Raw genomic sequence first — 41,626 nt, forward strand, 5'->3', positions numbered from 1 at the left:
GAACCCGCCAGCACCCGCCACCCCGGACCAGCAACGATCCGCTTCTATCCCGTAACCCGCCAACCAGCAAGATCAACTTAAGCTAAGTGGCATTGCGGACTCGTGGGCCGTAGCTCACGCATGATCCCGGCCCGGGTAGCCTGCGCGCGCTACGGCTCGGACTCGTGGGCCGTAGCGCATGCATGATCCCGGCCCGGATGGCCTGCGCGCGCTACGGCTCCGACCTGCGTCTCGCAGCGGCGCAGCGGCGCAGCGGCGTGGCGGCGTGGCGTGCACCGGAAACGCTGGGCGTGGGGGAGAAGCCGCCCCTACGGCGCCGCGCAATTCGCGCTCCTGCGTGTCACCGCGTACTCCCGGTCGTCCTCGGTGATCCCCGACGGCACCCCGTCGAACCAGCTCTCCACCTTCTCGCCGGCCCGCACCTGCTCATAGTGCAGATGCGGCGCACTGGAATCCCCGGTGCTGCCGACCCGGCCCAGCTGATGGCCCTGCCCGACCTCGTCGCCGACCTCGACCGCCGGCGGCTCCAGCAGGTGCAGATAGAGCGTCTCCCACCGCCCGCCGTGGTCGATCTTCACCCAGTACCCGCCGCCGCGTCCCTGCCGTCCCTTGGGGTTCTCCGGGGTCCGATCGCCGAGCGACCCGTTGATCCCCGCTTCGACCACCGTGCCCGGGTACGAGGCGAGAACCGGCCGTCCCCACGTCTTCCCCGAGGTCGGATAGAAGTCGACGTCGAAGTCGTCATGCCCCGGATAGGTGCTGAGCCGCCAGGTCTCCCCGCAGGCGACCGGCAGCTGGAACGCCGGCCGGGGCCCCGGCGGTTCCCGGAGCCCCGGCACGACGAGCACCGCCGCGATTCCGATCACCGCGAGGGCGGCGCCTGCCCAAAGCCACTTCTTCCACACCAATCGATCATGACAACCGCTCGCTACCGGGAAGCGTGGACCACCGCTCCGATGGGTGCCCGGCCTCAGCGTCGCGCGATCGGGGCCGGCGGGCGTGGGGCCGAAGGTCCGGGTCCAATGGCCGTGCCCGTGCGGGTCGCTGGTGACCTAGCGTTCGACTATGGACACCGTCGTGACCGCCGCGGAACAGAGCGCGAGGCTGCCGGTCGTGGTCGGCGTCGACGGGATGGCGGCCACGCCGCACTCCGTCGACCTCGCCGCCTCCGAGGCTGCGCGTCGTGGTGTGCCGCTCGCCGTCGTGCACGCGTGGCCGGGCCGTCCGGTCCGTCCGTCGCGGACCCGGGCCGTGATGCCGGCCCGTGCCGAGGGACGTCATCTGCTGGAGCTGGCGGCGCGGCGTGCCCGGCACGCGTACCCGGATCTGGAGATCGTCACCGAGCTGGCGGACCAGGGCGCGGCGCAGGCGTTGCTGCGCTGGTCGGCCCGCGCGTCGCTGCTGGTGGTGGGTCACCGCGACGAGACCCGATCACGGTACGGGTGGGGCCCGACCGCCGCCTATCTGGCGCACCACACCGAGTGCCCGCTGCTCGTGCACCGCGGCCCGGCGCCGTCGCGGGGTCCGGTCGCGGTGGCCCTCTCCGGCGCCCGCACGCCGACCCTGGCGATGGCCTGCGGTGAGGCCGCTCGAGCCGGATGTTCCCTGGTGGCGGTGCATGTGCGGACGAAGCGGGATGACCAGCGGTTCGCCGAGCGGCTGACCGCCGACGTCCCGGTGCAGCGGCTGCTGATCAGTGGCGCCGACATTCCGTACACGGTGGATCGGATCTCCTGGCGGGCCCGCCTCATGGTGGCCGGAATCGGTCACAAGGGCTGGGCGGTGGAGACCGTCTACGGCACCCCGGGAGTGACGTCCGCCGGTCGGCGGCTGTGCCCTGTACTACTGGTGCCCCCGAATGTGAAAGCCCTCGCAGGGAAAAGCGCCGTCCCGAAATAGGCTGGCGGGATGAGTGATCGCCCACTGACCCTGATGGCTGTGCACGCCCACCCCGACGACGAGGTCACCAGCACCGGTGGGGTCCTCGCCAAGTACGCCGCCGAGGGCGTCACCACCATCGTCGTGACCTGCACCGACGGCCGTTGCGGGGACGGGCCGGGGGGTGTCAAGCCGGGGCAGCCCGGACACGACCCGGAGGCGGTCGCCGCACATCGCCGCCGCGAGCTGGAGGCCAGTTGCGCGGCGCTGAAGGTGTCACATCTGGAGATGCTCGGCTATCACGACTCGGGAATGATGGGCTGGGACACCAACGACGCGCCCGGCGCGTTCTGGGCCGCACCGGTCGACGAGGCGGCGCAGCGGCTGGCCGCGCTGATCGAGAAGTACCGGCCGGACGTCGTGCTCACCTACGACGCGAACGGCGGTTACGGCCACCCGGACCACATCCAGGTGCACCGGGTGACGATGGCAGCCGTCGAGCTGGCGAAACCGGCCAAGGTCTACATGAGCGCGCTGCCGCGCTCGGTGCTGGTCAAGATGGGTGAGCGGATGCGTGAGCTCGGCATCGGGCTCGACGAGCCGGGCTCCGGCGAGCCGCAGCCGGAGGGCTGGGCGGACGAGGACATCACCGCCTGGATCGACGTGGCGTCGGTGCTGGACCAGAAGTTCGACGCGTTGTCGGCGCACGCGAGCCAGAGCGACGGCGCGTTCTTCCTGAGCCTGGGCCGGGAGACGTTCGCCATGGTGATGGGCGTCGAGGCCTATGTCCGGACGCACGACACCACCGGCGCCCCGGCCGCCGAGACGGACCTTTTCGAGGGCCTTCGCTAGGCCTTCTTCGGCCTCTTGAGATCGCCCGGCGCGGGGAAGCAGGCGGCCATCTGCGGCGAGGCCGCGGTCGCCAGCTGCCGGCCGATCTGCTGGAGCTGGCCGACCTGCTCCGGCGTGAGCACGTCGAAGACGAGCCGCCGCGCCTCCCGGACGTGATTCGGCGCGGCGGCGACCACGACCGCCATCCCGGCGTCGGTGAGCAGCGCCTCGACGCAGCGGCCCTCGGCGCTGTCGGAGGTGCGCCGGCGTACCCAGCCCTGTCGTTCCAGCCGGGTCACCGCGTGCGAGAGCCGGGAGAGGGAGCCGCCGGCGAGGTGGGCGAGGGTGCCCATGCGCGTGGCCCGGCCCTCGGCCATGGAGAGCCAGGACAGGATCTGGTACTCGAAGAAGTTGATCCCGGCGTCCCGCTTGAGCTGGGCGTCGATGGCGGGCGGCACGGTGGAGAACATCGCGGTGAGCGCGATCCAGGCATGCGTCTCGTCGTCGGAAAGCCACGGTGCGTCTGTGCGCTCGGTCACGACTGAGCACAATACCCGAGACGCCCACTTGAACATTCAATACTTGCCGTGGCAAGCTTGCCGAGCGTTGAGCATTCAACTCCACCACAAAGGGAGAATCCCCATGCCCGTCCTGCGTATCGACGCCAGCATCCTCGGCCCGAACTCGGCCAGCAGCGAGCTCGCCGACGTGGTCGAGAAGGAGCTTGTCGAGAACAACCCGGGCGTCGAGATCGTCCGCCGCCACATCGGCGCGAACCCGCTGCCGTCGGACGCGTGGGCGGCCGCCGTCTCGGCCGGCTACGTCCCCGCCGACCAGCGCAGCGAGGCCCAGAAGAACGCCGTCGCCCTCGCCGTCGAACTGGCCGACGAGATCCGCAACGCCGACGCCGTGATCCTGGCGCTCCCGTTCTACAACTACGGCGTCTCGCAGCACGCCAAGATCTGGTTCGACCTGGCGATGGCCGGTGGTGAGAACGGCGAGAAGTTCCTCGACGGCAAGCCGGCCGTCCTGCTGACCACCCGTGGTGGCGCCTACGGCGTCGGCACTCCCCGTGAGGGCTGGGACCACAACACCGACTACCTGGCCCGCGTCGTCGGCGACATCTGGGGCGCCGACCTCACCGTGATCGAGCGCGAGTTCACCCTGGTCGGCGTGAACCCGGCGCTGGACCAGTTCACCGAGATGGCGACCCTGATGCGCAAGACCGCGCTCGAGGCCGCCGCGGTCGCCGGCCGTACCCTCGCGTCGCGCGTCTGATCTTCACCCCTCTGCTCTGCTCGCATCGGACCGTCCCTGTTCAGGGGCGGTCCGATGTCGTCTGTACCGCGTCCGAGGTCGTCTGTACCGCGTCTGCGGTAGAGAGAGTGACCCCGCCAGGATGACGACAGCGGCGGCGGAATCAGCGAGGGTCGGTCTGTGTCATCGAGCTTCGCGTTCCCGAGAGCCGGGCGCTGGGCGCGGCTGATCGTCGCGGCCGTGCTGGCGGTCGCTGTGATCGTGCTGCTCCGGCGTGAGTTCCCCGAGCCGGCGTCGCTCGTCGCGGCGTGGCGGACGGCCGAGACCTGGTGGCTGGTGCCGGCGCTGCTCGCGGCGACCGCGTCCCAGGTCGCTTTCGCCGGGCAGCAGCGGTCCCTGCTTCTCGCGTTCGGCGCCCGGCTGCGCCGCCGGGACGCGGTGGCGCTCACCTACAGCCGCAGCGCGCTGAGCATGGTGCTGCCGGCGGGCGCGGTGGTCTCCGCCGCCTATGCCTACCGGCACTATCGCCGGCACGGCGCGACATCGGCGGCGGCCGCGACGGTGACAGTGCTCTCCGGCGCGGTGTCGGTGGTGGCGCTCGCGCTGCTCTACGCGGCGGGCGCGCTCGCCACCGGTCTGTGGTGGGCGTCGGCGCTGCTCGCGCTCGTGCTGGCGGTCGCCGTCCTGCTGTTCCGCCGCGCCAGCGCGCCGACGTTCCGCTTCCGCTGGGCGCGTCTGCGCCGGCTCGCCGACGGCGCCGGCGAGGCGATTGACAAGGCCCATTTGGTACGGGTGAAGAGCTGGCTGATCACGCTGGGTTTCGCGGTCGCCAACTGGGCGCTGGACCTGGCCTGCCTGCTGGCCGTCGCCCGGGCGTTCCACCTGACCGTGGGCTGGGAGAAGATCGCCTGGGCGTACCTGACGGCCCAGCTCGTCCGGCAGATCCCGGTGACGCCGGGCGGCATCGGGCTGATCGAGGCCGGTCTGCTCGCCGGCCTGGTCACCGCGGGCTCACCCGGTTCGGCCGCGGTGGCCGTGGTCCTCGGTTACCGCCTGCTCTCGTTCTGGCTGTTGCTCCCGGCCGGCCTGGCCGGTCATCTGGTGCTCAGGGCCGGGCTGTCGAGGCCGGAGAGGTCAGCGGACGACGCGGCACCGGTTCGTGGTGCGGCGGTCCGGGTCGACTCCTCGGTTTAACCGGTTGCGACTTGCTACCGGTTTGCACCGTAACGAAGACCGGTTGTACAGTGCAAGTGGTATCCGGGAGGGACATGTGACGACCGTCGAGGAGCGCCGTTCCGGCTGCCCCATCAACCTCTCGCTGGAGGTCCTGGGCGACAAGTGGTCGTTGCTGATCATCCGCGACATGATGTTCGGCAACCGGCGGCATTTCCGGGCCCTGCTCACTCAGTCCGAGGAGGGCATCGCGACGAACATCCTGGCCGACCGCCTGCGCCGCCTCACCGAGCTCGGCATGATCACCTCGGTGCCCGACCCCGGCCACAAGCAGCGCGTCCTGCTCAGCCTCACCGAGCCGGCCATCCAGCTGGTCCCGGTCCTCGCCCACCTCGGCGCGTGGGGCCGCCGCCATTTGCCGGTCACCCGCGAGCTGGCGATCCGCGCCGAGCTGCTGGAGCGCGGCGGCCCGGAGCTGTGGGACGCCTTCATGGACGAGTTGCGCGAGCTGCACCTGGGCGTCCAGCGTCCAGCCGGCACCCCGTCGGTCCTGGACGGGCTGACCGCCGCATACCTGGCCGAGGTCGCCCGATCTGACATTTAAGGATGTTTAAGGTAACGACGCGTTGACCGGATATCGGCGTGCGTCTTTATTGGAGGGCACCCCTGATCCCCCGTACCCCCCAATGAGGTCGTCCCCATGCACAAGCGCAAGTTCCTCGCCCTGGCCGTGTCCGCCGCGGCGGTCGGCGCCCTCGGCGCCCTGGGTATCGGCAACGCCTCGGCCGCCGCGCTCGACCCGGCCCTGCCGCCCGGCGGCAACTTCGACCTGGCGGTCTGGCAGCTGCAGCTGCCCACCGGGTCGCCCGGCAAGCCGGACACCATCTCGCCGGCCCGGCTGAAAGGCGCGAGCGGGTACAGCAACCCGTCCTATTTCTGGACCGACAAGAACGACGGCTCGATGACGTTCTGGGCGCCGGAGAAGGGCGTCACCACGCCGAACTCGAAATACGCCCGATCCGAGCTGCGCGAGATGAACCGTGACGGCAGCGCCGCGGACTGGACGCTCGCCGGCAACCACACGCTCAGCGCGCAGCTGCGCGTCGTGTCGGTGACCAAGAACGTCGCGGTCGGCCAGGTGAAGCTCGGCACCGGCGGCACCTCGACCAAACCGCTCGCCGAGCTCTACTACCGCGCCAACGGCGACGTCTACCTCGGCACCCAGAACTCGCCGGACGCCAGCGGGCAGACCCTGCACAAGATCACGAACGTGGCGCTCGGGGTGAAGTGGACCTACGTGCTCAACGTCGTGGGCAACACGCTCAGCCTCACCGTCAACGGGGTGAAGAGCACGTACTCGGTCCCGGCGGCGTTCAGCCCGTACCGGCAGTATTTCAAGGCCGGCTCCTACAACCAGTCGTCGTCGGAGAGCACCACGAACGGTGCCAAGGTCAAGTTCTACGCTCTCACCGTGCGGCACGCCTGACGTACTGTCGGATCATGGCTGAGGTTCGGCGGGCGACGCTCAAGGATGTTGCTGCAGCGAGCGGCGTCTCCCGGGCCACTGTCAGTTTCGTGCTGAACGACACCCCGAACCAGACGATCTCCGAGGCGACGCGGGCGCGGATCCTGCAGGCGGTTCGCGACCTCGGCTACAAGCCGCACGGCATCGCGAAAGCGTTGCGTGAGGGCGCCTCGCGGATCGTGGTGCTGCAGATCGAGAGCGGACTGGAAGGCAACTACTCGCGGAGTTACCTGCGCGGGCTGGACGCCGAGCTCGCCGACCACGGCCATGTGCTGGTCGTGCGGCACGGGCCGGCCGGGCAGGTGCTCGACGCGATCAACCCGCGGGCGGTGCTGAGTCTCGGCGAGCCGTACCGGACGGGTCGCGAGCTGGACGACACCGGTGGTGGGTGGCGTGACGGGCTGGCCGCGCATGTCGCCCTGCAGATCCGTCATCTGGCCGAGAACGGTCACCGCTCGATGGCACTCGCGCTGCCTGCCACGGACGCGCCGCTCGGTGAGGTGCGTTTGCGGTTCGCGCAGGAGGCCGCCGCCTCGCTCGGACTGCCGCCGTTGCGGAGTGTGGTGATTCCCCGGCAGCGGGAGGCGGGGGTGGCCGCGCTGCGGGAGTTCCGGGCGGTCTCGTCGGCCGTCACGGCTGTCGCGGCGCACGATGACGACGTGGCGCTGCGGGTGCTCGCCGGGCTGCGCGATCTCGGGGTGTCGGTGCCGGGGGAGTGCGCGGTGATCGGGTTCGACGACACGGAGTACGGCGCGTTGTTCGCTCCGGCTCTGACCACGGTACGTATTGATGCTGAGGCTCACGGACGGTTGAGTGCGCGCCGGGTGCTGGGCTTGGATCTTGGTGATGTGACGCCGGTGCCGGCGCGGGTGATCTCCCGGCAGACGGTGTAGCCGCTGGGCCTGGGACGGGTCGGGCGGGTGACGCGGGGCTCGCGCGGTGATGTGGGCACACGGAGGCGAATTCATGAGAGGCGACGGCACACGCTGGCTCCCGCCGGCCGGGATGAGGACGCACCGAAGCGGTGCGTGTGCTTCCGCGCCGCTCTGGCGTAGGGGAAAGGCCACAATGCCGATGCGTGTGCCCTCATCCACGTTGGGCTGCCGGTAACGCGAGCGGCACGACGTCGGGCGGGGTGGGAGCTCACGGTGGGCCACTGGGTCTGCCGGGGGGACCGTGGGCCTTCGCCGGGGGGCGCCGTGTGCCCCGGTCATCGGGCGGGGCGGCGCCTGTCTCGGGTGCGGAACGCCTGGTGGATCGCTATCAGGGGAAGCACGCCTACCGGGTACCAGAGCATGTCGCGCGGGTCGAAGTGCGCGCCCAGCACCAGCCGCGCCACCAGGCTGTCCGCGGCGAGGAGCGCCGGAACGCCGGTGAGCTGGAACAGCTCGACGGCCCAGCAGAAGGCGATCGCCGCGGCGCCGGCGGTCAGCGGGCGGGCCCGCGGGATCAGCGCGAACAGGATCGCGTAGATCATGGAGGCGTACAGGGCGGTTCCGGAGTTCTGGGCGAGCGCCCCGGAACCGTCCAGGACACCGTCGCCGGCCAGCAGGCGGATCCCGAACGCCACGCCGAGGAAGACCAGCGCTGCCCCGGCGGCACCGGCTCGCACCCGCCACATACCCACGATCACAGCGCGACGGTAGACGGGCCGGACAAGGACTTCCGCTACCCCGAACGCCGCCCGGCGACCCGCCGCCGGTTCTCGGGGGTCACGGGACGAGCGGCCCACGCAGCGCCGCACGGGCGGCAGCCTCGTCCCCGGTGAGCCGCTCCCAGGCGATAGGACGGCGGTTCCAGAGGGCGAGCATCAACTCCTCGGCCGTACCATCGATCTCCGCAACCGGATCGCCCGGGCCGAGCATCCACGACGTACCAAGGTCGGTGGCGGTGAATCGGACCGCAACCACCGGCTCGGCGGCCAGGCCGCGCTTGATCATGCGGGGCACGAAGACCTCGATGACCTCGGCGATCCCGTCACCGGCCAGCGCCGGGTCCAGGGGTTCCGCCGTGCCGAGAGCATGCTGGGCGTCCCACAGATGCACCACCGTCTCCAGGCAGCGGCGGCGCTGCCAGAACCCGGCCGTGCGCGGCGGAGCGAACGTCCACGCCTCGGTCGCCGGGTCGACGTCGAGCGCTTCCAGAAGAGTCTCCGCGGTCTCGGTGAACCACGGCCCGATCCCGGTCGCGGGCGCCGGCGGGCGATGATCGCCGCGCCGCTCGGTGACGGCCGTCGCTGCCCAGAGATTGCCCTGGCCGAGGTGCGCGGCCAAATCGGCGAGCGTCCAGCCACCGCAGTGCTCGACCGTCGCCGTCAGATCGCCGTCGAGGCAGTCCCGGAACGCGGCGAGGTCGCGGCGCAGAAGAGTGAGGTGGTCGAGTTTCATCCGCCGCAGGGTACTCGGACTCGCACGTTCCCGAAGTACGGTTCCTGGGTAAGGGAAGGCGGCGACCGTCGGGACAGGGTGGTGGTGCAGCATGTCTACCAAAGACACACGCCGGGAGTTCGACCGGATCATCGGGCGGCTCGCCGACGAGGATCCGATGTTCCGCGCGCCGCGCCAGCTCTCCCGCGAGCTGCTGGTGGCGCTCTGCGTGCTGGGCGGCCTGGTCTGGGCCGGCCTGTCGGTGCTGATGGTGGTCTGGGGCGCGGCCGGCGTCGTCGTGACGTGCCTGGCGGTGGCCGCGTTCGCGCTGGCCGTCGCCCGCTGGCATCACCGCGTCTAGCCGGATTCGCCTGGTTTGCGGGCACCCCCCGACCGGGCGGCCCCCGACCGGGCGGGCCCCCGACCGAGGCGAGGGCCCGCGGCACGTCAGGACAGCAGGCGTCCGAGGTTCTCCGGGGCGAAGAACTCGGCCGGTGACGTCACGCCCGAGTTCAGGCGGGTGAAGGCGTCCATCTTCTCCTGGTCGCCGACGATAGCCGTCGCCAGCTGGATCATCTGCTTGTCCGGCGGCTGCAGCGACGCGATGCCCAGCGTCATCTCGTAGACCGGCATGGCCCGCGCGTCCCGCTTCTCCTGGTACGCCGGCAGCGACTGGTCCGGGTCCAGGGCACTCAGAGCCTCGGCCAGGTTCTCCGCGTCCAGGAAGGCGTCGGTGATGCCCTGCGCGGTGATGTAGTCCCGGTTGTAACCGGCGTCGCCGACCAGCGCCCAGCCGGGCCCGGACGGTACCCGGAAGTAGTTCGGCACCGACGCGCCGACCAGCTTCGACTCCAGTTTCGCGGCGCCGATCCGCTCGGCGAACGCCGGGGCGAGCGCGAACATCCGGTTCAGCTCGCCCTCGATGTCGTTGCGGTGCTCGGCGAGCTCCGCGTACGGCCAGCCGCCGACCACCAGGGTGAGATCGTCGTTTGTCGGGCACACCGCCCAGCTGCGGCCCGGCCGGCTGTACGCCTCGAAGGTGTCCGTCGGCAGGTTGCTCCAGTAACCGTAGTAGCCGACCGTGAGCGGGCCCTGGTCCGCGTACTGTTTCGCCTGCGCCGCCTTGGCGACGACCGAGTTGCGGCCGTCGGCGCCGACCACGAAACGGGCACGCTCGACGGTCGAGCCGCTGCGGATGCCGACGACCCGCCCGTCGTCGATCAGAACCTCTTCCACGCTGAAGTCCTCGCGGAACTCGGCGCCCGCCGCCACGGCGGCGTCCACCAGGATCTTGTCGAGAAGCAAACGGCGAGGAGCATAGGCGTACGGGGAATCAGGCGTCCCCGGCGCACCCGCGAGAGCGATCGGCCCGAAGTCGATCGAGTAACGACCCACCGGCGGGCAGCCGGTCGCGGTCACCTGGTCGAGCAGGCCCCAGCGCTGCAGCGCGGCCGCGCCCGGCGGGTGGATGACGTGGGTCGAGACCGTGTCGCTGGGAAAAGTGGCCCGGTCCACGAGCAGCGTGCGGTGTCCCTGCCGGGCCAGCAGCATCGCGAGCGGCGCCCCGGCGCAGCGCGCGCCGACCACGATGACGTCGTAACTCGGATTGGTCATGATCTCCCTCTGGTTCTCTTCCGCGCCATAGTGGACGGTCCAGTGGAGGCTGTCCATCGGCCGAAAATGTCGTACCCGGATGGCAGGGTTCGCGGCGTGCTGAAAGTGGACATCGTGGATGAGGCGACCAGCGGGCGTCCGCCCGTGCGGTGGCAGCTGGAGTTCCTTGACGAGCGGCCGACACTGCGGGAGATCCTGCTGACCTTCTCCGCTGTCGAGGCCTTCTCCCGCAACAGTTTCGTGGTGCTCGTCGGCAACCGGCAGATCGAGGACCTCGACGAGCGTCTGGATCTGAGCGACGGCGCCGAGGTGACGTTCCTGCGGCTCGTGCCCCTGGCCGGTGGGTGATGACCTCGCCGCACGCCGCCCGGCTGCTCCAGCAGCTCAGCGATCTCCACGACCCGGAGCTGAGGGTGGTGCTCACCGAGCTCACCGACCGTGACCTCGGCACTCTGCTGCCGGCCGCGCTGCGGATCCCGTTCGACCACCCGGCCCGGGTGCTGCGGGCCGGCATCACCTCGGCCTGCGGCAGCCGGCAGCCGGAGTTCGACGCCGCGGCCCTGGCGGACCTGTTCGCCGCGCTGGCCGGCCGTGACGGTCCCGGCCCCGAGGTGGCGGCCGCCGCGCTGCTGCGCACGCCGGAGCCGTGGCCGCCGTCGCTCGGCAAACTCGCGGGCGCGCTCGTGACCGCGGGCGCTCCGGTGACCGCCGGCCGCCCGGAGCACCCGTGGGCGGTGCTGGCCCTCGCCACGCTCAGCGGCAGCGTCCGCTCCCGCCTGGTGGCGAAACTCGCCGAGTGGGGCCTGGCGCCGATCGCCCGCGACGAGGCCGAGGCCCTCGCGGCCGCCGGCCCGGCCGCGCTGGCTCTGATCGGCGAGGTCGACGGGCACTATTCCTACTATTCGCCGCCCCCACTGCCGGACGCATGGGACAGGCTGGCCGCTGTGCCGGGCTATCCGTCGTTCGCGCGCACCGCGCTGGAGACCGCTCGGGACCGGCTCGCCGCCATCCACGCCGGCACGATCCCGTTCCGGGCCGACGCCGCCTTCGCCAAGGACGAGGTGGCCGCCCTCGGCCGGGCCGTGCGGGTCGCCCTGCTCCGTGACGAGCCCTGGCTCCTCCCCGTCCTCCGCCCGCTCCTGCTCGACGTGGCTGTCGCGCCCACCGCGGCCCGGACGCTGCCGTCCCAGAGCCTGCTCTACGAGGTGGCCCGGGCCGCCGAGGCGCTGCCCACGCCGGAGGTGCTCGCCGCGCTGCGCGAGGCGCGCGGGGTCACCCGGCACAAGGGCGTGCACCAGCAGCTCGATCGCAAGCTGCAGAAGATCGGGCGGGCGCTGGGCGACCGTCCCGAGGTGGCGCTGCGATTGCCCGACCTCGGGTTCGGCCGCGACGGTGCCCGGGTGATCCCGGTCGGGCCGGCCGAGGCCGTGATCACGCTGGGAGACGGCGTCGAGCTGGCGTGGCGCACCGCCGGCGGCCGGTTGTCGTCCTCGGTGCCGGCGGCGGTGCGGCGTGACCATCCGGAGGCGGTCGCCGAGGTCCGGGCACTCGTCAAGCAGGTGCGCGGGCATCTGGTGACGCTGGCGCGGGCGCTGGAGGCGGGGTTCGCCACCGGGCAGGTGGTGCCCTATCGGGAGCTCGCCGCCAATGGTCTCGGGTGGTCGATGGTCCGGCGTCTGATCTGGGAGGTCCGGGATCCGTCGGGGGAGTGGCGCGCTTTCCTGCCGGCCGCCGACGGCTCCGCTGGTGGCCCGCTCGGCGGCGATGAGGTCCGGCTGTGGCATCCGCTCGTCGCCAGCCCCGCCGAGATCGGCGCGTGGCGTGACCTGCTCACCGCCCGTGAGCTGCGGCAACCCGTCAAGCAGGCGTTCCGTGAGGTCTACCGGCTGACGCCGGCCGAGCAGGAGACGGTCACCTACTCCAACCGGTTCGCCGCGCACATCGTGCACTACAAACAGCTGTACGCGCTGGTCAAGGGCCGGGGCTGGGCCACCTCGATGCTTGGCCCGTGGGACGGCGGCGACACCGCCGAGGCCACCCGCGTCCTCGGCGGCGGATCGTGGCGGGTCACGCTGCGCCACGACTACCGCGACGACGACACCGCCGGCACCGATCGGGTCTGGTTCGACCGCCGGGCCGGCGCGTCGTGGCGGAGCGTGCCGCTCACCGACGTGCCACCGCGCGTGTTCAGCGAGGCCATGCGGGACGTGGACCTGTTCGTCTCGGTCACGTCGATCGCCGCCGACCCGAGCTGGTTCGACGGTCATCTCGACCGGTTCGACGGTCACCTCGGCTACTGGGAGCGTGAGCACCACGCCGAGCTGACCGCGACGGCCGAGGTGCGGCGTGCGGCCCTGGCCCGGATCCTGCCCCGTACCAGGATCGCCGACCGGTGCGAGCTGACCGAGCGGCACCTGGTCGTCCGGGGCGAGCTGCACACCTACCGGATCCACCTGGGCAGCGGAAACATCCTGATGGAGCCGGGTAACGCGTACCTGTGCATCGTCCCGGCGGGGAAGGGACCGGACGTCTTCCTGCCGTTCCAGGAGGACCGGCTGAGCGTGATCCTCAGCAAGGCGTTCCTGCTGGCCGACGACCAGAAGATCACCGACCCGTCGATCACCGCGCAGCTCCGCGGGCGATCCGGTTGAATCAGATCATGCGGCGGATCAACGAACACCTGGTGAGCTGGGCCAGCCTGCTGGAGGAGGAGACGCTACGGCAGGCCGAGGCGGCGTCGCGGCTGCCGTTCATCCACCCGCACATCGCTCTCATGCCGGACGCGCACCTCGGCAAGGGCGCGACAGTGGGCTCGGTCATCCCCACCCTCGGGGCGATCATCCCGGCCGCGGTCGGTGTCGACATCGGCTGTGGGATGGCCGCCGTCCGCACCCAGTACCACCGTGACGACCTGCGCCCCGACCTGAGCACGCTGCGGACGGCCATCGAGCGGGCGGTGCCGCTCTCCGCCGGGGCGTACAACACCAGGCTGACCGAATCGGCCCGGAAACGGGTGGACCAGCTGGCCGCTTCGCTCGATCCCGGGAAGTACGCGTTCGATCCCGGGAAGTACGCGAAGAACTGGGCCCTCCAGCTCGGCACGCTCGGCAGCGGCAACCACTTCATCGAGGTGAGCCATGACGAGAACGGCGCGGTGTGGCTGTTCCTGCACTCCGGCTCCCGCGGCGTCGGCAACAAGATCGCCAGCCATCACATCCGGGTCGCGCAGCAGCGCGGGCTCCGGCTCCCGGACCGCGATCTGGCCTACCTCGACGAGGGCACGCCGGAATTCGACGCGTACCTGACCGAGCTGCGCTGGGCGCAGAACTTCGCGCTGCTCAACCGGGACGAGATGATGGACCGCGTGATCGACTGCTTCGCCGAGTTCATCGGCGGGCCGGTCGAGCAGCGGGAACGGGTGCAGTGCCACCACAACTACACCGAGCAGGAGGTCCACTTCGGTGAGCGGGTGTGGCTGTCCCGGAAAGGGGCGATCAACGCCGCCGCCGGGGTGCCCGGTCTGATCCCGGGGTCGATGGGTGACGCCTCCTACGTCGTGACCGGCAAGGGCAACCCGGAGTCGCTGAACTCGTCACCGCACGGCGCGGGCCGCGCCTTCTCCCGGTCGAAAGCACGCAAGACGTTCACCCGCGAGCAGCTGCGCGAGGCGATGAAGGGCATCGAGTACCGCGATACCGACGCGTTCCTCGATGAGATCCCGCAGGCCTACAAGCCGATCGACGTGGTGATGCGCGATGCCGCCGACCTGGTCGAGATCCGCCACACCCTGCGCCAGATCGTCAACGTGAAAGGCGACTGACGGGCCATGTCGACGCCTCATGTCGACGTGTCGCGTTGACGCCTCATGTTGACCAGTCATGTCGAATCTTCACGTCGACGTGTCGCGTTGACGCCTCATGTTGACCAGTCATGTCGAACCCTCACGTCGATGTGTCGCGTTGACGCCTCATGTTGACCAGTCATGTCGAACCCTCACGTTGACGGGTCATGTTGACAGCAATTGACGTCTTGTCATTGCCGGCTGGTGCGGATTGGCAGTGACGCGTAGCCGCGCAGCACCAGCCGATCCCGCCGCACCGGCTCGCCGTCCGCCCGCAGCTCCGGAAGTATGCGCAGGAGCAGCGGAAACGCGACCTGCGCCTCGAGCCGGGCCAGCGGCGCGCCGAGGCAGTAATGGGCGCCGCCACCGAACGACACCGGCTGGATGCTCGGGCGACCCGGGTCGAAACGGTGCGGATCGGGGTACCGCGCCGGGTCCCGGTTCGCGGACCCGAGCAGCATGGTCAGCGGCACACCGGCGGCCAGATGGTGACCGTCACCGAGATCCAGTGCCGTGCTGGTGAACCGGGTCGTCAGCTGCACCGGTGAGTCGTACCGCAGGGTCTCCTCGACGAACGCGGCCGCAAGGCCCGGATCCGCGCGCAACCGATCCGCCTGATCGGGCCGGTCCAGCAGGATCTTGAGACCGGTGCCGAGAAGGTTCGTCGTAGTCTCAAAACCGGCCACGAGCAGCAGCACGAGGTTGGCGAGCAATTCCTGTCCGGTGAGCGTTCCGTCGGCGGCGAGGGCGCTGGTGAGGTCCTCCTGCGGGTTCTTCTGCCGCTCGGCGATCAGCCCGATGAAGTAATCCTCCAGCTCACGCCCGGCCGTGTCGGCGGTAGCCATCTCCTGTTCCGAGCTGATCGGTTCCAGCACGACGGTCAGGTCAGCGGCCCGCTGCCGGAACCACGACTGATCCGATTCGGGCACCCCGAGCAGCGCGCAGATCACCGCGATCGGCAGCGGATAGGCGAACGCGCTGACGAAGTCCGCCCGCTCGGGCATCTCCTTGATCAGCTTCTCGGCAATCCCGGTGATCACGTCCCGCATACCGGCCACCCGCCGCGCCGTGAACGTCGCCGCAGCGACCCGCCGCACCCGCGTGTGCTCCGGCGGATTGAACTGCAACATCGACATCACGATCGACGCGACCGCCCGGTTCTCCCGCCAGTCCGGCCACATCCCGTCATAGTCGGCGGCGTCCGCGACGCGCAGGCTCGGCTCCCGCAGCAGCCGATTGGTCAACTCGTGGGTGGTGACGAACCAGCGCCCGTCGAGCGCCCGAAATATCGGCGCATGCTCCCGGATGGTGTCATAAGCCGGGTAGGGGTCCAGCCGTCCGTCAGCCGAGAACAACGACGCGAGAGCGGTTTCGTAGTCCATCCGACAAGTGTCGCGCGGCACGCCAGGCGTTCCGCTTGCGCTCTTCCTGCGGGTACGCGCATCGGGTCCCCAAAAGCACGCAAACCCTCCCGAGCCTACCGCGCGATCATCCTGCCGGGTCACTGCCGCAGCGCGGCCGCCGGCGACAGGTGCCCACTCACGCCGGACCGGTCCCGACCCTCTCAGCGTGTTGAGTTCGGGTGCGCTCCGCACCTCAACTCAACACGCAGAGCTGATGCGGCGCCAGCGTGTTGAACTCGGGTGCGCTCCGCACCTGAAGTCCACACGCAGCGGCCGTGCCCTCCCCGCGTGTTGAAATGGGGTGCGCTCCGCACCTGAAGTCCACACGCAGTGGCCGTGCCCTCCCCGCGTGTTGAAATGGGGTGCGCTCCGCACCTGAAGTCCACACGCAGTGGCCGTGCCCTCCCCGCGTGTTGAACTGGGGTGCGCTCCGCACCTGAAGTCCACACGCAGTGGCCGTGCCCTCCCAGCGTGTTGAAATGGGGTGCGCTCCGCACCTGAAGTCCACACGCAGCGGCCGTGCCCTGCCCGCGTGTTGAAATGGGGTGCGCTCCGCACCTGAAGTCCACACGCAGCGGCCGTGCCCTGCCCGCGTGTTGAACTCGGGTGCGCTCCGCACCTCAAGTCCACACGCAGTGGCCGTGCCCTCCCCGCGTGTTGAAGTCGGGTGCGCTCCGCACCTGAAGTCCACACGCAGCGGTTACCGGGCGGGGCGCAGGGCCTGGACTGCCTCCGGAATCGGGACGTCGCCGGTGAACAGTTCGGCCACCACGCCGATCGTGGACGGGGTTCGCAGCACCTCGGCCAGCACCGCCGCCACGTCCGCGCGGGACACCGGTGCCCGCCCACCCAGTTCGGTGGTCAGCCGGACCCGCCCGGTCCCGGGGTCGTCGGTCAGCGCACCCGGCCGGATCACCGTGTAGTCGAGACCGCTGGCGATCAGATGGCGGTCCGCTTCCGCCTTGGCTTCGAGGTACGGCAGCATCGAGCCGCTTGCCGCCTCCGGACGCTCTGCTCCGATGGAACTGATCATCACGTATCGACGTACCCCCAAGGCCTTTGCCGCCTCGGTGAGCTTGACCGCCCCGCCGAGATCGACCGTCGCCTTGCGCTCGGACCCGCTGCCCGGGCCCGCGCCGGCCGCGAAAACCACCGCGTCAGCGCCCTTGACCTGGGCTTCCAGGCTCGCCGCGGCCTCGAGATCACCCAGCACCGGGATCGCGCCGACCGCTTCCAGCGCGGCGGCCTGCTCCGGTTTGCGGATCAGTCCGCGAGCGCGGTCACCCCGCGCGGCGAGCAGCCCGAGCAGCCGCAGTGCGATCTTGCCGTGTCCACCGACCACCAGAACGTCCATGCCGCGACGCTACCTCGCCGCCCGGTCCGGACAGCTCGGTGTCGTTGTTCGCGCGGCACGCACGCCGCCGCGGCACGCACGCCGCCGCGGCACGCACGCCGCCGCGGCACGCACGCCGCCGGCACGCGCTGCCACGAGACGTCACAAGACGTCACAAGACGTCACGAGACGTCACGAGGCTTTCGATTTTTCAGCAGCAGCTCGACACCGTCCAGGAGCCGCTCCAAGCCGAACCCGAATGACCGATCCGGATCACCAATCGCGTTGTACTCCTCCCCGGCCGCGGTCCCGACCCTCCCGGAGAGCGGGTACGCCCCCGGCGTCATCACCCGTTCCAGGATCGGGGCGTGCATCGCCCACCAGTCGGCATCGGTGATCCCGGACCGCTCGGCGGTGCGCCGGGCCAGGATCGACGTGCTCGCCGCGCCCTTGGTGAAGTCGCCGATCAGGGAGACGACCAGGTCCATCTCCAGGTCGGTGAAACCGGCGCCTTCCAGGGCGGCGAGGTGCCACTCGTACCGTTCGCTGCCGTTCGGCCCGATCCACGGGCGGCTGCTCTCCACCTGTAGCAGCCACGGGTGCCGGTGGAACTCGTCCCACATGTGCCGGGCCACACCGGTGATCCGGTTTCGCAGGTCACCCTCGTGCGGCGGATGCTCGACCTCACCGATGACCTCGTCCACCATCAGCCCGATCAGCTCGGAGCGGCCGGGTACATAGGTGTACACGCTCATCAGCTTGAGCCCGAGCCGGTCGGCGACCTTGCGCATCGAGAACGCCGGCAGCCCCTCCTCGTCGGCCACCGCGATCCCGGCCCGGATCACCTCGTCAACGCTGACCCGCTGTTTCGGCCCGCGCCGGCCCTGCGGTGTGCCGAGGGTTCGCCGCCAGAGCAGCTCCAGCGTTCGGTCAAGGTCGCCGTTTTCCATGTGCGCAGATTACCCCGTGGGGTGTACGGTGTTCGGCGCAACGTATTTCCGTAAGGCATACGGAGTTAAGGAGCGCCCGGTGCACACGCTGATCGCCGAAGGACTGCGCAAGAGATACGGCGACCTGTCCGCCCTCGACGGATTCGACCTGCACGTCCCGGCCGGTGTCATTCACGGACTGCTCGGCCCCAACGGCGCCGGCAAGACAACCGCGGTGAAAGCCCTGACCACCCTGATCGACATCAGCGAGGGGCGGGCCAGTGTCGCCGGCTTCGACGTGCGTACCCAGGGCGCCGAGGTCCGCCGCCGGATCGGACTGATCGGCCAGAACGCCGCCGTCGACGAGGTGCTCGGCGGTCGCCAGAACCTGATCATGTTCGGACGTCTCTACGGGTTGACCAGAGCCGAGGCGGCGTCCCGCGCGGACGAGCTGCTCGCGGTCTTCGAGCTGACCGAGGCGGCCGGCCGGGCCGTCTCCACCTACAGCGGCGGCATGCGGCGCCGCCTCGACATCGCGGCCGGGCTCATCCTCACCCCGGCCGCGCTCTTCCTCGACGAACCCACCACCGGGCTCGACCCGCGCGCCCGCAACGAGGTGTGGAACAGCATCCGCGAGGTCGCCGGCCGGGGCACCACGGTCCTGCTCACCACCCAATACCTGGACGAAGCGGACCAACTCGCCTCACAGATCTCCGTGATGAACCACGGGAAGATCATTGCCGAGGGTACGCCCGACGCGCTGAAACGCCAGGTCGGCGGCGACCGGGTCACGGTGACGGTGGGGCTGCGGGACTCGCTCGACGCGGTCGTCCACGGCCTGCCCGCCGGCGCGGCGGTCGACGCGGAGACCCGGACGGTCACCGTCGAGCTGACCGGCGAGAGCCTGGCCGGGGTCGTCCGCGCCCTCGACGAGATGAACGTCGTGCCCGAGGACCTCCAGCTGCGCCGGCCCACCCTCGACGAGGTCTTCCTGACCCTGACCGAGAAGGAGGCCGTCCGATGACGACAGTGCGCGCCGGCTGGATTCTCACCCAGAGAGAATTAGCCCATTGGGTACGGGAACCATGGGCCCCGATCTTCGGGGTGCTCTTCTCGATCATGCTGTTGCTCGTCTTCGGCTTCCTGTTCGGTGGCGCGATCACCCTGCCCGGTGGCGGCGACTACATCGACTATCTGCTGCCCGGCATGCTGGCCCTCAGCATGATGTTCGGCGTCGAGACCACCGCCACGGCGATGGCGAACGACGCCCGCAAGGGCATCACCGACCGGTTCCGGTCGATGCCGATCGGCAGCGCCTCGGTCGCCTTGGGCCGGGTGGGCGCCGACATGACGAACTCCGCCGTGGAGCTGTTCGTCATGGTCGTCGGCGGTCTGCTGGTCGGCTGGCGGATCACCTCGGATCCGGCGTCGGCTGCTCTGGCCGTACTCCTGCTGTTGCTTCTGCGGTTCGCCGTGCTCTGGATCGGGATCTTCCTGGGCCTGAGTTTCCGCGGTTCCGGGGCGACCGTGGCGGTGCAGGTTCTGGTGTGGCCGATCGGTTTCCTCTCCACGGCGATCGTCTCCGCCGAGACGATGCCGGCGTGGCTCGGCGCGATCGCCGCGTGGAACCCGCTCTCCGCCACGGCGACCGCCGCTCGGCAGCTGTTCGGAAACCCGACCGGAGTGACCGGCGGTGTGCTCGAGGACGGGGCGGTGTGGCTGGCGCTGGCCTGGCCGCTCGTGCTGGTCGCGATCTTCGTGCCGCTCTCGGCGAGGGCTTATCGGCGACTGCGGGCTTGATCAAGTTAGTTGATCGACTTGCTTGATCGACTCGCTTGACCGGTTGAGGCGACCGGTGCTGCCCGCCCCCCACTCGGGCAGCACCGGCGCTGTCGCCCGCCCCCGTAGCGACGACAGTCGGATCGTATACGATCCTTCGAAAGATATACGATCACCGCGGACGGGGTCTATGTCATCTCTGCTCTCGAAACACGAATCGGTGTACCGCACGATCCGTGAACGGATCCTCAACGGCGGCTACGAGCCGGGGGAGCGGCTTGTCCTGAGCACCATCGCCCGCGATCTCGACGTCAGCCCGGTGCCGGTGCGCGAGGCCATCCGCCGCCTCGAGGCCGAGGATCTGGTCACGTTCGAGCGCAACGTCGGCGCCCGGGTGAACACCCTCGACGACGAAGCCTGGGAGCAACTCGTCGAGATGCTCGCCCTGCTCGACGGCTACGCGATGCGGCGCGCCCAGTGCCGGATCACCCTGGCCGCGCTCGGCGAGGCCCAGCGCCTCAACGACGCGCTGCGCGCCCACGCCGGCGGCCCCGCCGACCAGCACGGCGAGGTGATGGCCCTGCACCGGCTGTTCCACCGCACGCTCTACGCGGCCGGCGACAACCGCTACCTGATCGAGACGCTGGACAGCGCCTGGGACCGCATCGACGCGTCCCGGGTGCTGGCCTCCCGCTGGCCGGCCCACCGCCTGGCCAGCGCCGTCAACGAACACGACGAGCTGCTGCGCATGCTGCGCTCCGGCCACGTCGACCCGTCCGAGCTGGAGCGCTGCACCCGCCAGCACAGCCTGAACGCCATCATCGCCATCCGAGGCCGGGGCGACACCGGCCGGCTGGACCGGGTCGTGCCCGCCCTCAATCCCTAGCCGGCTGATGTTGAACGCAGTCACGTAGGGTCTCTTTCAAGAGGGGCCGGCGCGAAAACGTATCCACCGCGTCCGGTACCGGAATTGCTACTTTCTGTCATTCTGGCGCTGCGCACAATGGTCAACTTGAGTGAAGTCGGCGAATGGCGTGCGTGTATCGCACATTCGGTACGACTTGACCCGGGACGCCGGCGTCATCCTCGTGCGATGCCGCAGCTCTGGCCGGTACATGGATCATCTCGGAAGATCAAGAGTGTCCGCGTGGCGAAGCGTTCACGCCGCAGACGCGACGCTGGGACGCGCGATCGATCGAGGAAATGATTTTCACTCGGCCTTGTCCCTTAAATGTACGGTGAACGAGTGCCAGAAGAAAATCGCGAACGATCTTCCGGTAAGCCTCGTAAGCGGGGGCGGCGATGGAACGTGCTCGCCCGAAGTCGATCTTATAGGGCCTTGCGGAATCTTTCCCGGTCCAGCCATGCTCTGCCGAACTTCGAATTTTTCCTGATCCGCGTCGTGTGTCCGGCGGTCGGTATATATTTGATCTTGTACGTGACGAACGGATTCACGAACGGATGGGGGTATGCGTATGACTTGAGCAGCGCGATCGTTTCGCCGAGGGACCCCAGGGTTCAGTATGTCTGGCTCGCGTGGCCCCTGGCCGTGACCGGGCACTTCTTCATGCCCGCCCTTATCGGCGCCGTGGCCGGCTATGCGTTCGGCGCCCGCGTCAACCGGCGTCGCAGTTCGAGCCGCCGGGCTGCGGGTCCGCCCATCGGCGGCACTGGCGAGGCGGTGGCACGGACTTCCACCGACGAAGCGTCCGATCTCGGACACCAGCAAGACCCGGTCGCTCCGACACCCGTTCCTCTCATGGCGGCTGCGGACAGCCTGGCGGGTCCATCGCGATGGCTCAGCAAGATCCCAGAATTGTCGGACCGTAGGAAGACGGCGGAATTCGGAATCACCAATGCGTTCGTCGACTATTTCGTCGCCGTGCACGACGGGGATTGGAAGATCGCGCAGGATCACTTCGAACTGGAGGTCGTCGACAACCTGGAGCATCGAGACGTGGTTTCACCCGAGGACCCTCCGGTAATCGCAATGCGCCTCGGCGTGGTCGACTCCGTCGACCTTTTGTGGCGGGCGCGCACCAGCAGCACGACGGGAAAATGCCCCATTTGTCATACGGATTTACCTGATGGCGAGCGGAGAATGACATGACAAGAGCCAAGGGGGTTTCAGAGCCCGGAAGCTTCTACCGTCACAGCCTTGAGCTCATTCAAGCCGCCCATCCCAATCGCAGCGATAGCTGGCACCGCGAGCAGGCCCGCGCCGCCATGACCGCGGCTTTCGAGGCCCGTGAGCAGGCCATCGCCGGGCGCGATCTTCCCGAGATGCCGACCTACCCGCGAACGGAAGCGGACCTCGACGCCCTGGAGCAGGACTTCAAAGAGGGCGAGAAAGCCGGCGAAGCACGCTGGCAGACCTCCACCACGGCGAAGTCCGGTCAGCCGGTCCAGGTCGCTCAGGTCCGCGGAATCATCTGCATCCGCGCCGGTGGCCGCCCCGATGGACCCGCCCTTTACCTGACTCAACCGGAGTGGCGCATCTTCGCCCGCGCCCTCGAACGCGGAGTTCATCCGAAGGCCATAGCGACACTGCGCCCCGAAGCCGATCGCCAGCCGTACGAAGGCCTCAACGAAGAAAAGCGCCTCGAACTCGCGGCGACCGGCAATTCGCTCATCGACGATCCCCTTGTGCAGCCCTGCTGACCGGTTGTCAGGGGCGCTTGGCGACGGTCAGCAGGACCACGCTGTCGTGGATGGCCTCCAGCGCATGCCGCTCGTCCGGGATCACCAGCAGCTCCCCGGTCGCCGCATCGGCGCTGTCATTGCCCGTGAACAACCGCACGTGACCACGCAAAACCTGCAGCGTCGCCTCACCGGGGCTCTCGTGGTCGTCCAGCTTCTGCCCACCGGCCAGCGCGATGAGGGTCTGCCGCAGCGTGGCGTCGTGGCCGCCGAGGACGGTGTGCGCGCTGCGGCCGCTCGCGGCGAGCCGTGCGGCGGCCAGGTGCTGTTCGGTCAGGGCGTCAAGGGCGATCTTGTGCATAGGGGGCATGTGCTCACTTTCTCGAGGGTGTCTCCCAGCCGGGCCGGGTGGGGCGCAGGCCGCCGCGGGTGTCGCGGTAGCGGTAGACGACGTACGGGCGGGTGGCGTAGCCGATGGGGGCGCTGAACGCGTGGACGAGGCGGGTGAACGGCCAGAACGCGAAGAGTGCGAACGCGGCGATGACGTGCACCTGGAAGGTGGTGGGCACGGCGGCCATCAGTTCCGCGTCGGGCTGGAAGTAGAACAGCGAGCGCAGCCACGGTGAGACGGTTTCGCGGTAGTCGTAGCCGGCACCGGCGATGTTGGCGCGAGCGGTCGCCCAGAGACCGCAAATGATCACGGCGGCGAGGACCACGTACATGGCCTTGTCGTTCTTGGTGGTGGCGGCGAAGACCGGGCCGGTGAGCCGGCGGCGTGCGATGAGCAGGGCCATGCCGATCAGGGTGCAGAGCCCGGCGACGGTGCCGATGAAGACGGCCATCAGGTGGTAGGCATGCTCGGTGATGCCGACGGCTTCGGTCCACGACTTGGGGATGAGCAGGCCGATCACGTGGCCGATGAGCACGAACAGCACGCCGAAGTGGAACAGCGGGCTGCCCCAGCGCAGGATGGTGGTCTCGTACAGCTGCGAGGAGCGGGTGGTCCAGCCGAACTTGTCGTAGCGGTAGCGCCAGATGGTGCCGCCGATCAGGATCGCGATCGACAGGTAGGGGTAGACGACCCAGAGCAGGATGTCGGTGTTGTTCATCAGCGTCCCCCGCTGGTGTTGACGAGTCCGAAGGGTTCCAGGCCGACCTGTTCCGCGGGTGGGCCGCTGCGGGCCAGGCCGGCGGCGGCGGCCAGGTCACGGGGGGAGGCTGGGGGCAGCATGGCGCGGACGGCGTCGACGGCGTGCCGGTACACCGAGCCGTCCTTCTCCAGCGACGCGGTCAGGAGGTCGAGCCCGATCCGGTTGTCGCGTAGCAGCTGCCAGCCGGAGTCGTGTTCGGCAGCGAGGTCGAGCACGGCGGGCAGGTAGTCGGGCAGTTCCCCGTCGATGAGTTCGAGGCCGGCGTGTTTGTAGGTGGCGGCGAAGTCGGCCAGGGCTTCGCCGCGTCTGCGGGTGTCGCCGCAGGTGTAGTAGGTCAGGTGCAGACTGGCGCGACGGCGGAAGTCGAACAGCTCGACGTATGCGGTGCGCAGCGGGCCGGTCTCGGTGGTGCTGCGGTGTCCGGCCACCACGTGCAGGGGCTCGGCGACAGCGGCGGGCAGTGCGGGCAGTGCCTCGCCGATGATCGGCAGGGCGGAAAGGACCGTGTCGTCGGGGTAGCGCAGCAGCAGGGAGGCGGCGCGGGCGGCGATCGGCCGCCAGTTCGGGGTCACGGCCGGTCCTCGTCGATGACGCCGGGGCCGGTGGTGGCCCCGCCTCCGGCAGCGGGATCGCGGCGGGGCGGGAACAGACCCTCGGGGCGACCGTTGCCGTCCCAGTTGAGCAGGTTCACCCGCCGGGGCTCGTCACCCGCGTCGGTGAATCCGTCCGAGGTCTGCCGCTCTCGAAGCATGTGGAAGGTCTCCACCTGCACCGGGACGGCGGTTCCGGAGGCCTCACCGAACGGGCCGGTCTGATACATGCCGGGTCCGCCGTCGTAGTCCAGCGAGCACTCGGTGGCGATCTGTTCGAGCCGGTGGGCGTCCTCGGCGTGGGCGGCCGGGATGACATAGCGCTGCTCGTATTTGGCGATGGCGAGCAGCCGGTACATGTCGTTCATCTCCTCCGGCGTCATGCCGACCGCAGCGGGGATGGAGTCGTCGGGCTTCTCGCCGAGGTTGATGCGGCGTTGGTAGGAGCGCATCGCGGCGAGCCTGTTCAGTACGGCCCGGACCGGTTCGGTGTCGCCGGCGGTGAACAGCCCGGCGAGGTACTCGAGGGGGATGCGCAGCGCATCGACGGCGCCGAACAGGTTGTGCGGGTCCTCGCCGTCGTGGCCCGTGTCGCGGAGCACGTCGACGACCGGTGACAGCGGCGGGATGTACCAGACCATCGGCATGGTGCGGTACTCCGGATGCAGGGGCAGCGCCACCTCGTACTTCATGATCAGGTCCCAGACCGGGGACCGGCGGGCCGCGTCGATCCAGTCCTCGGGAATGCCTGCGGCGAACGCGGCTCGGGCCACCGCCGGGTCGTTCGGGTCGAGGAAGACCGACCGCTGGGCGTCGTAAAGGTCGTGCTCGTCCTTGACCGCCGCGGCTTTGGTCACCGCGTCGGCGTCGTAGAGCATCACGCCGATGTAGCGCAGCCGGCCGACGCAGGTCTCACTGCAGATGGTGGGCTGGCCGATCTCGATGCGGGGAAAGCAGAACGTGCACTTCTCGGCCTTGCCGGTGCGGTGGTTGAAATACACCTTCTTGTACGGGCAGCCGGTCACGCACATCCGCCAGCCCCGGCACCGATCCTGGTCGACGAGCACGATGCCGTCCTCGGCCCGCTTGTAGATCGCCCCGGACGGGCACGACGCCGCGCACGACGGGTTCAGGCAGTGCTCGCAGATCCGCGGCAGGAAGAACAGGAACGCCTTTTCGTACTCCTGGCGTACCTGATCGGACACCTGTCGCAGGAGCGGGTCGGCAGCGAGCACCTCGTTGCCGCCGCCCAGCGAGTCATCCCAGTTCGCCGACCAGGTGACCTTCGTGTCCTGCCCGGTCAGCAGACTCTTCGGGCGGGCGACCGGAAGGTCCGTGCCGGCCGGGGCGGTGAGCAGGTGCTCGTAGTCGTAGGTCCACGGCTCGTAGTAGTCCTGCATCGACGGCAATTTCGGGTTGGCGAAGATGCTGAACAGTTTCTTCACCCGGCCGCCGGCGCGGGGCTTGAGCCGGCCGGACCGGGTCCGCACCCAGCCGCCCTGCCACTTCTCCTGGTCCTGGTAGGTGCGCGGGTATCCCTGCCCGGGGCGCGACTCGACGTTGTTGAACCACACGTACTCGACGCCGGACCGGTTCGTCCACGCCTGCTTGCAGGTGACCGAGCAGGTGTGGCAGCCGATGCACTTGTCGAGATTCATGACCATCGCCACTTGGGCCATCACGCGCATGTCAGTACTCCACGTCCTGCGAGCGGCGACGGATGACGGTGACCTCGTCGCGCTGGTTGCCGGTCGGCCCGAGGTAGTTGAACGCGAAGGACAGCTGGGCATACCCGCCGATGATGTGGGTGGGTTTGACCAGCAGCCGGGTCAGTGAGTTGTGGATGCCGCCGCGCCGGCCGTTGACCTCGGCCTTCGGCACGTCGATGACGCGTTCCTGAGCGTGGTAGAAGTACACCGTGCCCTCGGGCATCTTGTGCGTGACGATGGCCCGGCAGACGACGACGCCGTTGCGGTTGACCGCCTCGATCCAGTCGTTGTCCCGGACATTGATTTTCGCGGCGTCGGCTTCGCTCATCCACATCGTCGGCCCGCCGCGGGACAGCGTCAGCATGATCAGGTTGTCCTGGTACTCGGAGTGGATCGACCACTTCGAGTGCGGTGTCAGGTACCGCACGGTGATCTCGAGTTCGCCGTTGCGGCCGAGCTGCGGCTCACCGAACAGGCGGTGCATGTTCAGCGGCGGCCGGAAGATCGGCAGCGTCTCACCGGCCTCGTGCATCCAGTCATGGGCGACGTAGAAATGCTGGCGGCCGGTGAGCGTGTGCCACGGCTTGAGGCGTTCGACGTTGATCGTGAAGGGGGAGTAGCGGCGCCCGCCGGTCTCGCTGCCGGACCACTCCGGGCTGGTGATCACCGGCACCGGGCGGGCCTGGCAGTCGGCGAAGGTGATCTGCTTGCCCTCGTGCTCGGCAGCCAGGTCGGCCAGCTTCACGCCGGTGCGTTTCTCCACGTCCTTGAACCCGGCCGTGGCGACTCGGCCGTTGGTCGTGCCGGACAGGGCGAGGATCGCCTCACACGCGTGGATGTCCTTCGCCAGCGACGGCCGGCCGTCGGCGACCCCGCCGCGGATCGCCCCGTTCTTGTGCCGCAGGTAATCGATCTCCGGGCTGACGTCGACCGAGTAACCCTTGACCGTGGTGCCGAGCTTGTCGAGCAGCGGGCCGAGCGCGCCGAGTTTGTCGGCGATCGCGCCGTAGTCGCGCTCCACCACCACGATCTTCGGCATGGTCTTGCCGGGCACCGGCATCTCACCGGTCTCTTGCCAATCGCTGACCCGGCCGTGCGGGGTGGCCATCGCGTCCGGGGTGTCGTGCAGCAGCGGCGCCGCGACCAGGTCCTTGCGGACTCCCAGGTGAGTCTTCGCCATAGCCGAGAACGTGCGGGCCAGTCCGTGGAAGATGTCGAAGTCGGTTCGCGTCTGCCACGGTGGGTTGATCGCCGGGGTGAACGCGTGGATGAACGGGTGCATGTCCGTCGTGTTCAGGTCATGCTTCTCGTACCAGGTGGCGGCCGGCAGCACCACGTCGGACAGCAGCGTGGTCGAGGTCATCCGGAAGTCGAGGCTGACCATCATGTCCAGCTTGCCCTCGGGGGCCTGGTCGATCCACCGCACATCCCGCGGCCGGTGCCCCGGGCCGGCGTCGCCGGTGCGCAGGTTCGAGCGGGTTCCGAGCAGGTGTTTCAGGAAGTACTCGTTGCCCTTGGCCGACGAGCCGAGGATGTTGGCCCGCCAGGCGATGAACACCCGGGGCCAGTTCTTCTCGTCGTCCGGATCGGTGCACGCGAACCCGAGCCGCTTCTCCTGCAGGGCCCGCGCCACGTACGCGCCGGGGTCGTCACCGGCCTCGTCGGCCAGATCCAGGGGATTGCGGTCGAAGGTCGGCATCGACGGCATCCAGCCGAGCCGTGCCGACTGGGCCAGCAGATCCATGGTGTGCTTGCCGTTGAACAGGCCCTTGCCGGTTGGTGAGGACACGGTGTCGGCGGAGTAGGTGTCGTAACGCCACTGGTCGGTGTGGGTGTACCAGTACGCCGTACCGATCATCTGCCGCGGCGGGCGCACCCAGTCGAGGGCGAACGCCAGCTGCTGCCATCCGGTGACCGGCCGGCACTTCTCCTGGCCCACGTAATGCGCCCACCCGCCACCGTTGACCCCCTGGCATCCGGTGAGGGTGACCAGCGCCAGGATCCCGCGGTAGGTGGCGTCGCCGTGGAACCACTGGTTGACGCCCGCGCCGAGCAGGATCATCGACCGGCCGCCGGAGCGCTCGGCGTTGTCGGCGAACTCCCGGGCCACCCGCGCCACCTGCGCGGCCGGCACGCCGGTGATCGGTTCCTGCCAGGCCGGCGTGTACGGCGTCGCCGGATCGTCGTAGCCGGACGGCCACTGCCCCGCAAGCTCCGGTCGCGACACCCCGTACTGCGCCAGCAGCAGGTCGAAGACCGTGGTCACCAGCTTGTCGCCGACCGTCCGGGTCGGCACCCCGCGGCGCAGCACTCCCGGCGTGTCGGTGTCGAAGCGCGGCAGCACCACCTCAACCGAGTTCCCGGTTTCCCAGCAGGTCAGTGCGGGCTCGATGGCACCCAGGTCGAGATTCCACTCACCCGGCTCACCGAAACGGTGGCCGAGGCTACCGCGCGGCACGGCCGGCGCACCGGTGACCGAGTCCCACAGCACCGTCTTGAACGCCGACGTCCCGCCCAGATCCTCATCGGTCAGGAACCGGTCCGGCCGGTACGCCCCGTCAGCCCCCTGCTGGAGGGTGATCAAAAAGGGGAGGTCGGTGTACTTGCGCACGTAGTCGACGAAGCGTGGCGTACGCCGGTCGACGAAGAACTCCTTGAGAATGACGTGACCCATCGCCATCGCGAGGGCGCCGTCGGTGCCCGGCTGGGCCGGCATCCACTCGTCGGCGAACTTCACGTTGTCGGCGAAGTCGGGGCTGACCACGATGACCTTCTGTCCCCGGTAGCGGGCTTCGGCCATCCAGTGCGCGTCCGGGGTGCGGGTCACCGGCACGTTGGAACCCCACATCATCAGGTACGAGGCGTCCCACCAGTCGCCCGACTCCGGAACGTCGGTCTGATCCCCGAACACCTGCGGCGACGCCACCGGCAGATCGGCGTACCAGTCGTAGAACGACAGCATCGTGCCGCCGATCAGGCTCATGAACCGGGCACCCACCGCATGCGACACCATCGACATCGCGGGGATCGGCGAGAAACCCGCGATCCGGTCCGGGCCGTACCGCTTGATCGCGTGCACGTGCGCGGCGGCGACCATCTCCAGGGCCTCGTCCCACGTCACCCTCACCAGACCGCCCTGGCCGCGAGCCTGCTGGTAGGCGCGCCGCTTCAGCGGGGCGTCCTGAATCTCGGTCCACGCGGCCACCGGGTCACCGAGACGCTTACGCGCCTCACGGAACATCTCGACCAGGACCCCACGGGCATACGGGTAGCGCACGCGCGTCGGGGAATAGGTGTACCAGGAGAACGCCGCACCACGCGGGCAGCCGCGCGGCTCGTACTCCGGCTTGTCCGGCCCAACGCTCGGGTAGTCGGTCTGCTGCTGCTCCCAGGTGATGATGCCGTCGCGGACGTAGACCTTCCACGAGCAGGACCCGGTGCAGTTGACGCCGTGGGTCGAGCGCACCACCTTGTCGTAGGACCAGCGGTCGCGGTAGAAGGCGTCCGCCTCCCGGCCGCCGATCTGGTACAGCGCCCGGCCGTCCGGCGACACCTTGGCCCGGCGTACCAAGCCGCCGAAGCGCAGCAACGCCTGCCCGGCCGACCCGGATCCGTTCGTCATCGAACTGTCCCCCTGGTTTGGTGACCTCGATCTCACCCTTGTCCGCAGAAAGGGGCCGTGCAACTCGAACGCCGGGATTGGTGCCCAAGGTCCCCCGGTCGCCGGGCCAGAAGTCCCGAGATCCTCGGGCCCCGGGAATTCCGGGCCGGTTCCGGGGTACAAAGTCCCTATCCGGTGCGGGCCTCCGACCAGGACCGTTGTGGTGGACACGAACTTCTCTCAGCGGAGTTACTGATGGGCACACCTTCGACTTCGGCAACACCCCGCGGCGCCGGACTGATGCTGGCTCTGGCCACCGTCGGGTTCGCTGTCAACTTCTGGGCCTGGGCGCTGCTCAGCCCGCTCGCCACGAGGTTCTCGGCCGAACTCGGCCTGAGCTCGTTCCAGCAGGCGCTGCTGGTCGCCGTCCCGGTCGTGGTCGGCTCGGTCGGCCGGATCCCGGTGGGCGCGCTGGCCGACAAGTTCGGCGGTCGCATCATGTTCCCGCTGGTCTCGCTCGTGACCATCATCCCGGTGCTCTACCTCGGGCTGTTCGGTCAGGACGCGCTCGCCTCCCTGCTGATCGGCGGTTTCTTCCTCGGCATCGGCGGCACCGTGTTCGCGGTCGGCGTCCCGTTCGTCAACGCCTGGTACCCGCCGCAGCGCCGTGGTTTCGCGGTCGGCCTCTTCGGCGCCGGCATGGGCGGCACCGCGATCAGCGCGCTCACCACCGTGCGGCTCGTCGACGCGAACGGCGAGGCCACCCCGTTCGTGCTGACCGCCGTGGTGCTCGCCGTCTACGCGGTCGTCGCCTGGCTGGTCATGCGCGACGCCCCGAACCGTCCGGTCCCGACCGCCCCGCTCGCCCAGCGCCTCGGCACCGCCCTCCGCCTCAAGATCACCTGGCAGGCGTCCGCCCTGTACGCCGTCGCGTTCGGCGGTTACGTCGCGTTCTCGGTCTACCTGCCGTCCTACCTCAAGACCGCGTACGGGCTCACCCAGGCCGACGCCGCGAACCGGATGGCCGGCTTCGTGGTGCTCGCCGTGATCATGCGTCCGGTCGGCGGCTGGCTCTCCGACAAGATCCCGGCGGCCAAGGTCCTCGCCGGCTCGCTGGGCGTCGTGATCGCCGGCGCGGCCCTCCAGTCCTTCACCCCGGACCTCATGCCGCTCGGCACGATCGCGTTCCTCTCCATGGCGGCCGCCCTGGGCGCCGGCAGCGGCGCGACGTTCGCCCTGGTCGCGCAGGTCGCCCCGGCCAACCAGGTGGGTTCGGTGACGGGTGTGGTGGGCGCGGCCGGCGGGCTCGGCGGCTTCATCCCGCCGCTGGTCATGGGCACCATCTACGGCCAGTTCCAGTCCTACGCCCTCGGTCTGGCGCTGCTCGCGGTGGTCGCCCTGGCCGCGCTGCTGCTGGACCTGCTCTCGGTGGCCCGCCGGCAGCCGGTGCTGTCCCGGGCGTCTTCATAGAACTCATAGGTCCCGCACAAGCGGGTCAACACTGGGTGAACTTTTCTTGAGGGGTCAGGTTGCCCAGCCGAAGGACGAACCCCATGCCTCTCACCCGCCGCCAGTTCGGCGCCGCCTTCGCCGGAGCTCTCGGCCTGGCGGCGCTCGGCGGTTGCGCCGCGACCAGCTCCTCCTCGGGGAGCGCGAGCGCCACCATCTTCGACAGCGGCGTGGTGCACGACATCACGCTGACCTTCGACGACGCGGCGTACGACACGATGATCGCGGCCTACCTCGGGGACGAGTCCAAGAACTGGATCGAGGCGACCGTGACGCTCGACGGCGTCACCTATGAGAAGGCCGGGCTGAGGCTGAAAGGCAACTCGTCGCTGCGCGGGCTGACCGCGTCCTCGTCGTCCTCCGCCACCGCCTCGTCCTCCGCCACTCCCTCCGCCACCGCCTCGTCCTCGGCGGCCGCCGGTGGGCAGCAGCGTCAGGGCGGCGGCTTCGGCGGCGGGCCGGGCGGCAGCAGCGTCTCCGCCGACGACCCGCAGGACCTGCCCTGGCTGATCCGGCTGGACAAGTACGTGGACGGGCAGGCCCACCAGGGCTACACCGAGTTCGTCGTCCGGTCCAGCAACTCGGAGTCCGCGCTCAACGAGGCGGTCGCGCTGGAGCTGCTCGGGAAGGCCGGGCTGGCGACCGAGAAGTCGTTCTCCACCCGGCTGCGCGTCAACGACGGCGACCAGGTGCTGCGCCTGGTCGTGGAGAACCCCGGCGACAAGTGGATGGCCGACAACTTCGACGGCGACGGCATCCTCTACAAGGCCGAGGCGAACGGCGACTACTCCTACCGGGGTGAGGACGCGGCCAGTTACGAGGACGTCTTCGACCAGGAGAGCGGTGACTCCGACGACCTGACGCCGCTGATCGCCTTCCTCAAGTTCATCAACGAGTCGGACGACGCGACGTTCGGCTCGGATCTGGGCACGAAGCTCGACGTCGACGCGTTCGCGAAGTACCTCGCGTTCCAGGAGCTGGTCCAGAACTCCGATGACATAGACGGGCCGGGCAACAACTCCTATCTGCGGTACACCAGCGACACCGGGATCTTCACCGTCGTCTCCTGGGACCTCAACCTGGCGTTCGGCGGGATGGGCGGCGCCGGCGGAATGCCCGGCGCGACAGCTTCCGGCGCGACCGCTTCCGGCGCGACCGCTCGCGGCGGGGATGGCGGCGGCGGGAAGCGCGGCGGCGGTGGCTTCGGCGGCCGCAGCAACATCCTCGTCACGCGCTTCCAAGCCAACGCGACGTTCGCAGCCGCGTACACGAAGGCCCAGACCGACCTCAAGGCCGGCCTCTACACCAGCGGGACCGCGAAGAGCATCCTCGACCAGCGGGCCGCCGTGCTGACCTCGCAGGCCAGCGACCTGATCTCCGCCGACACGGTCTCCGCGGAAGTCTCCAAGATCGAGTCGGTCATCGGCTGACCGAAAAGCGCCGGGGTCTCCGCGTTCGCAAGACCCCGGCGCTACGAATATCAGAAGGCCTACGAATCAGAAGGCCTACGAATCAGAAGACTCAGCCCAGGACGATCGGCTCGAACACCGAGGTGAAGTTCTGCTGCTCCTCGGCGGTGTTGAAGCTGACGTAGTAGTGCAGCTTCTCGTAGTCGGCCTCGCTCGGGAACACCAGCGCGCTCTCCGCGACCGCCAGCATCTCCTTCTTGTCACTGCCGGACAGCTCGGCGGCGTCCTTGCGGATCTGCGCCTGCGCGGCCGGCACCGGGCACACGTAGTTGATGTACTCGGCCAGCGACGCCGCGTTCTCCACCTCGTAGAAGAAGTCGATCAGCATGAGCGCGTCCACCGGGTTCGCCGCGGTGATCGGGATGGCGAAGTTGTCGGTCCAGATCGTGCCGCCCTCCTCGGGGATCACGAACTTGAAGTTCGTGCCGTCGGAGAGGTTCTTCTGGAAGATGTCGCCCGACCAGGCCTGGGTGATCCACACCTCGCCGTTGCCGAGGGCGTCCACGTAGTCCTGCTCGTAGTACTGCCGGACGATGCCCGCGTCCTTCTGCTGCTTGAGCTTCGCCGCGCCCTTCCGCCAGCCGGCCTCGTCCGACTCGCCCGGCTTGACGCCGGCCGCCAGCATGCCGAAGTTCGCCAGCTCGGTCAGGTCGGACATCATGCCGACCTTGCCCTTGAACGCCGGGTCCCACAGGTCGGCGAGCTTGGTGATCGGCCGGTCGACCTTCGACGGGTCGTAGGCGATACCGGTGATGCCGGACGCCCACGGCACGCTGAACACGTTGCCCGGGTCGAACGACTCGGTCGTGTACGCCTTGGCCGCGTTCGCGGTGAAGTTCGGCAGCCGGCTGTGATCCAGCGGAGCGAGGAAGCCGGCCGACCGGAACTGGCCGAACTGCACGCCGTTGGTGATCACCATGAGGTCGTACCCGATGGACTGCTTCGCCGACAGCTGTGGCTGCACCTTGGCGAACCAGGGACCCATCTCCTGGATGACCTCCTGGTAGTTCACCTGGATGCCGGTCTTCTCGGTGAACTTGGCGAGCTCCGCCTTCTCCGGATCCATGTACAGCGGCCAGTTCGCGAAATCGACCTTGTTGTTCTGCTGCTTGCCGGCCCAGAACGTGGCGATCGTGCTGGTGTCGACACTCGCCGCCGGGGTGCCCTTGCCCTCCACCCCGCAGGCGGCCAGGGTCGCGCCGAGCGCGGAGAGGCCACCGAGCCGCAACGCGTCGCGTCGGCCCAGCCGCCGCTGCGTCACACCGCGCAGGAGTGTGGAATCAGGGGTGTTGCGGGGGAACATGGGACTCCGATCGGAATGCGGGTGCTCGGCGCTCGCGTGGCATGGTCACACGACGGAACACGGCTGTTACGAGCACATCATGATCCAATGGTACGGGTCACTCGCAGTCCCCGGCGGTGGTCCGAAATCAGTTGATGTGGCGCAGCCGGTGCGCCGGAACGCCGGCCGCGGTGAGCCGGTCGGCCACGTCCGGCCGCGGGTGATCGAGGAAGACGGCGACGTGGTGGTCGTCGCCGAGATGGCAGGCCGCGGCGAGCGTGCCCAGGTTGATCGGGTCGAGTTCGCCCACGTCACCGAGGTCGAGCACCAGCCGCAGCGGGCGGGTGTGGCGGATCGCCTGAATCAGCGTGCGGCGCAGATCGACCGCGTCGTCGTCACCGAGATCGCCGTGCGGCACGATGACGAGAGTCCCGTCGGGATGGGTGCCGACATCGACCGTGGCTGCGGTCATTTCGTTACCTTCCGTTACCCGAGGCTTCTCCGAGCGGCCAACGGTAAAGCCATCTGTGAAGATCCGTCGAGACTTGTGAAGGAAAGTTCATCTGGTCACAGCGCGGTTACGTTCCTCGTACCCCGGAAGAAGAGAATTTTGCGGGATCACACGGTGAACATCGAATTTCGGACAGGAGACGTGCCGGAGCCGAAGCGGTACTGACGTGCTTCTTTGTGGCGGAGAGGCGAAAACGGCAGCCGTCGGGGAAGGGGGAATGGTCGATATCTTTGGGCCGTGACATCCAGCAGTGTCGCGGTGCGCGAACCGCCGCGGCTGCCGATCCGGCACCGGCGATTCTGGTCGCCCTCCTTCCTCACGGTGTTCGCGCCGCTCGCCACGGTGGCCGCCACCGGTCTGGTCCTGCTGCTTCTCTCCGGCAACCTGCTCCTGCCGTTCCAGCAGGAGCTGATCTTGGAGGGCAAGACCGGGTCCAAGGGCGAGATCTTCGAGGACCCGGAGATGCGCCGCCTGCTGCTGCGGCACCACATCCGGGTGCACATCACGAACACCGGCTCGCGGGAGCTGGCGACCCACGACTTCACCGGATTCGACTTCGTGTTCCCGTCCGGCCGTCCGGCGGCGAACATGGTCCGCCAACGCCTCGCCCGGACCAGCGGCGGCGTCCCGCAGACCACGAAACCGTTCGCCACCCCGCTCGTGCTCGCCACCTTCCGGCAGTACGCGGAGACGCTCGTCACCGCGGGGGTGGCCACCGCGCAGCGGAACACGCTCGGCGGCGGCACGCCGTACTACTACACCCTCGACACCGCCAGGTTCCTCACCCTGATCAAAGCGGGACGGACCTGGAACGACCTGCGCATCGAACGGCAGGCCGACGGCCAGGGCAGCACGATCAGCAACGGCAACCGGGTCATCGCGCACAGCCCCAGCCCGTGCCACGCCAACGCCGGCGAATCCTTCCTCGCGCTGACCGCGTTCGTGGAGAACGGCACCAACGCCCCGCCGAGCGCTGCCGAGGCCCCGGCCGTGACCGCCGCGATCAAGCCGCTGCTCGGCATGCAGGGGATGCACGACCAGGAGCTCTTCGCGTCCTACGTCACGCCCGAAGGCAAGGGCAAGGCGCCGATCGTCGTGGTCTACGAGCATCAGTACCTCTCCTACCAGGTGCGTCAGGCCGAGGCAGGCGGCGGGCCGGACACCGACCGGGTGCTGCTCTACCCCCAGCAGGAGATGCTCACCGACCCCGAGTTCATCCCGCTCAACGCCGGCGCCGACCGGCTCGGCCGCCTGCTGGCCGGCGACCCCGAGCTGCGCCGGCGGGCCATGGAACTCGGTTACCGCGTGCTCGACCCGACGAGCGCCGCGAGCAGCGACCAGCTCTGGAGGTACCTGGCCGAGCGGGACATCCCGGCGCCGGACAACAGCGGCAACCTCACCAAGGCCGAACTGCCGGTGCTCGACGTGCTGGAGAACATGATCGGCGAGGTCGGGGGCTGCCCCCGATGAGGCGGGGGCCGGCTGTGCTCGCGCTCGGCGTGCTCCTCGTCAGCGCAACCGCCTGCACCCCGGCGAAGCCGGAGCCGATCAGCCTGCGCGTGCTCGCCAGCTCGGAACTCGCCGACATGACGCCGATCCTCGCCGACCTGCGCCGGGAGACCGGCATCGAACTGGTCATGGACCATCAGGGCACGGTCGCGGCGAACAAGGCCCTCGACCCGGCGAATTACCGGCACGACCTGGCCTGGCTCTCCGACGACCGGTACCTCAAGCTGACCCTGGATGCCGCCGGATACGCCGGCCCGATGCCGCTCTCCACCAGGATCATGGGCTCGCCGGTGGCGATCGGCGTGAAACCGTCGGTCGCCGCCCGGCTCGGCGACCCGACCTGGGCGGACATCGCCGGTGAGGCAGCCGCCGGCGATCTCACCTTCGCGATGGCCGATCCGGGACAGGCGGCAAGCGGGCTCGCCGCCCTGATCGGCGTGGCGACCGCGGCCACCGGGGAGGGGCGCGCGCTGCGACCCGAGGACGTGACATGCGACCGTCTCGGCGGCTTCTTCAGCGGACAGACGCTCACCGCGCCGACCTCCGCCGCGCTCGTCGACACCTTCGTCGCCGCACCGGACAAGGCCCAAGCCTTGATCGGGTACGAGTCGGTGCTGCTCGCGCTCAACGCCAGCGGCCGGCTCACCGAACCCCTGGAGATCCGGTACCCGCGCGACGGCATCGTCCTCTCCGAGTACCCGCTGATGCTGCTGCGCCCCGAGCACCGGGCCGCGTACGACCGGGTGGTCACGTGGCTGACCAGCGACACCGCCCAGCAGAAGATCATGCGGCAGACCCTGCGCCGCCCGATGAACCCGGCCGTCACCCGTGACCAGCGGCTGACCACGCCGATCGGCAACTCGCTGTACTTCCCGGACCGGCAGGACGTGATCGACCGGCTGCTGGCGAACTATCGCGCCGATCCCGGCCGGCCCGGGCACGTCATCTTCGTCCTCGACTTCTCCGGCTCCATGAAGGGGGAACGCATGAACCGGCTCCGGTCGGCGTTCAACGGCCTCAGCGGTGTCGATCGGACACCGTCCGGCAAGTTCACCCGATTCCACCGGGGCGAGAAGATCACGCTGATCCGGTTCGGCGAGGGCGTCCTCGACGAACGGACGTTCACCGTCGACGGCGACGACGATGTCCGGGCCATGCGGGCGTTCCTCGCGCCGGAGGAGTACGACGAGCGGACCGCGGTGTGGTCGGCGCTCGGCCACGCCTATCAGAAGGCGCGCGCCGAACCGGGACGCAAGACGTCGATCGTGCTGATGACCGACGGGGAGAGCAACGCGGGGATCGGCCTCCCCGGCTTCCTGGCGGAGTACCGAGCCCTTCCCGCCCCGGTGCGCGCCGTTCCCGCGTACATGATCGGTGTGGGTGAAGCGGACGGCAGCGCCTTGCGCACCGCCGCGGCAGCCACAGGTGGGCGCGCCGCGGCGGCGACCACCGATTCGCTCGCGGACGCTTTCAAGGATGTGCGTGGCTGTGGATAGCGCATGGTGGAGCGTCTGGTGGCCGTGGATGCTGATCTGGGCCGCCACCGTGATCACGCTGATCGGGACCGTCTGGACCCTGATCGCCCGCTGGCGGATGCTGCACGGCGGGGGACAGCCGGTGCGGGGAATCACGTTCTACCTCCATGACGATTCGGTGATGGACCTCTATCTCGGTGGCACCTACAAGAGGGCGCTGCGCGAGGAAGTGCGCGAGGAGATCTCCAGTACCAAGGAGGCCAACGTCAACGCGGCCTTCCAGAGCTTCGGCGTCGGCGGCGCCCGGACCGTCGACCGCAAGGTGTTCCGCGATTACATCGAGACCGCCGAGCCGATCACCGTTATCCGGATCATCATGGAGGTCCTGGAGAAGGCCGACGACATCGTCTACATCGACCTGGTCAACGGGGTGATCGAGCCGGGCCGGGCACTCACCAAAGCACTCAAGACCACGGTGCTGACCGATCCGGCGTCCTTCACCGTCCGGGAACTGGGACAGCTGGAGTCCTATGTCTCGATTCGAGGCACCTTCAGGTTGGCCGCGGAGAACGGTGACACGGTGACTTTCGAGGCGCCGTGCGGGGAACGCGGGGACGGCGAGGTGGCGCAAGCGGTGCTCCGCTGCTCGAGCAGCGGAATCCGGCGGGACGTGCCCGAGGGGGATTTCCAGGCCCGTTGCCTCGGCAAGGTGCAGACGTGGGATCGGCAGCGCGAGAAGCTCATCATCGATCCCATCGCCATCTTCCAGTGAGACGGGCGCGGCCGTGCAGCGCTTGGCCGGTCAGACCGCGACCGGCTCCTGGCGCTCCGCCGTCGGCGGCGCCTCCATCCGGAAAATCCGGAAGCTCAGCAGCGCCAGCCCCAGGCCCGCCACCGTGAGGCACACACCCAGCCAGGCCGACGAGAGATATCCCCAGCCGGCGGCGATCGCCGCGCCGCCCAGAGCCGCGCCGATGCTGTTGGCGATGTTGAGCGAGGACTGGTTCACCGCCGCACCCATCAGCTGCGCCTCCGGCGCGGCGGCGATCAGCAGCGCCTGCAGGGCCGGGACGACGAAGAGGCTGGCCGCGCCGGTGAGGAAGGCTCCCAGGAACAGGCCGGCCGGGTGCGCGGCGGTGAGCGCGAAGACGACGACCGAGGCCAGCATCGCGACGAAACCGATCAGCACGGTACGGCGCAGGTTCCAGTCGGCGGCCACGCCGCCGATCGCGATGCCGGCGGTCATGCCGAGGCCCATCACGGCCATCACCCACGGGACGGTTCCGGCGGACAGTTCGGTGATCTGCGTGGTGACCGGCGCGACGTAGCTGTTCACCGCGAAGAAGCCGCTCGTGCCGATCGCCACGGTCGCGGCCACCAGCCAGACCTGCGGGGAGCGGAAGGCGCGGAGTTCGGTGCGAGGCGAGCCGCCGGGAGCGGCAGCGACTGAGGGTACGGTGACGAGCACCGCCACGAGAGTGAGCGCGAAGACGGCCGCGACAGCGAGATAAGCGGCTCGCCACCCCTGCGCCTGACCGAGCGCGGTGATCAGCGGAACGCCGAGCAGGTTCGCCGCGGTGAGGCCGCCGATCACCATGGCGACGCCCTTGCCCTGGTTGCCGGGGCCGAGGATGGTCGCGGCGAGGATGCCGGCCGCGCCGAAGTACGCGCCGTGGGCGAGCGCGGCCACGAACCGACCGGCCAGGACCAGCTCGAACGTCGGGGCGAGCGCCGACGCGGCGGTGCCGGCGACCATGAGGCCGAGCAGGCCGAGCACCAGCCGGCGGCGGGGGATGCGGGCGGTGAGCGCGGCGATCGTGGGCGCGCCGACGACGACGCCGAGCGCGTAGATGGTGATCATCCAGCCGGCGGTGGCCACGGCGTCCGGCGCGGAGCGGGCGTAGTCGGCCGGAAGGAGGTCCCGGGCGATCTCGGGGAGCAGACCCATGGCGACGAACTCGGTGAGGCCGAGTCCGAAGCCACCCAGGGAGAGGGCGAGCAGGGCTGCCCGGCGGCGGCCGGCGGTCAGGTTGTCCACGGGACCCGACTCTAGAACGTTCTAGTCGGATGTTGGTATAGAACGTTCTAGTCGTCACAACGTACGATCGCGTCTATGCAGTCAGGGGAGCGACGCACTACCCTCGCCGACGTCGCGGCAGAGGCCGGTGTGTCGGTCGCGCTCGCGTCGATCGTCATGCGCGGCGCCGCAGGCGCCGGCGCGGCCACCCGGGAGCGCGTCCTCGAGGTCGCCCAGCGACTCGGCTACCAGCCGGACAGCCGTGCTCGCCTGCTGCGCAGCGGACGGACCCGGCTGCTCGGCGTCGTCTTCGACGTGCGGCATCCGTTCCACACCGACCTGCTGACCGGGCTCTACGACGCGGCCGGCGCGGTGGGGTACGAGCTGACGCTGAGCGCCGTGACGCCCCGGCGTGACGAGCGCACCGCGATCGACGGGCTGCTCCAAGATCGCTGCGAGGCGCTCATCCTGTTCAGCCCCCGCTCGCGCACCGCCGACCTGGCCGCCCTCGCCGCCCGGCTGCCGGTCGTCGCGATGATGCGGACCGTGCGGCAGCGCGCCGTCGACGTGGTGCGCACGGACGACACCCGCGGTTCCGAGCTGGCCGTCGATCACCTGGTCGAACTCGGTCATCGCCACATCGTGCACCTCGACGGCGGAACGCTGCCCGGTGCCGCCGAGCGCCGGCGGGGCTACCAGGACGCCATGAAACGGCACGGCTTGGCCGGTCTCATCCGGGTGATTCCCGGCGGATCGGGCGAGGACGACGGCGCCAGAGCGGCGGAACGGCTGCTTCCCGAGCCGCCCACCGCGGTGACCGTTTTCAACGACCTGAGCGCGACCGGTCTGCTCGACGTGCTGCGCGGCCACGGTCATCCGGTGCCGGGCGGCGGCGGTCCGGGTTTCCACGGCGGCATCAGCGTGGTCGGCTACGACGACAGCAGCTTCAGCCGGCTCGCCCACATCAACCTGACCACTGTCGCTCAAGACGTCGAAGCGCTGGCTGCGGGCGCGGTGCGGCGCGCGGTGGCGCGCATCGAGGGTACCGACGTCGAGCACCGTGAGGTCGTCATCGAACCCCGGCTGATCGTTCGCGGCACGAGCGGCCCGGCCGTGCCGCGCTGACGGGATCGAGTGGTTATCCGGGCATCTTGGGCGGTTGCGGGTGCTTGAGTTTGTGGGTGCTTGAGTTTGCGGGTGCTTGAGTTTGTGGGCGCTTGAGTTTGTGGGCGCTTGAGTCTTTTGCGGGCGCCTTGGGTGATTACGGGGCGCTCAGTGCCGTCCGGCCCAGGGCCGCCAGGGTCCCGGTGTCCCCGGAGCCCGCCGTGATCACCGCGGCGTGGCGGAAAGCGATCGTGTGCCCGCCCGGCGAGCGCAGCGGTGGGTGCTGCGGGTTGGCGTCGTCGTCGACCAGGACCACCGTCGCCGGGGCCGCCCGCTCCGCCGGCACCTCCCACGGGCCGTCGCCGGTGTAGGAGAGCGCACCCCGCCAGCGAAGTCCACCGCTGGTGGCGCCCGCCGCGCCGAACGTCAGCGGCGCGCCGGAGACGTTGGTGAGGGTGTTCTCGAACATCAGAACCCAGCTGTCGTCGCCGGTCAGCGCTGCCGTTAGCGCGCGCCACTCGTCGAGGACGGGGGTGCCGTCGTGACCGGTCCAGATCAGACGGTGGGCAGCTGTCGCGGTGGCGCCGGTGGCGGAGAGCTCGGACAGGGTGTGGTCGCCGGCGGGGTGCAGGCGAGGATGCTCGTCGATGTGCGGCGGAGACCAGGCCACGCCCGGCACCGGCTCGTCGGTGAGGGTGCGGACCATGCTCACTGTGGGCTCGGGCCGGTAGGTGTAGGTCAGCAACGGCACGTCACCAGCGGAAACGGTCACCGAGCGTCCGGGATCGTGGCCCACCCACAGGTTCCGCGCGGCCTCGCCGAGCCGGGCGTGCCGCCGAGCCTCATCCGGGCGTGGGTTCCGTATGCACGTCCAGGCCTCGCCGCCGGATCGCATGCCCGTCGGTGCCTCGGCGCTCGATCGCATGCCCGTCCCCTGCTCGAATTCAAACAGATCCAGACGGAATTCAACGCTGAAGAACCCATCCAGTCAACCGGACCGCACATGTGGCGACGAGATTCCGGGGCGGAGCCATGGTGATCTTTCGAATGGAGGGCTCGTAGAGGTCAGCCACGACATGATCCTGGTCGCCGAACACGCCACCCACGTGATCGTCCTCGCCACCCGCGTG

39 protein-coding genes are annotated in these 41,626 nt (G+C 69.5%); 22 read left to right on the plus strand and 17 right to left on the minus strand.

Translation table 11 applies throughout. The features are described from left to right. Positions 1–308: 308 nt before the first annotated feature. Positions 309–905, minus strand: a complete 597-nt coding sequence (locus AB0F72_RS16725) for a M23 family metallopeptidase (RefSeq protein WP_360431282.1) — start codon at positions 903–905, stop codon at positions 309–311. Positions 906–1,065: 160 nt separating this feature from the next. On the opposite strand from AB0F72_RS16725, the gene AB0F72_RS16730 reads away from it, so the two are divergent. Continuing rightward, complete coding sequence (locus AB0F72_RS16730) at positions 1,066–1,899, plus strand: universal stress protein (RefSeq protein ID WP_360431285.1); 834 nt, start codon at positions 1,066–1,068, stop codon at positions 1,897–1,899. Between the two features lie 9 nt (positions 1,900–1,908). After that, entirely contained in the window at positions 1,909–2,730 is an 822-nt protein-coding gene (locus AB0F72_RS16735) for a PIG-L family deacetylase (RefSeq protein WP_360431287.1), read from the plus strand. On the opposite strand, the gene AB0F72_RS16740 is transcribed toward AB0F72_RS16735, so the two are convergent. Further along, a complete protein-coding gene (locus AB0F72_RS16740; protein WP_360431290.1) occupies positions 2,727–3,248 on the minus strand; it encodes a MarR family winged helix-turn-helix transcriptional regulator in 522 nt (173 codons plus the stop codon). The two genes, AB0F72_RS16735 and AB0F72_RS16740, sit on opposite strands and share 4 nt — an antisense overlap. 103 nt (positions 3,249–3,351) lie before the next feature. On the opposite strand from AB0F72_RS16740, the gene AB0F72_RS16745 reads away from it, so the two are divergent. From AB0F72_RS16745 to AB0F72_RS16765, 5 genes are all read left to right on the plus strand, one after another. Next, positions 3,352–3,987 (plus strand): NAD(P)H-dependent oxidoreductase, encoded by a 636-nt coding sequence (locus tag AB0F72_RS16745; protein ID WP_360431293.1) that lies wholly within the window; start codon positions 3,352–3,354, stop codon positions 3,985–3,987. A 159-nt stretch (positions 3,988–4,146) separates the two neighbouring features. Next, on the plus strand, positions 4,147–5,160 hold the full coding sequence (locus tag AB0F72_RS16750) for a lysylphosphatidylglycerol synthase transmembrane domain-containing protein (RefSeq protein WP_360431296.1): 1,014 nt from the start codon (positions 4,147–4,149) through the stop codon (positions 5,158–5,160). 76 nt (positions 5,161–5,236) lie between these two features. Continuing rightward, entirely contained in the window at positions 5,237–5,743 is a 507-nt protein-coding gene (locus AB0F72_RS16755; protein WP_360431299.1) for a helix-turn-helix domain-containing protein, read from the plus strand. A gap of 96 nt (positions 5,744–5,839) precedes the next feature. Beyond that, positions 5,840–6,625 carry a polysaccharide lyase family 7 protein gene (locus tag AB0F72_RS16760; protein ID WP_360431302.1) on the plus strand — a complete coding sequence of 262 codons (786 nt, stop codon included), beginning with the start codon at positions 5,840–5,842 and terminating at the stop codon, positions 6,623–6,625. Between the two features lie 14 nt (positions 6,626–6,639). Next, positions 6,640–7,557 (plus strand): LacI family DNA-binding transcriptional regulator, encoded by a 918-nt coding sequence (locus AB0F72_RS16765; protein ID WP_360431305.1) that lies wholly within the window; start codon positions 6,640–6,642, stop codon positions 7,555–7,557. A gap of 317 nt (positions 7,558–7,874) precedes the next feature. Here AB0F72_RS16765 and AB0F72_RS16770 read toward each other — a convergent pair whose 3' ends face one another. Continuing rightward, on the minus strand, positions 7,875–8,297 hold the full coding sequence (locus AB0F72_RS16770) for a DUF2809 domain-containing protein (protein WP_360431308.1): 423 nt from the start codon (positions 8,295–8,297) through the stop codon (positions 7,875–7,877). A 79-nt stretch (positions 8,298–8,376) separates the two neighbouring features. Further along, the gene (locus tag AB0F72_RS16775) at positions 8,377–9,051 is read right to left on the minus strand and encodes a maleylpyruvate isomerase family mycothiol-dependent enzyme (RefSeq protein ID WP_360431311.1); all 675 of its coding nucleotides are present in this window, start codon (positions 9,049–9,051) and stop codon (positions 8,377–8,379) included. A gap of 91 nt (positions 9,052–9,142) precedes the next feature. Between AB0F72_RS16775 and AB0F72_RS16780 the strand changes: the two genes are divergently transcribed. Continuing rightward, positions 9,143–9,391: a hypothetical protein gene (locus AB0F72_RS16780; protein ID WP_360431314.1), complete on the plus strand. Its 249-nt coding sequence runs from the start codon at positions 9,143–9,145 to the stop codon at positions 9,389–9,391. 86 nt (positions 9,392–9,477) lie between these two features. Here AB0F72_RS16780 and AB0F72_RS16785 read toward each other — a convergent pair whose 3' ends face one another. Then, positions 9,478–10,644, minus strand: a complete 1,167-nt coding sequence (locus AB0F72_RS16785; protein WP_360431317.1) for an NAD(P)/FAD-dependent oxidoreductase — start codon at positions 10,642–10,644, stop codon at positions 9,478–9,480. A gap of 96 nt (positions 10,645–10,740) precedes the next feature. Between AB0F72_RS16785 and AB0F72_RS16790 the strand changes: the two genes are divergently transcribed. From AB0F72_RS16790 to AB0F72_RS16800, 3 genes are read left to right on the plus strand one after another with little or no spacing between them, the layout of a single operon-like run. After that, on the plus strand, positions 10,741–10,992 hold the full coding sequence (locus AB0F72_RS16790) for a hypothetical protein (protein ID WP_360431320.1): 252 nt from the start codon (positions 10,741–10,743) through the stop codon (positions 10,990–10,992). After that, complete coding sequence (locus AB0F72_RS16795; RefSeq protein ID WP_360431322.1) at positions 10,992–13,295, plus strand: DUF4132 domain-containing protein; 2,304 nt, start codon at positions 10,992–10,994, stop codon at positions 13,293–13,295. Before AB0F72_RS16790 ends, AB0F72_RS16795 begins: the two co-directional genes overlap by 1 nt. Before the next feature lie 8 nt (positions 13,296–13,303). Next, positions 13,304–14,464: an RtcB family protein gene (locus AB0F72_RS16800; RefSeq protein WP_360431325.1), complete on the plus strand. Its 1,161-nt coding sequence runs from the start codon at positions 13,304–13,306 to the stop codon at positions 14,462–14,464. Positions 14,465–14,676: 212 nt separating this feature from the next. On the opposite strand, the gene AB0F72_RS16805 is transcribed toward AB0F72_RS16800, so the two are convergent. The 3 genes from AB0F72_RS16805 to AB0F72_RS16815 form a co-directional block, all read right to left on the minus strand. Beyond that, entirely contained in the window at positions 14,677–15,867 is a 1,191-nt protein-coding gene (locus AB0F72_RS16805) for a cytochrome P450 (protein ID WP_360431328.1), read from the minus strand. A gap of 721 nt (positions 15,868–16,588) precedes the next feature. Then, on the minus strand, positions 16,589–17,242 hold the full coding sequence (locus tag AB0F72_RS16810) for an SDR family oxidoreductase (protein ID WP_360431330.1): 654 nt from the start codon (positions 17,240–17,242) through the stop codon (positions 16,589–16,591). Positions 17,243–17,403: 161 nt separating this feature from the next. Beyond that, entirely contained in the window at positions 17,404–18,171 is a 768-nt protein-coding gene (locus AB0F72_RS16815) for a TetR/AcrR family transcriptional regulator C-terminal domain-containing protein (protein ID WP_360431333.1), read from the minus strand. 79 nt (positions 18,172–18,250) lie between these two features. Here AB0F72_RS16815 and AB0F72_RS16820 point away from each other — a divergent pair, with 79 nt between their 5' ends. The 5 genes from AB0F72_RS16820 (at position 18,251) to AB0F72_RS16840 (ending at position 22,590) form a co-directional block, all read left to right on the plus strand. Next, positions 18,251–19,174 carry an ATP-binding cassette domain-containing protein gene (locus tag AB0F72_RS16820; RefSeq protein ID WP_360431336.1) on the plus strand — a complete coding sequence of 308 codons (924 nt, stop codon included), beginning with the start codon at positions 18,251–18,253 and terminating at the stop codon, positions 19,172–19,174. Continuing rightward, the gene (locus AB0F72_RS16825; protein WP_360431339.1) at positions 19,171–19,950 is read left to right on the plus strand and encodes an ABC transporter permease; all 780 of its coding nucleotides are present in this window, start codon (positions 19,171–19,173) and stop codon (positions 19,948–19,950) included. The genes AB0F72_RS16820 and AB0F72_RS16825 overlap by 4 nt, the downstream gene beginning before the upstream one ends. Positions 19,951–20,119: 169 nt before the next feature. Further along, a complete protein-coding gene (locus AB0F72_RS16830) occupies positions 20,120–20,815 on the plus strand; it encodes a GntR family transcriptional regulator (RefSeq protein WP_360431342.1) in 696 nt (231 codons plus the stop codon). 453 nt (positions 20,816–21,268) lie between these two features. After that, positions 21,269–22,039, plus strand: coding sequence for a hypothetical protein (locus tag AB0F72_RS16835; protein ID WP_360431345.1), 771 nt, complete (start codon positions 21,269–21,271; stop codon positions 22,037–22,039). Next, the gene (locus AB0F72_RS16840) at positions 22,036–22,590 is read left to right on the plus strand and encodes a DUF397 domain-containing protein (RefSeq protein ID WP_360431348.1); all 555 of its coding nucleotides are present in this window, start codon (positions 22,036–22,038) and stop codon (positions 22,588–22,590) included. Before AB0F72_RS16835 ends, AB0F72_RS16840 begins: the two co-directional genes overlap by 4 nt. 7 nt (positions 22,591–22,597) lie before the next feature. Here AB0F72_RS16840 and AB0F72_RS16845 read toward each other — a convergent pair whose 3' ends face one another. Genes AB0F72_RS16845 through AB0F72_RS16865 form a run of 5 tightly spaced genes read right to left on the minus strand, consistent with a single transcriptional unit; the run spans position 22,598 to position 29,641 of the window. Continuing rightward, on the minus strand, positions 22,598–22,939 hold the full coding sequence (locus AB0F72_RS16845; RefSeq protein ID WP_360431351.1) for a cupin domain-containing protein: 342 nt from the start codon (positions 22,937–22,939) through the stop codon (positions 22,598–22,600). 4 nt (positions 22,940–22,943) lie between these two features. After that, a complete protein-coding gene (gene narI, locus AB0F72_RS16850) occupies positions 22,944–23,678 on the minus strand; it encodes a respiratory nitrate reductase subunit gamma (protein ID WP_360431354.1) in 735 nt (244 codons plus the stop codon). Then, positions 23,678–24,292: a nitrate reductase molybdenum cofactor assembly chaperone gene (gene narJ, locus AB0F72_RS16855; RefSeq protein WP_360431357.1), complete on the minus strand. Its 615-nt coding sequence runs from the start codon at positions 24,290–24,292 to the stop codon at positions 23,678–23,680. Before narJ ends, narI begins: the two co-directional genes overlap by 1 nt. Next, complete coding sequence (gene narH / locus AB0F72_RS16860; RefSeq protein ID WP_360431360.1) at positions 24,289–25,998, minus strand: nitrate reductase subunit beta; 1,710 nt, start codon at positions 25,996–25,998, stop codon at positions 24,289–24,291. The genes narJ and narH overlap by 4 nt, the downstream gene beginning before the upstream one ends. A gap of 1 nt (position 25,999) precedes the next feature. Further along, positions 26,000–29,641, minus strand: a complete 3,642-nt coding sequence (locus AB0F72_RS16865) for a nitrate reductase subunit alpha (RefSeq protein ID WP_360431362.1) — start codon at positions 29,639–29,641, stop codon at positions 26,000–26,002. A 234-nt stretch (positions 29,642–29,875) separates the two neighbouring features. Here AB0F72_RS16865 and AB0F72_RS16870 point away from each other — a divergent pair, with 234 nt between their 5' ends. Together AB0F72_RS16870 and AB0F72_RS16875 are read left to right on the plus strand one after the other, a co-directional pair. Next, on the plus strand, positions 29,876–31,090 hold the full coding sequence (locus AB0F72_RS16870; protein WP_360431364.1) for an MFS transporter: 1,215 nt from the start codon (positions 29,876–29,878) through the stop codon (positions 31,088–31,090). 83 nt (positions 31,091–31,173) lie between these two features. After that, a complete protein-coding gene (locus tag AB0F72_RS16875; RefSeq protein ID WP_360431366.1) occupies positions 31,174–32,559 on the plus strand; it encodes a CotH kinase family protein in 1,386 nt (461 codons plus the stop codon). Between the two features lie 91 nt (positions 32,560–32,650). Here AB0F72_RS16875 and AB0F72_RS16880 read toward each other — a convergent pair whose 3' ends face one another. Together AB0F72_RS16880 and AB0F72_RS16885 are read right to left on the minus strand one after the other, a co-directional pair. Then, on the minus strand, positions 32,651–33,901 hold the full coding sequence (locus AB0F72_RS16880) for a spermidine/putrescine ABC transporter substrate-binding protein (protein WP_360431369.1): 1,251 nt from the start codon (positions 33,899–33,901) through the stop codon (positions 32,651–32,653). A gap of 127 nt (positions 33,902–34,028) precedes the next feature. Next, a complete protein-coding gene (locus tag AB0F72_RS16885) occupies positions 34,029–34,352 on the minus strand; it encodes an STAS domain-containing protein (protein WP_360431372.1) in 324 nt (107 codons plus the stop codon). 276 nt (positions 34,353–34,628) lie between these two features. Between AB0F72_RS16885 and AB0F72_RS16890 the strand changes: the two genes are divergently transcribed. From AB0F72_RS16890 to AB0F72_RS16900, 3 genes are read left to right on the plus strand one after another with little or no spacing between them, the layout of a single operon-like run. Beyond that, entirely contained in the window at positions 34,629–35,861 is a 1,233-nt protein-coding gene (locus tag AB0F72_RS16890) for a hypothetical protein (RefSeq protein WP_360431375.1), read from the plus strand. After that, entirely contained in the window at positions 35,858–37,396 is a 1,539-nt protein-coding gene (locus AB0F72_RS16895) for a VWA domain-containing protein (RefSeq protein WP_360431378.1), read from the plus strand. Before AB0F72_RS16890 ends, AB0F72_RS16895 begins: the two co-directional genes overlap by 4 nt. Further along, positions 37,383–38,147, plus strand: a complete 765-nt coding sequence (locus tag AB0F72_RS16900; protein ID WP_360431381.1) for a hypothetical protein — start codon at positions 37,383–37,385, stop codon at positions 38,145–38,147. The genes AB0F72_RS16895 and AB0F72_RS16900 overlap by 14 nt, the downstream gene beginning before the upstream one ends. 30 nt (positions 38,148–38,177) lie before the next feature. Here AB0F72_RS16900 and AB0F72_RS16905 read toward each other — a convergent pair whose 3' ends face one another. Next, on the minus strand, positions 38,178–39,413 hold the full coding sequence (locus tag AB0F72_RS16905) for an MFS transporter (protein WP_360431384.1): 1,236 nt from the start codon (positions 39,411–39,413) through the stop codon (positions 38,178–38,180). Positions 39,414–39,488: 75 nt separating this feature from the next. On the opposite strand from AB0F72_RS16905, the gene AB0F72_RS16910 reads away from it, so the two are divergent. After that, positions 39,489–40,517: a LacI family DNA-binding transcriptional regulator gene (locus tag AB0F72_RS16910; protein WP_360431387.1), complete on the plus strand. Its 1,029-nt coding sequence runs from the start codon at positions 39,489–39,491 to the stop codon at positions 40,515–40,517. A gap of 136 nt (positions 40,518–40,653) precedes the next feature. On the opposite strand, the gene AB0F72_RS16915 is transcribed toward AB0F72_RS16910, so the two are convergent. Continuing rightward, positions 40,654–41,268: a DUF6807 family protein gene (locus AB0F72_RS16915; protein ID WP_360431390.1), complete on the minus strand. Its 615-nt coding sequence runs from the start codon at positions 41,266–41,268 to the stop codon at positions 40,654–40,656. Positions 41,269–41,626 lie beyond the last annotated feature (358 nt).

It is taken from the genome of Actinoplanes sp. NPDC023936, from assembly GCF_040639325.1.
Classification (GTDB): domain Bacteria; phylum Actinomycetota; class Actinomycetes; order Mycobacteriales; family Micromonosporaceae; genus Actinoplanes.

Bases quoted from the DNA above. Each gene is read 5' to 3' on its own strand.
- AB0F72_RS16805 (WP_360431328.1), bottom strand. From the start codon at position 15,867: ATGGACTACGAAACCGCTCTCGCGTCGTTGTTCTCGGCTGACGGACGG.
- AB0F72_RS16875 (WP_360431366.1), top strand. From the start codon at position 31,174: ATGCCTCTCACCCGCCGCCAGTTCGGCGCCGCCTTCGCCGGAGCTCTC.
- AB0F72_RS16840 (WP_360431348.1), top strand. From the start codon at position 22,036: ATGACAAGAGCCAAGGGGGTTTCAGAGCCCGGAAGCTTCTACCGTCAC.
- AB0F72_RS16785 (WP_360431317.1), bottom strand. From the start codon at position 10,644: ATGACCAATCCGAGTTACGACGTCATCGTGGTCGGCGCGCGCTGCGCC.
- AB0F72_RS16910 (WP_360431387.1), top strand. From the start codon at position 39,489: ATGCAGTCAGGGGAGCGACGCACTACCCTCGCCGACGTCGCGGCAGAG.
- AB0F72_RS16780 (WP_360431314.1), top strand. From the start codon at position 9,143: ATGTCTACCAAAGACACACGCCGGGAGTTCGACCGGATCATCGGGCGG.
- AB0F72_RS16830 (WP_360431342.1), top strand. From the start codon at position 20,120: ATGTCATCTCTGCTCTCGAAACACGAATCGGTGTACCGCACGATCCGT.
- narI (WP_360431354.1), bottom strand. From the start codon at position 23,678: ATGAACAACACCGACATCCTGCTCTGGGTCGTCTACCCCTACCTGTCG.
- AB0F72_RS16865 (WP_360431362.1), bottom strand. From the start codon at position 29,641: ATGACGAACGGATCCGGGTCGGCCGGGCAGGCGTTGCTGCGCTTCGGC.
- AB0F72_RS16810 (WP_360431330.1), bottom strand. From the start codon at position 17,242: ATGGACGTTCTGGTGGTCGGTGGACACGGCAAGATCGCACTGCGGCTG.
- narH (WP_360431360.1), bottom strand. From the start codon at position 25,998: ATGCGCGTGATGGCCCAAGTGGCGATGGTCATGAATCTCGACAAGTGC.
- AB0F72_RS16880 (WP_360431369.1), bottom strand. From the start codon at position 33,901: ATGTTCCCCCGCAACACCCCTGATTCCACACTCCTGCGCGGTGTGACG.
- AB0F72_RS16800 (WP_360431325.1), top strand. From the start codon at position 13,304: ATGCGGCGGATCAACGAACACCTGGTGAGCTGGGCCAGCCTGCTGGAG.
- AB0F72_RS16775 (WP_360431311.1), bottom strand. From the start codon at position 9,051: ATGAAACTCGACCACCTCACTCTTCTGCGCCGCGACCTCGCCGCGTTC.
- AB0F72_RS16895 (WP_360431378.1), top strand. From the start codon at position 35,858: ATGAGGCGGGGGCCGGCTGTGCTCGCGCTCGGCGTGCTCCTCGTCAGC.
- AB0F72_RS16730 (WP_360431285.1), top strand. From the start codon at position 1,066: ATGGACACCGTCGTGACCGCCGCGGAACAGAGCGCGAGGCTGCCGGTC.
- AB0F72_RS16825 (WP_360431339.1), top strand. From the start codon at position 19,171: ATGACGACAGTGCGCGCCGGCTGGATTCTCACCCAGAGAGAATTAGCC.
- AB0F72_RS16845 (WP_360431351.1), bottom strand. From the start codon at position 22,939: ATGCCCCCTATGCACAAGATCGCCCTTGACGCCCTGACCGAACAGCAC.
- AB0F72_RS16885 (WP_360431372.1), bottom strand. From the start codon at position 34,352: ATGACCGCAGCCACGGTCGATGTCGGCACCCATCCCGACGGGACTCTC.
- AB0F72_RS16870 (WP_360431364.1), top strand. From the start codon at position 29,876: ATGGGCACACCTTCGACTTCGGCAACACCCCGCGGCGCCGGACTGATG.
- AB0F72_RS16795 (WP_360431322.1), top strand. From the start codon at position 10,992: ATGACCTCGCCGCACGCCGCCCGGCTGCTCCAGCAGCTCAGCGATCTC.
- AB0F72_RS16765 (WP_360431305.1), top strand. From the start codon at position 6,640: ATGGCTGAGGTTCGGCGGGCGACGCTCAAGGATGTTGCTGCAGCGAGC.
- AB0F72_RS16735 (WP_360431287.1), top strand. From the start codon at position 1,909: ATGAGTGATCGCCCACTGACCCTGATGGCTGTGCACGCCCACCCCGAC.
- AB0F72_RS16745 (WP_360431293.1), top strand. From the start codon at position 3,352: ATGCCCGTCCTGCGTATCGACGCCAGCATCCTCGGCCCGAACTCGGCC.
- AB0F72_RS16760 (WP_360431302.1), top strand. From the start codon at position 5,840: ATGCACAAGCGCAAGTTCCTCGCCCTGGCCGTGTCCGCCGCGGCGGTC.
- AB0F72_RS16815 (WP_360431333.1), bottom strand. From the start codon at position 18,171: ATGGAAAACGGCGACCTTGACCGAACGCTGGAGCTGCTCTGGCGGCGA.